This is a genomic window from Shewanella glacialipiscicola, assembly GCF_023283485.1.
Taxonomy (GTDB): domain Bacteria; phylum Pseudomonadota; class Gammaproteobacteria; order Enterobacterales; family Shewanellaceae; genus Shewanella; species Shewanella glacialipiscicola.
This window is the reverse complement of the sequence record NZ_JAKILU010000025.1, coordinates 1-57,671: the sequence shown is the minus strand read 5'-3', so window position 1 is coordinate 57,671 and position 57,671 is coordinate 1. Positions and strand designations below refer to the sequence as shown.

Here is a 57,671-nt window from a genome sequence, read left to right as displayed (position 1 = left end):
AATTCCCCAAGGCGCTATATACCCAAGCGCAAGTTCGTGAAGCTGAATTGAGTGCAGTGTCACAGGGAGTATTAAGCCTCTATGAATTGGTTGAGCGTGCTGGCGCGGCGGCTTTTGAGTGTTTAACAAAACATAACTCCACAGCCTTACCTGTGTTAATCCTCGCTGGTAGCGGTAACAATGGTGCCGATGCTTTAGTGTGCGCGAGGTTGCTGAGGGCGAGTGGTATTAACGTTTCTGTGATGATGGCTTCATCTGCACGTACTGCTGAGTGCCAGCAAGCGTTGGCTCATTATCTTGCAGATGATGGACAATTATTGACCTTCGACGCCGCGCTAATTCATGCGGCAAGAATAATAGTCGACGGTTTACTCGGCACCGGTGTGCAAGATACTGTGCGTGACAATATGGCGCAGTATATTAACGCCATCAATGAGAGCGCAGCATGGGTCTTGAGCCTTGATTTACCTTCAGGAGTGATTGCCGATACTGGCGCCATAGCCGGCGTGGCGGTAATGGCGGATGTTACTTTGTGCTTTGGCGGTTTGAAGCAAGGTTTATTAACGGGTAAGTCGCGGCATTATAGCGGCGAGCTTGAATTTACTGATTTGGGCTTAACGCCTTTCTTCGCAAAAGCGAGCGCACAAAGAGTAGGGAAAGAGACACTTAAGGCTTATTTTGCCGCTAGAGCCCGTGATAGTCATAAAGGCCAATCAGGCAAAGTGACCGTGATTGGCGGTGATGCAGGCATGGCTGGTGCCGTTAGGCTAGCGAGTGAGGCTTGTTTGCGCGCAGGAGCTGGGCTGGTCACTGTAATCAGTCGAGCAGAGCATCAACTCACCGTGAATGTTTCCCGTCCTGAGCTTATGTTTTGGGGCTGTGATTTAGTCGATATGGAGGTGTATTTGCGCCTTGGCTGGGCACAGGTTATCGTGCTTGGACCGGGCCTAGGTAAACATGATTGGGGTTATAACTTGTTTAAAGCCGCAGGATTAAGCGATAAGCCCTGTGTTTTGGATGCCGATGCATTAAATCTTTTAAGCCATGAACCCCGTCAGCAAACTAATTGGGTATTAACGCCCCATTCTGGTGAAGCAGCGCGTTTGCTCGGTTGTTCTGTTGCTGAAATTGAGCAAGACCGATTTGCAGCCGTGCGTGCTATGCAACAAAAGTATGGTGGCGTAGTGCTACTAAAAGGAGCCGGAACGGTGATTTTTGATGGCAAAAAAATGGTGGTGGCGCCAGTAGGTAATCCTGGGCTTGCTAGTGGTGGGTGTGGCGATGTGTTATCTGGTATTATAGGCGCGCTAATGGCTCAAGGGATGGATAATATGCAGGCGACAGTTGTGGGGGTTGTTGTGCATGGCTGCGCTGCCGATCTCGCGGTCGCGAAAGGAGAGCGTGGTATGTTAGCGAGTGATTTAATGCCTTTTATTCGCCAATTAGTGAATAGTGATTTACTCTAGGCGGTATGTGAGACTCAAGCAGGGCTGGACTTTGTCCTATTCCTTCATAAGATTGAGTCGCTTCTCCCTCAATAACAGCAGTGATATAAGCGGATATGACAGAGTTAACTTTTTTCTTAGACAACGAAGACGACACCATTGCCGTAGGGCAAAAACTAGCCCGCCATGTCCAAGCGCCTTTGACTCTGTATCTTACGGGTGATTTAGGGGCCGGTAAAACAACCCTAAGCCGCGGTTTAATTCAAGGACTGGGTCATAAAGGCGCTGTTAAAAGCCCAACTTACACTTTAGTTGAACCATATGAGCTAGAGGGTGTCGAAGTTTATCATTTTGATTTATACCGCTTAAATGATCCAGAAGAGCTTGAGTTTATGGGTATTCGTGATTATTTCACCGATAAGAGTTTGTGCATTGTCGAATGGCCAGATAAAGGTGAGGGTTTACTGCCCGATGCGGATATCCATATACATTTATGTTACCAAAATAGTGGTCGTGAAATACGCATTAAGGCTTTATCAGAGCCGGGTAAAAAGTTATTAGCAGCGATAAAATAAAAACAACAATGACAAAAAATAACGTTTATTTTCAAATTATTATAATTTTATTATGTTCCTTTTTCTCTGTGGTTGCCTATGCAGCTAATAAGTTAGAAGGCGTACGTATTTGGGCTGCGCCAGAGTCAACTCGAATCGTGTTTGATTTAAGTGAAGTGCCAAATTACAGCTATTTTACATTGGACGGGCCTAACCGTTTAGTAGTGGATTTAAAAAAATCAGTCGCGAAAGTGACACTTAATAAGCTAGAAAATAACAGTAAGTTGGTTAAGGGAGTGCGGGTAAGTCAGTCACCAACGAAGGGGGATTTACGCTTAGTCATCGAATTGGCGAAACCTCTCAATGCCAGCTTATTTGCTTTGCCAGTGACCGCGCCCTACGGTAACCGTCTAGTGATTGATTTAGAAGATAAAACCTTGTCGATAGCTACCGCAGTGGTGACATCTACACCGATTAAAACTGTCACTCAGTCAGCGCAATCATCCCGAGATATCGTTATTGCGATTGATGCGGGACATGGCGGCGACGATCCAGGTTCTATTGGTCCTTCTGGAGTGTATGAGAAAAAGGTTGCCTTAGAAATATCAAGGCGCGTAGCAAGTAAAATTAATGATACGCCAGGCATGCGCGCTGTGATGATCCGCACGGGTGATTATTTTGTAAATTTAAATAAACGCTCCGAACTGGCCCGTAATAGCAAAGCCGATCTGTTGGTGTCAATTCATGCCGATGCATTTACTTCACCCAATCCACGCGGTGCCTCCGTATGGGTATTATCTATGCGGCGGGCTAACAGTGAAATTGGTCGTTGGTTAGAGCAAAAAGAAAAACATTCAGAATTACTCGGTGGCGCGGGAGATATTATCCAAAATACGGATAATGAACAGTATTTAGCGATGACCTTACTTGATATGTCAATGAATAGCTCTATGGCAATTGGTCATTCTGTAGCTGGGGATATTTTAAAAGACTTAGGCGGAGTAACCCAGCTGCACAAAAGTCGACCTGAGTCTGCCAGTTTGGCCGTTTTAAAGTCACCTGATATTCCTTCTATTTTGGTCGAAACGGGCTTTATTTCAAACCCGAAAGAAGAGCGTTTATTGTCGAGTAGTCGCCATCAAGAAAATATTGCTAATGCGATTTATAAAGGCGTGAGTCGTTACTATCACAATAACCCGCCAGCAGATACCTTGCTTGCTCAAAGAGGCGGCGCAAGATCTCGCAGCGCTAAACCAGCAAAAGCAACCGCCAAATCATCAACTGCAATAGCATCAACTGATATAGCGTCAACCGGAAGAACGCCTAAAGCTTATGTGGATGATTCTGTATCGACCAAAGTTAAGCATAAAGTTCGCCGCGGTGAATCGTTATCTGCAATCGCGCAGCGTTATCGCGTGTCTATGTCTAGCATCAAAAAAGTAAATGGCATGAGATCCGATGTGGTGCAGCTAGGGCAAACGCTAGTCATACCCCAGAGTTAAATAGGAAAGCATGATGGGTATTCAGATCCTGCCGCCGCAATTAGCGAACCAAATTGCGGCGGGGGAAGTGGTTGAAAGACCCGCTTCCGTTGTCAAAGAATTAGTCGAGAATAGCCTCGATGCAGGAGCGAGCCGAGTCGATATTGAAATCGACAAAGGCGGCAGCAAGCTGATTAAAATTCGCGATAACGGTTCTGGTATCGCTAAAGATGAACTCGCGCTGGCCTTGTCGCGCCATGCGACATCAAAGTTACACACCTTAGATGATCTTGAAGCCATTCTTAGTTTTGGTTTTCGCGGCGAAGCGCTAGCCAGTATCAGTTCAGTCTCTCGCTTAACCTTAACCTCTCGCACCGCTGAACAAACTGAGGCGTGGCAAGCTCATGCCGAAGGCGTAGATATGGCAGTTAAGGTGATGCCTGCGGCGCATCCTGTCGGTTCAACAATTGAAGTAGTGGATTTATTCTTTAATACTCCTGCTCGCAGGCGTTTTCTAAAGAGCGATAAAACGGAATTTACTCATATTGATGAATGGTTAAAGCGCATTGCGTTAGTCCGTGGTGATATCCATTTTACGCTGACGCATAACGGCAAAACGGTGCGTAACTATCGCCCTGCAATGAATGAAACCCAGTATTTACAGCGTTTAACACAAGTATGTGGCCGACCCTTTGCCGAACAAGCGTTAAAGATTGAATGCCAACATGATGATTTACGCCTTAGCGGCTATTTGCAATCACCTTGGTCGTCAGTGGTCAACGATACCCATTACTTTTATGTTAATGGTCGACTTATCCGCGATCGTTTGGTCAATCATGCAGTACGCCAGGCATTTGCGCAAAAAGCACAACTTGAGCAACCCGGCTATGTGTTAATGTTGGATATCGACCCCTATCAAGTGGATGTGAACGTGCATCCCGCTAAGCATGAGGTGAGATTTCACCAAGCACGTTATGTACATGATTACATTCTGCAAGCATTACAATCGGCACTAGAAGAAGCGGGGGAGCTCAATGTCGAACACCCAAGCTCTTTGGATGAGGTTGAAGATGTGTTTGTGGATGCTCCTAAAAATTGCGCTGAAGCATCTGTCTCGTTTGCACTTAGCGCTGATTCAGCTCAAGTTAATGCGCAAGCTGATACACTTGAGTCTGCTCAACCTCCTGTTGTTGCAGCGGTGCAAGCAAAATCTGTAAGTGCTGGACGTGAGGGCACCAGTTTTGGTACTCAAACCAATGCCTTTGGTAGTATGGTAACCCCACGAGATAGCCAGCGTGGCAGTTATTCTATGGGAGAGTCTCGACAACGTACGGAGTTGCCATCAAAGGCGGCAATTGCCAGTTATGGTGCGCTATTGCAAACACCTGCGTACAGCGTTAAAGATCAAGTGGTTCAGCCATCAGTGCCTATGCCTACAATATTAGATGGACAATATTGGGTGATGGCAATAGGAGATAGTCTCTGCTTATTATCGATTAAATCAGTAGCATTAGTGACGCGAAGCCAAGAGATTGAAGCTAAACTAGCGACCGGATTAATTGGTCAACCTTTACTGATGCCAGTATCTGTTGCCGCCGATGCAGATTGGCAAGCTGTACTTGATGAAAACGAGACCTTAATACGGCAACTTGGATTGGAACTAACAATTCGTTATCAGCAGTTGATTATTAAAAAAGTGCCCCCATATCTCAGAGAGAGCCAGTTAGCAAAAGTTATCCCTGAGTGGTTACAATCGTTGCGTTTTGAAGCACCTGCGCCGAGTGCGTTGGCCATTTGGTTAGCCAAACATAGCTTAACGGGATTTGTTTCGGCAGTAGATACCTGGGCCGCATTTTCGCAGTTAGCGGAAGAAAAAAAGCTGCTAATTACCGATAAAGCAATTTTATTACCTTGGCAATCGTGGCTAAAAGAGCAAGTCAGTGAATAAAAAATTACACCCAAAAGTATTATTTTTGATGGGGCCTACTGCCTCTGGTAAGACGGCTTTAGCATTGGCATTGGCAGAGAAGCATAATTGTGAAATTATTTCGGTTGATTCAGCATTAATTTACCGTGGTATGGATATCGGCAGTGCCAAACCCTCTGCTGAAGAGTTAGCTCGCGGGCCACATAGATTAATTGATATTCGTGATCCCAGTGAAAGCTATTCGGCAGCCGATTTTAGAGCCGATGCGGTAGCCGAAATAGAAAAAATTATCAGCATGGGAAAAACACCAGTATTGGTTGGTGGAACCATGATGTATTTCAAAGCGTTACTCGAAGGTTTATCGCCTTTGCCTAGCGCGGATGAAGCCATTAGGGCTGATATTCAAACTGAAGCCGATACTATAGGATGGGAAGCGCTGCATGACCAATTAAGGGAGATAGATCCCGTGTCGGCAGAAAGAATTCATCCTAATGATCCACAAAGACTTTCCAGAGCGCTGGAAGTCTATAGAATAAGCGGTAAGAGTATGACCGAGTTGACGCAAACTAAGTCTGCTCCTTTACCTTATGACGTAGTGCAGTTTGCAATTGCACCACGTGAGCGTAAAACGCTGCATGACTTAATTGCGCAACGTTTTACGATTATGCTCGCACAAGGTTTTATTGAGGAAGTTGCTCAGCTTAAAGCCCGAGAAGACTTACATTTAGATTTACCATCAATGCGTTGTGTGGGCTATCGACAATGCTGGCAATACCTAGAGGGTGAGTTTGACTATGATACTATGGTCGAAAAAGCGGTTGCTGCTACTAGGCAATTAGCTAAGCGTCAATTAACATGGTTGCGCAGTTGGCCAGAGTTGAATTGGCTTGAAAGTGGTGCTGAGGGGAATTTAGTTACACTTATGCGTCAATGCCGCTAGCTTATTAGCCCTTGCTGTATAATACTAAAACTAAACAAAAAACTATCACTTATATCGGTTTGTTTTATATAAATTAAAAAGGAAATAATAAAATGGCTAAGGGGCAATCTTTACAAGACCCATTTTTGAACGCATTGCGTCGTGAACGCGTTCCTGTATCTATTTACTTGGTAAACGGCATTAAGCTCCAAGGACAGGTAGAGTCGTTTGATCAATTTGTCATACTGTTGAAAAATACTGTGAGCCAAATGGTTTACAAACACGCTATTTCTACTGTTGTGCCTGCGCGTCCATTTAACGTTACTCCACATCAAAATGTTCAGGGCGGATATGGTGCACAAGATGATGCGCCTAGTGGCGAATAAATTTTATCTGAGGAGTTTGCTTCTTGTTTGATCGTTATGAGGCTGGAGAAACAGCGGTTCTTGTCCATATCGACTTTTCCGATGAGGAACGCCGAGAAGATTTAACTGAGCTGCAGTTATTAGTTGAATCCGCCGGAGCTAAATCGGTTGGGGTTATTACTGGAAGTCGACGTTCGCCGGATCGTAAGTTTTTTGTGGGTTCAGGTAAAGCTGAAGAGTTAGCCGCATTAGTGGCGGCGACTGAAGCCAATGTAGTGATTTTTAATCATGCATTGAGTCCGGCTCAAGAGCGTAATCTAGAACGGGTATGTCAGTGTCGCGTGCTCGACCGTACGACACTTATTCTGGATATTTTTGCCCAACGAGCGCGCACCCACGAAGGTAAGTTGCAGGTGGAGCTAGCGCAATTGCGCCACATGTCGACTCGTCTTATCCGTGGTTGGACGCATTTGGAGAGGCAAAAAGGCGGTATTGGTTTACGTGGTCCAGGGGAAACTCAGCTCGAAACCGATAGGCGTTTACTCAGAGGTCGGATTAAGAATATTAATAAGCGTTTAGAGCGAGTTGATAAGCAACGTGAACAGAGTCGACGTGCGCGTAAGCGCAGTGATTTATCGACAGTGTCATTAGTTGGTTATACAAACGCAGGTAAATCAACGCTGTTTAATGCTTTAACATCATCAGATGTTTATGCAGCTGATCAACTATTTGCTACACTCGACCCCACATTAAGAAAGTTAGACTTACCCGATGGTGCCGTTATTCTTGCGGATACCGTAGGGTTTATCCGTCATTTGCCTCATGATCTTGTTGCCGCATTTAAAGCAACCTTACAAGAGACAAAGCAGGCTGAGTTATTACTGCATATTGTCGATTGTGCAGATGAAAATATGACGGATAATTTTGATCAAGTTCAGTCTGTCTTGAAAGAGATCGGAGCCGATGAAGTCATGCAGCTCGTGGTATGTAACAAAATCGATTTACTCGAGGATGTGACGCCAAGAATTGAATATGACGATATGGGTAAACCGACTCGAGTTTGGGTTTCAGCCCAAAAGCATTTGGGATTTGATTTACTCTTAAAAGCCATTACTGAATTAATTGGTGAGGTAATTCAAGAGCTCACACTTAGAATTCCGGCAACTGCTGGACATTATCTTGGCCAGTTTTATCGACTGGATGCAATACAGCAGAAGGAGTACGACTCACTGGGGAACTGTATTTTGTCTGTTCGTTTATCGGATGCCAATTGGCGCCGATTAACTAAACAGAGTCAGGGTGAGTTAGAAACCTTTATCTTCGATGAATCGATAGATGAAGGTACACGTTAATAATCTAATTTATTTCATCCACTTATGGAGTGCTAAATGGCTTGGAATGAGCCCGGTAACAAGGGTAATGATCCTTGGGGAAATAAAGGTGGTAACGACAAAGGGCCACCGGACCTCGATGAGGTTTTTCGTAATCTTTCAAAACGCTTTGGCGGCAAAGGAAATGGCTCATCAGGTCAATCTTTTAGCTCGTTTAGCTTAATCATCATTCTTGCTGTTGCTGTGGTTGTTTGGGGGCTTTCGGGTTTTTATACAATTAAAGAAGCAGAACGTGGTGTGGCACTGCGATTTGGTCAACACAATGGTGAAATTGGTCCTGGTCTTCACTGGAAGGCTACGTTTATAGATGAAATTTTTCCTGTTGATATTCAATCAGTTCGCTCAATTCCTGCGTCTGGTAGCATGCTGACATCCGATGAAAACGTCGTGAAAGTTGAGCTTGATGTTCAGTATCGTATTTTAGATGCTTACTCATATCTATTTAGTGCCGTCGATGCGAACGCCAGTTTGCGTGAAGCGACAGACAGTGCACTGCGTTATGTTATTGGACATAACAAGATGGATGATATTCTGACTACAGGCCGTGATGCTATTCGTCGCGATACGTGGAAAGAACTCGAGCGCATTCTTGAACCGTATAAACTGGGTCTTGCCGTTGTTGACGTTAACTTCTTGCCGGCACGTCCGCCTGAAGAAGTAAAAGACGCCTTCGATGATGCTATTTCAGCCCAAGAAGATGAGCAGCGTTTTATTCGTGAAGCTGAAGCCTATGCCCGTGAAATTGAACCTAAAGCTCGTGGTGAAGTTGAACGTATGGCACAGCAAGCAAGTGCGTATAAAGAACGTGAAGTGTTAGAGGCTCGCGGTAAAGTGGCTCGTTTTGAGCTGTTATTGCCAGAGTATCAAGCCGCACCTGACGTCACTCGTAAGCGTTTGTATCTTGATACAATGCAGCAAGTGATGACGGATACGAATAAGGTGCTGATTGATGCCAAGAATAATGGCAACTTAATGTATCTGCCGTTAGACAAGCTAATTCAGCAGAAGCCTGCGACAACTGAGCTGGAAGCTACGCCACAGCAAAATGTCAATTCTTCGTCTGTATCAACGACTCGCGCGAATGAGCCTTTGAGTGGACGTCCATCCCGCGATGATCGTACTCGCCAAGGGAGGGAGTAATCCATGGGTAGATTAAGCATTATTCTTATCGCCGTACTCTTAGGTATTGGTTTGTCATCTTTAATGGTGGTGAATGAAGGCGAGCGGGCTATCGTGGCGCGTTTTGGTGAAATACTAAAAGACAATGTTGATGGTAAGCAAGTCACTCGTGTCTACAGTCCTGGTCTGCATGTTAAAGTGCCAGTGATCGACAAAGTGAAGCTACTTGATGCGCGTATTCAAACACTTGATGGCGCAGCCGATCGTTTTGTTACTTCAGAAAAGAAAGACCTTATGGTTGATTCTTATGTGAAGTGGCGCATTGCAGATTTCGAGAAATATTACCTATCTACAAATGGTGGTATTAAAGCGAATGCGGAATCGCTATTGCAACGTAAGATAAACAACGACTTGCGTACTGAGTTTGGTCGTCGCACTATCAAAGAGATTGTCTCTGGTAAGCGTGATGAATTACAAAACGATGCACTAGAAAATGCCTCAGAAAGCGCTAAAGACTTAGGTATTAAAGTTGTCGACGTACGTGTAAAGCAAATCAATTTACCGGCTAACGTTAGTAATAGTATTTACCAGCGTATGCGAGCCGAGCGTCAAGCAGTGGCGAAAGAGCATAGAGCTCAAGGTAAAGAGCAATCAGAGATCATCCGCGCAACGATTGACGCGAATGTGACCGTTAAAATTGCTGAAGCTGAGCGTAAAGCTCTCACCATTCGTGGTGAAGGTGATGCACTTGCGGCGAAGATTTATTCTGACGCTTACAGTAAAGATGCTGAGTTCTTCGGTTTTGTGCGTAGCTTAGAAGCCTATCGTGCGAGTTTCTCAGGTAAGTCCGATATCATGGTATTAGAGCCAGATAGCGAGTTCTTCAAGTATATGAAGAGCACTGCACCTAGGAAATAAGACATAAAATTAATTAATTTAATAGGCCCTGCGATGCAGGGCCTATTTTTTTATCTAATGATTGTTAATCGATATAGCAAAGTAAGTGCGCATTCACATTAGTGATGCATGCTTTATGCCTAAGCTACGGGCGAGGTGTTTAAAATACTCTCTAAATAGATTGAAAATAGTTAAAAATGGGGTGTTTTTTGAACTTTTTTGAAAAAACACGCAATCTCCCTAACTTACTTGAGTGTTTTCACTATGATCTGCTTCTAATTTTTAGCTATAATGAGCCCCGCTTCAAACTTCGATTTTTGACCCTAGTGATGAACTAAGGGCCGAAGGTCTTTGAAATATAAAAATTCCAACACCCTCTGGGAGATAAGTGGATGAGCAATGCGCCAGTCGATACCGGACGTCGCAGATTCCTGACAGCTGCAACCGCCGTAGTAGGTGGTGCTGGTGCCGTCGCTGTAGCGGTTCCTTTCATCAAGTCATGGAATCCGAGTGCCAAAGCAAAAGCTGCAGGTGCACCGGTCGAAGTAAATATCAGTAAAGTAGAGCCAGGTCAGTTGATCCGTGTTGAGTGGCGTGGAAAACCTGTATGGGTTGTCCGTCGCACAGATGCGGTAATCAATGAACTGCCAACACATGATGGTAAGTTAAGAGATCCAGCTTCTGTTGAAATGCAGCAGCCTGATTATGCAACTAATCCTTTGCGCTCAATTAAGCCAGAGTATTTTATTGCCGTCGGTATTTGTACCCACCTCGGATGTTCACCTACTTATTTACCTGATTCATTCGGTGAGCAAGTTGAAGGTGTCACTTCTGGTTTCTTCTGTCCATGTCATGGCTCTAAGTTTGATATGGCTGGTCGCGTTTTCCAAGGCGTACCAGCTCCATTGAACCTAGTTATCCCTCCACATCAATACGTTGATGATGGCACCGTGATTATCGGTGTAGATAAAGGAGTGGCGTAATGGTTAAGAATTTAATTAATTGGATTGATGCACGTATTCCAATGACGGCGACTTATAACCGTCATGTGGGTCAGTATGCTACGCCAACTAACTTTAACTTTTGGTACTTTTTCGGTTCACTGGCGATGTTGGTATTGGTTAACCAATTACTGACGGGTATCTGGTTAACAATGAACTATGTACCAACAGCAGAAGGCGCCTTCGCTTCTGTTGAATACATAATGCGTGACGTTGAATACGGTTGGTTGCTGCGTTATATGCACTCAACGGGTGCTTCAGCGTTCTTCGTGGTGATTTATCTGCACATGTTCCGTGGTTTGATCTACGGTTCATATCAGAAGCCTAGAGAGCTACTGTGGCTGTTCGGTATGTTAATTTTCCTCGTGTTGATGGCTGAAGCCTTTATGGGTTACTTGCTGCCATGGGGACAAATGTCATATTGGGGCGCACAGGTTATTATTTCGCTGTTCGGCGCGATCCCATTTATTGGTGATGATTTAACTCTGTGGATCCGGGGTGACTACGTGATCTCTGGCGCGACACTGAACCGATTCTTCGCATTACACGTTATCGCACTGCCGTTAGTATTAGTGGTTCTTGTGTTCTTACACTTAATTGCGTTACACGAAGTGGGTTCAAACAACCCTGATGGTATCGAAATTAAGAAAAACAAAGACGAGAATGGCTGGCCAGTTGATGGTATTCCATTCCACCCATACTACACAGTAAAAGACATCATGGGCGTCGCAGGCTTCCTGATCGTGTTCTGTTATGTGTTGTTCTTCATTCCAGAAGGCGGTGGTTATTTCCTCGAGAAGCCAAACTTTGAAGCGGCTAACTCAATGAAGACACCTGAGCATATTGCGCCCGTTTGGTACTTCACACCTTTCTACGCTATTTTGCGTGCGATCCCAGACAAATTAGCTGGTGTTGTGATGATGGGACTATCGATTGCAGTACTGTTTGTATTGCCATGGTTAGATCGCTGTAAAGTGAAGTCAGTTCGTTACCGTAGTACATTACACAAGCTGAACATTGCTCAGTTTGCTGTTTCGTTCATCGTCTTAGGTTATTTAGGTGTGGTTCCTGCTACGCCAGCACTAACGATCGTTGCACAGGTATTTACGTTCACTTACTTTGGTTTCTTTGTGGCGCTGTGGGTATACAGCAAGAATGAAAAAACTAAACCCGTTCCAGCGAGGTTGACACACTAATGAAAAAATTACTGATTGCATTAGTTACCTTGTTGCCGACGCTGGCTCTGGCCGCGAGCGGACATAAAATACATTTAGAAGATGCCAATGTTGATTTACATGATAAAGCTTCTTTAGAGCGTGGTGTGGACCTGTTCCAACATTATTGTTCTGGTTGCCATAGCACTCAATATCAACGTTATGAACGCGTTGCTACTGATATCGGTATTTCTGCTGATGATATGCGTAATAAGTATATGTTCACCGATGCTAAAATTGGTGAGCTGATGCAAAACGCGATCCCACACAAAGATGCTGCTAAATGGTTTGGCGCGACACCACCAGACTTAACCTTAGTGGCACGCGTACGTGGTGAGGATTGGGTTTATTCATATCTGAAAGGCTTCTATAAAGACCCTAGTCGCCCATTTGGTGTGAATAACACAGTATTCCCATCAGTTGGAATGCCCCACGTGCTTGAAGAATTACAGGGTACGCCTGTTAAACAAGCCGATGGTTCTATTGTTGTGACTGGCGGTAAATTGAATGCGGAAGAATACGACCAAGCGGTACGTGATATCACTGGCTTCTTAGTCTATTCTGCTGAACCTGTCCAACTAGAGCGTAAAGCCATGGGTTGGTGGGTACTCGGATTCCTGTTTATATTCTTTATTGTGGCCTACCTCTTGAAGAAAGAGTATTGGAAAGATGTACACTAGGCACCAATAACGGGTAAAATGTAATATCCGCATAGTGTAAACGGGGGGCTTAGCCCCTCGTTTACTTTTGTTTTATTTCGATTCTGGAGGGTATCAATGGCTGTTGCTGCCAACAAACGCTCTATCATGACACTGTTTTCAGGTGCTGATGATCTGTATAGCCATCAAGTGCGTATCGTGTTAGCTGAGAAAGGGGTTACTGTTGATGTTTTACAGGTCGACCCTAACGAAATGCCTGAGGACTTACTTGAAGTCAACCCATATAACTCAGTGCCTACTTTGGTAGACCGTGAACTCGTATTATACGAATCACGCATTATCATGGAATATTTGGATGAACGTTTTCCTCATCCGCCTTTGATGCCAGTTTATCCAGTATCTCGCGGTCAAAGCCGTTTGATGATGCACCGCATAGATACAGACTGGTATGCGCTAGTTGAGCGTATTCGTAAGGGTGATCGCGTTGAAGCGGCTCGTAAAGAGTTGACTGAAAGCCTGATTGCTATTGCACCTGTCTTCGGTGAAGTGCCTTACTTCATGAGCGAAGAATTTGGTCTAGCAGATTGCTATCTTGGCCCATTGCTATGGCGCTTACCTGTATTAGGTATTGAGCTAGATAGCCGTGTAGCTAAAGATATCAAAGCGTATATGACCCGTATTTTTGAGCGTGAATCGTTTAAAGCTTCTTTAACTGAATCTGAACGCGAAATGCGCATGGGTATGTAATGAAGCCTTTGACTCCAAATCGTCCTTATTTACTAAGGGCTTACTATGATTGGTTGATGGACAACCAATTGACTCCTCACGTTGTGGTGGATGCCTTTGTTAAAGGTACCCAAGTACCACAGCAATACGTGAAGGATGGCCAGATAGTGTTAAACATCGCTGCTGGCGCAGTGGGCAATTTGCAAATTAGCAATGAGTTTGTGGAGTTCAATGCACGTTTCGGCGGTGTTCCTCAGCAGGTAATGTTACCGATGGCGGCTATTGTCGCTATTTATGCCCGTGAAAACGGCTCGGGTACTGTCTTCGATATCGAAGATGCTTATCTGATTGATGATGAAGTCGATTCATCTTTATCGGTTGTTAAAACAAACGCTAAAGCGCCTGAACCGACTGATGAGCCACCAAAGCGTCGCAGCCATTTGACCGTCGTTAAATAACGGCCGCTAAATAGCTGTGGTGAAATGCTCAAGTTGTTTTAAAACTAAGCCAGTCGAATGACTGGCTTTTTTGTCGCTGTATTTTATCGCCGTAATTGGCTAAACCTTGAGGATAAGGTGTGGTAGCATTTGCGCCCGCATTCATCCGTCGGATATGCGTTACCTTTACCCATTTAGGCCAATGGATCTTGTATGTTGCTAATGATCGATAATTACGACTCTTTTACCTTTAATTTAGTGCAGTATTTTCAGCAGCTAGGGCAAGAGATAGTCGTTAAACGTAATGATGACATTAGCATCGCCGAAATCGAGGCGCTGGCGCCTACTCATTTGGTGATATCCCCTGGTCCTTGCACTCCCAATGAGGCGGGGATTTCGCTTAAAGCGATTGAACATTTTGCCACGCGCATGCCGATTCTAGGTGTGTGTTTAGGCCATCAGGCGATGGCGCAGGTGTTTGGTGCCAACGTGATACGGGCAAAACGGGTGATGCACGGCAAAGTCAGCATTATTTCCCATACTGGCCAGCGATTATTTGAGGGGTTAAATCAGCCTTTAACAGTGACACGTTATCACTCGTTGTTGGTGGATGCCGTACCTGAAGGGTTTGTACTTGATGCTTGGTTTGATGATGCAATTTATGGCCGAGAAATAATGGCTATGAGTCATCAACATCTACCGCTTTATGGGGTGCAATTTCATCCGGAATCTATTCTCACCGAACAAGGTCTTGAACTACTAGCCAATTTTTTAGCGCAACCTGCTGCGCCTATATAATATCCTCGCCCTAAAGACTCTCTGCACTATATTCGTACTATCAATTTCTGTTACAAGATTTATCCTTCTTTATAAGCAAGTTTAGCGATTAACTATGTTATAACTTCGGCAAACGACGCGAATAGGCCAAACCAGACTGGATCATTTGCCGTTGCGATAACAATAAAAGGAAGGACAAATGAGAAGCGTAATGCGAAATTTGGGTTTAAGTGCGTTAGCGGTTGCCGTGTTGGCAGGTTGCGCAGCGACATCGACTGAAACAGCAGCTCCTGCATCATCCCCGCAAGCATTCCAAGTTCCCTTAGCCCAACCGCCACAGGTTTCACAGGCGCTTACGCTGAATCAAATTATGGCAAACCCCGATTGGATGGGGATTTTTGCCAAAGAGGCTTACTGGAGCGACGATAGCCAAAGCGTACTGTTTGCTCGCCAAGCCAGCGCAGCACCTCTGCGCAGCTATTATCAGCAAGGTATTAATGACAGCCTCGCCGTCGAGCTAGCCCTGGATAAGTTGCATTCAGCGGATCAGCAGTTTGGCGTGTTTGATCGCACTAAGTCCCACAAGGCCTATCTGTATCAGGGCAATATTTTTGTTAAGCAATTAAGCACGGGTAAAATCAGCCAACTGACTCGCCAGCGTAGCGCCATTGATGGTGTGCGTTATCTCAATAATGGCGATATTGCCTATTGGCAGGGCGACAGTGTTTTTCAGATTCATCAAGACTCAGGCTTAGTCGAGCAGCTTGCCGAAATTAAAATGGCGAAAGCGCCAGAAGGTGTAAAAGAGCCAACGTCTTATATTGCTAAGCAACAGCACAGATTGATTCAGTATATGGCGTTGCAGCAAGAGAATGCTAAGGTGAAAGCGCAATACAAAGAAGCATTACAAAAAAGCGATCCCACACTCGCCGCCAGCACTTGGTATTTAGGCGATAGCGAAGTAGTGTCAGAGCTGAGCCTGTCACCGGATGGTCGCTATATTTTACTTGCTCTGACCGATAAGAATTACACCGGCAGCAGTGAGCACGACATCATGCCTAACTATTTAGGTAGCGATGGTTATATCAATCCAGTACCCGTGCGTGCCCGTGTGGCTGAAGATACGCCGCCAGGACAACGCTTTGTGGTGCTTGATTTAAACCTGCATAAACAAGTCGATATCACTATTGAGGGGCTTACAGGTTTTGATGAAGATGTGCTTGCCAAAGTGAAAGCTGAGAATGCTAAAGCGAAAGGTGAAACTTACCAAAGCACTAAAGCGCCACGCAAAATTCAGCTAATTCAGGATTGGGGTTGGACCCAGAGCGCGATTCAGTGGCATGAATCGGAAGATAAATTAGCCCTGATGCTAGAAGCCACCGATAACAAAGATCGCTGGATCGCCAGTGTCGATTTAGCTAAGGGTAAATTCACCACCGAACATCGTTTGCATGACGACGCTTGGGTAAATTACGACTACAACCAATTTGGTTGGTTACCGGGTACAGATACCTTATATTACTTGTCGGAAGAATCTGGCTATTCGCAGCTTTATACTAAAGCACAAGGCAAAAATGCGCGCGCGTTAACTCAAGGCAAGTTTGTGGTGAGTGACATCACGCTGTCACCGGATGCGAATTATATCTACTACAAAGCTAACCAAACTCATCCTGGCATTTATAACGTTCACCGGGTTAACTTAGTCACAGGTAAAAATGAGCAATTAACGCAGTGGGATGGCAACTTAGATTACAGCCTAAGTCCTGATGGCACTCAGCTATTACTCAATGCCTCACGCCGCACACAACCCAATGAGCTTTATGTTCAGCCTATTGGCGGCGAGATAAACCAGCTGACCTCTTATACCAGCGATGCCTTTAAAAACTATCCATGGCAAGCGCCAGAAGTCGTAGCGGTGCCTTCAACCCATGGCGCTGATAAAGTATATGCACGCGTCTATTTGCCACAGGGTTACGATCAATCTCGCCCTGAGAAATACCCTGCGGTGATTTTCAACCACGGTGCAGGTTATCTGCAAAATGCTGACTATGGCTTTAGCGGTTACTTCCGTGAGTTTATGTTCCACAATTTGCTGACCCAGCAAGGTTATGTGGTGATGGACATGGATTACCGTGGCTCTAAGGGTTATGGCCGCGATTGGCGCACGGCGATTTATCGTAATATGGGTCATCCAGAAGTGGAAGACTTAAAAGATGGAGTCAGTTGGATGGCGACTAATACGAATGTCAATATCCAGCGTGTCGGGACTTATGGTGGCTCTTACGGCGGCTTTTTAACCTTTATGTCATTGTTCACTGCGCCTGATTTATTCCAAGCAGGAGCTGCACTGCGCCCTGTGGCGGACTGGGCACATTATAATGCGCCTTATACCTCCAATATTTTAAACACGCCTGATGTCGATCCTATCGCCTATGAGCGCAGCTCCCCTATTGAGCATGCTCAAGGGCTTACTAAACCACTGTTGATTATGAGCGGTGTAATGGACGACAACGTTTTTTTCCAAGACAGTGTGCGCATGGTGCAGCATCTTATTGAGCTAGAAAAGCCTACCTTTGAAACGGCTATTTATCCTGTCGAGCCCCATGGTTTTCGTCAGCCGTCTAGCTGGTTGGACGAATACCGCCGCATCTATAAGTTATTTGAGCAAGAGCTCAAATAACTTAGCTCAATTTCTTTTAACGGCCTCTATGTGAGGCCTTTTTATTGAGAAAGTGAACAGGAAACATTCGATATAACACTATGTTTGTATTCTGCGACTTTGCATTATTGCTAAGATTAAGTGTATGTGCTGAAATTATCATAATTTCGACAGGTTGATTGTGTTGGCGTCACTCATGTTTTAGTTCTAAAGGAAAATGGCTAGTGGCGATTTCAGTAGCGGGTGGCGTTAGGCCCGGAAAAATTATAGAAATAGAGCACAGACTCTACCAACAATTGATCCTCGGAAAGCAACAAGCGAGCCCGACTCTTTTGGATGACCTCGATATAGAGTTAGAAGCCGATGCCCATAAGCTAGAGGTTGAGCGCGAAGCTATTTTGGCGCGGTTAATGAAACAAATTCAAGCCAAAGAAGTGTTTGATGCGGTATCGCTCCAGCTACATGAAACGGTTAATAACGCGATTGAACATCAACTGGCGTCACCTGCATTAGTGCTGGCTAAAGCCGATATCAATGAGTCGCAAATTCTATTATTAGAGTTACTGCTGGCTAAAAATCTCGATGCAACGCGTTTAAGGCCGCTGATCAATAATTTAAGCTGGTTGTGCCGCGATTTAACCAACATGGTCAACAGTCCCTCTTTTCGCGCGCGCCGCCCCCAGAGTTCTGACGTACGTGTCACCGATATTAAATTAGTGATGAATTTCATCGGTATTGAAAACCTGCGTAGCATCATTCCGTATTTTTTTTTACGTAATTGGCTGCCGAGTGCTAATGCTAAGTTGTTGTGGACTACCCGTAAATTATGGCGCTACAGCATAGTCAGTGGCATTGCGGCAAATACATTAGCGCAGCTTCATAATACTGATTCTGCATTGGTGTACAGTAGTGCTTTGCTTAATCAATTAGGGACGTCTGTTGTTCTGAGTTTAAGTGCGCGATTATTTGATCACACATGGGGCACTTGGATACGGGAGGCGAGTCTGTGCCGTGACAAGGAGGTACATGATGCGGTTATCGCCACAGAGTTTCCCGCCAAAGCTGTCTATGAACAAGTGCTAAATCATGGGCATAAACTTAACTGGCAGTTATTAGAGTTACTTAAGTTTGAAACGAGTCCGTTAACATTGTTATTGAAGGAGCTAGATCAAACCTTAACTTATCGAGAATTATCACCTCAGGCTGCAATCGTCGCACGGGCGAACTGTTATGCGAAGGTAGTATTACTCGAAGAAATGCGCCAAATCGACCCACAAGAAAGACGCTTAATGTTTGATTATTATGAATTAACAGAGCAAGAAGTGTTGCGTTTGAAAGCGCAAAACTATCGACGTTTAGATCTGCTGTAATGGTCAGTTTATCATGAGTTAGATAGCCGCTGGCGGCCTATAATAGGGCACACGCATCAATATGATTTTGCATTGCCTCATGTCAGCAAACGGTATTTTTGCCTATTAACTTAGGTGAAAATTATCGGCTTATCATCCCGATAATGACTTACCTTGAAATTCGATAACCTCCTCAAGTCCATCACTCTCATTGACTGTAAATAACGCCATTTATGCAACATTTATTGCGAGTGTTCTGTCATTATTTTAACCTCACTTAGCTGAGCGGCTGTTGGTTTACGGGTAGCAGATACGAGATGTGAAAATAGTACGTTTCTAAGCCCGCACTAAGCCAAATAAGCGGCTTAGAAGACAAGCCATTAGGACGTTTCCCCTTAAACATTCGCTGTGTATTTCCTCTGGATGATGATTAGCAGAAGTCATTGAGGTTAGAGTGAAAAATAGCCACTTTGTACTTTCAGGCTTGATTAGTTAACATGCTGTAGTTATTCATATTCAATGAATAACTAGTAAAAAGAGGGGTAAATAACTTTTTTTATGACTAATTATGCTAAGAGTCACCGGATTAAGTGCTTGTATAGTTCTTAAATTGCAATCTTTATGCAGTTTGAGCCAAAGTTATAGGATAGGTGTTTGTGAAAAACTGGTGTTTTGATCACATTTTCGCTAATAATGGTCATTAATAGATACAAGTCATCCCAGTATCACTAACTCTAGATAAAGATACGCATGGGACTCTGATGGTGCTCGTTGCCATTAAATAAATACAAAGGATGAAGAAATGAGCGTGAATATAAAGCTAGACCGTGCCCAGTTTGATGCAGTTATGGTACCTAATTATGCGCCAGCAGCCGTGATCCCTGTACGTGGTGAAGGTAGCCGAGTGTGGGACCAAGAGGGTAACGAGTTTATCGATTTTGCTGGCGGTATTGCGGTAAATTGCTTAGGTCACTGTCATCCAGCCCTTGTTAATGCCCTTAAAACACAAGGCGAAAAGTTATGGCATCTGTCAAACGTAATGACCAATGAGCCTGCCTTAGAATTAGCGACTAAATTAGTCAACAGCACGTTTGCAGACAAAGTATATTTTGCCAACTCTGGCGCCGAAGCCAACGAAGCCGCATTGAAACTTGCCCGTCGTTACGCCTTAGAAAAACACGGCGTTGAAAAAGACGAAATCATAGCATTCGATAAAGCCTTCCACGGCCGTACATTCTTCACCGTTAGCGTTGGTGGACAAGCTGCCTATTCCGATGGTTTTGGTCCTAAGCCACAGAGCATTACTCACCTGCCATTTAATGATGTTGCCGCATTAGAAGCCGCAGTAACGGACAGAACCTGTGCCATCATGCTTGAGCCGCTGCAAGGCGAGGGCGGTATTATTGATGCCGATCCTGCATTCCTAAAAGCTGTGCGTGAACTGGCTAACAAGCACAATGCGCTAGTGATTTTTGATGAAGTGCAAACGGGTGTGGGTCGTACTGGCGAACTGTACGCTTACATGGGTACTGAAATCGTGCCTGACATTTTAACCACAGCTAAAGCACTCGGCGGTGGTTTCCCTATCGCAGCTATGCTGACAACGGCTGAGATTGCTGAACATCTAAAAGTGGGCACTCACGGTTCTACCTATGGCGGTAACCCATTAGCCTGCGCTATCGGTAATGCTGTGTTAGACGTAGTGAACACCCCTGAAGTGTTAGACGGCGTTAAACATCGCGAGCAGTTATTGCGCGATGGTTTGAACAAAATTAATGAAAAATATCATGTATTTTCAGAAGTACGCGGTAAAGGTTTACTCCTAGGTGCTGTACTTAATGAACAATACCAAGGCCGTTCACGCGACTTCTTAGTAGCCTCTGTCGCTGAAGGCTTAATGAGCCTGATGGCGGGTGCTAACGTGGTACGTTTTGCTCCTTCTCTGGTGATCCCTGAGGCAGATATTGCTGAAGGTCTAGCTCGTTTTGAACGTGCTGTGGCGAGCATAGCTGCCGCCTAAATGACCAAAGGAGTGCTGAATTTATTCGCACTCCTTTTTTGTCAGGGAATACTTACGTGCATCATTACCTGTCTTTTTGAAGAGAGGCGCCTTGATGCACGGCAAGCCAAAGTGAGGAGACACTAAGATGTTAATCATACGTCCTATTCAGGCTGGCGATTTTGAAGCCTTATATCAAATTGCCGAAGAGTCTGGTCATGGTTTTACGTCATTACCCGTGAATGCCGATTTGCTCAGACATAAAATTGCGCGAGCAGAAGCCTCATTCGTCAAAACCGTCGATGCGCCCTTCGATGAAGGTTATCTGATGGTGCTGGAAGATACCGACACCCGAGAAGTGGTGGGGACGTGCGCTATCGAAGCAGCCGTGGGAATGGAAGATGCTTTCTACCATTATCGACTCGGTACTGAAGTTTATCATTCCGAACAAATTGACGTGCGTAACGAGGTCGAAACCCTCACCCTTTGCCATGACTACACTGGCGCCGCCGAAATGTGCACCCTGTTTTTGCGTGAAGCGTATCGCAAGGGCAACAATGGCCGCATGTTATCCCGCAGTCGCTTTCTGTTTTTAGCGCAACATGCAAAGCGTTTTGGCGAAACTGTAATTGCCGAAATGCGCGGTGTGAGCGATGCCGATGGTCATTCACCTTTCTATGGCTGGCTGCAAAAACACTTTTTAGGCATTGATTTTATTCAGGCGGATTATCTTTCTGGTTTGGGTAAAAAGGCATTTATGGCCGAAATGATGCCACGAAATCCGGTATACGTTTGTCTATTGCCGGAAGAAGCGCAGAAAGTGATTGGCGAAGTGCATACCAATACCCGTCCCGCATTAAGTCTGCTGCAGGCCGAAGGCTTTCGATGCCGCGGTTACGTGGATATTTTTGATGGTGGTCCAACGGTTGAGTGTCGTTTATCGGACATTCGCGGCGTGCGTGAAAGCCGTTTATTAACCGTCGATATTGGTGACATGGTCGAAGCCGACACTCAATTTATTATCTCAAATACTCAATTAGCCAATTATCGAGCGACGTCTGCCGCACTGGCTGTGGACGACAAATCCGAACACATCATTATCAGCCCTGAGCTGGCAGCGGGTTTGTTGCTCGCAAAAGGCGATCAAATCCGTATTTTGGCAATGTAGGAATAGCAAATGACACATTATATTCAAGGTCAGTGGCATGCTGGCAAAGGTCATGACGTGGCCTCAATTAACCCTGCCAATGCTCAAACTATTTGGACAGGTAAAACTGCCACCGCAGAACAAGTTAACGCCGCCGTTGATGCCGCGCGCGCCGCGCAGTTTGATTGGTTTATGTTAGGTTTCGATGCACGCTTAGCCATAGTCGAAGCGTATCGCAGCCAACTTGAAGCCAACAAAGCGGAATTGGCTGAAACGATTGCCCAAGAAACAGGTAAACCTCAGTGGGAAACGGCAACCGAAGTCGGCGCCATGATAGGCAAAATTGCGCTATCAGCCGCGGCTTACAATAAACGTACGGGCACTGAAGCCAACGATACGCCAGCGGGACGCGCGGTTATCCGTCACAAACCCCACGGCGTTGTGGCGGTGTTCGGTCCTTACAACTTCCCCGGTCATTTGCCGAACGGTCACATAGTGCCTGCGCTGCTGGCTGGGAATACTGTGATTTTTAAACCTTCTGAATTGACGCCTAAAGTTGCTGAGCTGATGGTTAGCCTATGGGATAAAGCGGGTCTGCCTGCTGGCGTACTTAACTTAGTCCAAGGTGAGGTGGATACGGGTAAAGCACTGGCTTCTCACCCGCAGCTCGATGGTCTGTTCTTTACTGGCAGCTCACGCACAGGTCATTTTTTACATCAACAATATGCCGGTCATCCGGGTAAGATTTTAGCGCTTGAGATGGGTGGCAATAATCCGCTGATCATCAAAAATGTGCAGGACATCAAAGCTGCCGTGCACGATATTTTGCAGTCGGCTTATATCTCATCTGGCCAACGTTGTACTTGTGCGCGCCGTCTATATGTAGAGCAAGGCGAGCAGGGCGATGCCTTGATTGCCATGTTAGCTGATGCGGTCAAGCAGATTAAAGTCGGTCCTTGGAACGCGCAGCCACAACCTTTTATGGGCTCAATGATTTCTGAAACTGCAGCCAAAGGTATGGTTGCGGCGCAGACAAATCTGCAGAATTTGGGTGGCGTATCGTTAGTCGAGTTAACCCATTTAGAAGCGGGTACGGGCTTAGTCTCTCCTGGCCTTATCGATGTGACGGCTATTGATGTCTTGCCGGATGAAGAATACTTCGGACCTCTGCTACAGCTGGTGCGTTATAGCGATTTCGATCAGGCAATCAAACTGGCCAACCAAACACGTTATGGTTTGTCTGCGGGTTTACTGGCCGATAGCCGTGAAGATTATGACTATTTTCTGGCGCGTATTCGTGCCGGTATTGTTAACTGGAACAAGCAAATCACCGGTGCATCAGGCGCGGCGCCTTTTGGTGGTATAGGTGCATCGGGTAACCATAGAGCGAGTGCTTTCTATGCTGCTGATTACTGTGCTTATCCGGTCGCTTCGGTCGAGGCTGATGCAGTAAGCTTGCCTGCAACATTAAGCCCTGGTTTGAGCTTATAAGCGTTGAGTGAGTAAATATTTTGTATGGTAATAGAGGAGGAAGAACTCATGTTCTTCCTTTTTAATAATAAGCTGTAACGTAACTTAAGCTTCTACTGTGAGCATGTGCGATGCAACAACAGTGGCATTTAAGTCGTTACATTGAGTGTTTGCGGCAAAATAACAGCAATAACCGCAGCACAATAAAAGGAGTTTTTATGCATACCGATATTAACGCGTTATTTGCCGATTTATGGCTAGACTACATTAAAATGACTCCATCAGCGGCCAAAGTGCATGCGTTGCTGGGCCATGGTAAGCCTATCATCAACGATCATATCGCTCTGCGCACTTTTAATATCGACAAGGTGAATTTAGATGTGCTGGCCAAGCATTTCACTTCGTTAGGTTATGTCGCTTGCGGTGATTATAAGTTCGAGCAGAAAAAACTAATTGCTAAACATTTTGAGCACCCAGACTCGACACAGCCTAAAGTGTTTATTTCTGAACTGTTGGTTGAGGAATTTAGCCCTGCGCTACAAGAAACCATTCAAGACTTAATTGCTCAAGTAAATGTAATCGCAACAACGGCTGATAATTTTATCTACTCAGGTCGTCACTGGTCTTTAGATGCTCAAACCTATGAGGATTTATTAGCCGAGAGTGAATATGCGGCTTGGGTGGCGGCATTTGGTTATCGTGCTAACCATTTCACAGTCTCTATCAATCATCTCGATGGTTTTGCAACCTTAGAGGCTGTGAATGATAAGTTAAAACAAGCGGGTTTTGTGCTCAATGGCTCAGGCGGCGAGATTAAAGGCTCACCTGAAGTTTTATTAGAGCAGTCATCAACAATGGCCGATAAAATGGCCGTTGAATTTAACGATGCCACGGTTGAAATCCCCAGCTGTTTCTATGAGTTTGCCCTACGTTATCCTATGACCAATGGTGAGCTGTATACCGGTTTTGTGGCGGCTTCTGCCGACAAGATTTTTGAAAGTACGAACGTGAATAAAGCCTAACGTCAACAGACATTAAGCATAAAAAACGCCATCAATTCGATGGCGTTTTTTATGTTTTAAAAAGGTGCTGTAAGCCAAATAGCTTAAATGATGTTAGCTAAAGCTCAGTTCAATTTTCAGTCCACCTAAGCGAGCGCTGTGGCTGAACTTGAGATCAATCTCATATTGCTCGGCAATTTCCTTTACTATCGATAGCCCTAAGCCATGGCCGATTACTGACTCATCTAGCCTAGTGCCCCGTTGGGTGAGTTGATTGAGCTCATCATTGGCAACTCCTGGGCCGTCATCATCGATACAAAGGCTGAGCCGATCCTGCTGGCGTGATAGTTGAATACTCACTCTGCTCTTAGCCCACTTAAAGGCGTTATCGAGTAGGTTACCCAGTAGCTCCATACCATCTTCTCTGTGGATGGGTAAGCGTAAAATAGTTGCGTCAAGGTCAAAATCGCATTCTATGTTCTTGTTACGATGAACCTTGTTTAAGGTATTAACCAGACTCTGTAAATCCCTTGGGATCACCAACTGCGCCGCAGGAAGCATGTCACCGGTGATCCTTGCTGCCGCCAGTTTACGCTCGACCATCTTATGAATAACATCGAGTTGTTGCTGCAACGCAATGGCGGTTTCGGGATCTTTAAGGCCAAGGGCTTCAACCTGTTGTTGCATTACGGCTAGTGGCGTTTTGAGACCATGGCTTAAGTTACCTAAGTTATTGCGACTACGTTCAATTTGTTTGGCGGTATACTCGAGTAGCTCATTATAGGTCTTGGCTAATGGCTGTACTTCAGGGGGAATGTTATTTAGTTCTAGCGCGGTAATCTCACCTTCTCTTAGCCGAGAAAGCGCGTGCTGAATATGCTTTACGGGCTTAAAAGATTGGCGCAAGATAATGAAAATCCCCGCAATCATCGCAAATAGCATGGCGAGATTTATCCCAAGCTTAGTGCCATAAACCTCACTGAATACCCGCCTGCCAATACTTAAATCTTGGGCAACGGTCAAAGTAGCACTGACATTCGCGCTGCTAGAATTTAGCCCCAACGATAACAGCTGCATATCGTTATTTTTAGGGCCTTTAGCCTGCCAGACGCGCGTTTGATTGGGGGATAGCGGTTCAATATCTAACTGCATATCCCACAGCGAGCGTGAACGGATCACTTCATTTGGCAGATTAAGTTGAAAATAACGGCCTGAATAGGCGGGCTTGTAGAAGCTGGAAAGCTGGCTCTGGTCTATGCTGATATCCCCATCATGGATATGGGTTGCCAACATAATGTGTTCAAGATCTTCTTCTAAGCGATTGATAATAGAGTCGTGGAAGGCTTGTCGTAGCATGGACTCAAACAATATGAGCCCTATGACTGTACCTAAAACTAATAGACCCGTTAACCATAAGCTGAGCTTAGTACGGATTGAAATCATTCAACAATGCCGTGGAAGATATAACCTTGGCCGCGACGGGTTTCGATAGCGGTTTTGCCTAATTTCTTACGTAAATGGGTGACATAAACCTCCACCACATTACTCTCTTTTTCATCGTCAAACTGATAGAGCTTATCGGTAAGTTGTGTCTTAGATAACAGCTTCTTAGGTGACATAAGGAAGATTTTTAACAGTCTGAATTCCATAGCGGTGAGTTCATATAACTGCTCGGCCACTTTAACTGTTTGCTCGGCTTCATCTAAAACCACACCACCATAACTCAATTGTTTACTTGAGGTATTTAGACGACCATGTGCACGGTGGATTAAAGCTTGGATTCGCGCCAATAATTCCTGTGTATGGAAGGGCTTACCTAAGTAATCGTCGGCGCCAGCATTAAAACCTTCGACTTTTTCATGCCATTGACTACGGGCGGTTAGCATGATCACCGGAGTGCTGATCCCTTGAGCGCGCCAGCCTTCGAGTAATTCAAGACCGTTACCATCGGGCAAACCGATATCTAGAATCACGCAATCGTATTGGGTTTCTTTGATCAGGTAATCGGCCTCAACAGCCTTATCAGTAATATCAGTAACATAGCCAGCCATTTTGAGCTGCTTTGAAAGCTCACTGACCAACATAGGGTTATCTTCAACGAGTAACAGTTTCATGTTTTCGACATTCGCTCGGTAGTGCTATTGAGTTATCAGCTTGACCATTAGTTGCATCAATACTGAGATTGACGATTTGGCCCCGCTGAACTTTGATTTGTAAATCATAGCGCCATTTATGATCTTCTTGATACAGATGCGCATCAATTAGTTCGCCTTGGCAAAATTGATTAACCACAGCGAGTGTACCGTTTAAGGACAGTATTTGCCCAGAGTTGACGAGCGCTTTAGCTTGATAGTGTTCTAATTCAATCGGTTCGGCATGCATTTTTTTTGGATGCGTAAACATTAACAGACTGAAAAAAAACATTAAAAACAGCCGTTTCATTTGAACTCTCCAATAAAAAATGGCCTAGAATTAATTCTAGGCCACTTTAATCAGGTCGGCTTAAATCAAGCTGAAGACTAACTTAACGCGTACCGTATACCACGATTGTTTTACCGTGAGCTTGGATCAAATTCTGTTCTTCTAACATCTTCAAAATACGGCCCACAGTTTCCCGTGAACAGCCAACGATTTGACCTATCTCTTGACGAGTGATCTTAATCTGCATGCCGTCAGGATGTGTCATCGCATCAGGCAGTTTCGCTAGATGTAATAGAGTTTGAGCAATACGGCCTGCAACGTCTAAGAATGCAAGATCACCCACTTTTTGGCTAGTGCTTTGCAGGCGATAGGCCATTTGTGCAGATAGCTTCATGAGAATTTCAGGGTTAACTTGAATCAGTTGTCTGAATTTTTTGTAAGAGATTTCAGCAATTTCACAAGCTTGCTTCGCTCGAACCCAAGCAGTACGTTCTGCTTGCTCTTCAAACAAACCTAACTCACCGATAAAGTCACCTTGATTCAGGTAAGAGAGGATCATCTCTTTACCTTCTTCATCTTTAATCAATACGGCTACAGAACCTTTTACAATGTAATAAAGGGTGTCTGAGTCTTCACCAGCATGGATAAGAGTGCTTTTTGCTGGATACTTATGAATGTGACAGTGTGATAAAAACCATTCCAAAGTTGGATCCGGTTTTGGCTTACCAATCAGAGCCATGTTGATATTCCTCGATTGATTAAAACGAAAGTAAGAGTATTCTAAATAAGCATATTACGTCAATTAAACGCACAAAAACTTGATGAAAGTCTTAGTTTAGAATAAGTGAATAAATGCAATTAACCATCTAAAATTAGAGCTTATTTTGCTGATTTAGTGATTTAAGTCAACTAAATCGACTTAAAACTTGTTGGAATCACTTAACTCTGTCGAGTTAATCACATCTTACCAGTTCTTTAAGGTCTTTTTATTATAGATAATGGATTCAAAGCGACCCTAAATTACATTTTTAGCTGTTTTAATTTTGTAAAAGCGAACGCCCATAATGCTATTTTGAGTCTTTTTCCTGAGTTCTGCTTAGATTTAGGCTCGACTTATAAGGTTAATTCTGGCTAACTTTGAGTGCAATCATTTTTAAGAGAGGTTAACTCAGTGAAATACAGATTATGGGTTTGGAGCGTAGGTTTAAGCCTAACATTAGGGCTCAGCTCTGCCGCTCAAGCGTTTTCTATCCCACAACCTGCCGCTGAACTTGCCGCCAGTAAGTTTGTACATATTCAGATTACAGCGGAGCAGGGCGATGCCGATGCGCAGTTTTTACTGGGGCTGATGTATCTGTCGGGACGTTTTGTGGTGCAAGAAGTACCCTCTGGCTTGCATTGGATATCCCTTGCAGCTGAGCAGCAGCATGAAAAAGCACAACAAACGCTAGCTGATTTGTCATATGAGGGCCAGCTAGTGAAGCGTGATTTAGCTGTGGCTGAGCATTGGTATAAAGCACTGGGCGAGCAAGGAAGTCGCTGGGCTCAGTTTCGTTTAGGCTTTATTTACGCCTCTGGCGGTGACGGTGTTGAGCGAAATTGCGGAAAAGCGGTCGAGCAATTCTCCCATGTGGGTGATGATGTCGCCTTAGGGAATGTCGCCTGGATCTTAGCCACGTGTCCTGAAGCTCAATATCGTGATGGCAATAAAGCGGTCGAATTATCTTTAAAATTACTTAAAACTAATGAAAACGATCCCACTAATTTAGATAATCTTGCTGCAGCTTACGCTGAGGTGGGCAATTTTGGTGCCGCTATTTCGACTCAACAAAAAGCCATTGAAGCATTAAAAGCAAGCGCGGTAATGACTAAAACGGATGAGTTTATACAAAGGCTGCAAACCTACGAACAAAAACGTGCCTATCGTGAAACCCTACGTTTATTAGAATAAGTATTTTTAACCATTTTTATAAAAGAACGCGCTTCAAGTTAATTTTATCGCTTTTAAAGATAATATCTTTAAATAAAGCTTGTTGATTACGTGAATGACAGCCTAAATAAAACTTGGGTATTACATGCTTTAATCGGTTTAAGTGAGCGTCCAAGTATGCTGTGTTTGATATTCCACTCCGGTTGTGGTGTTTGTAGAATGATATAAATGCAAACTGTCTGGTCTTAAGGTTAATCCGCTCTTATCTATATTTTTAAACATCGCTAAATCTGGGGGGTTATTAGCCTGCCGCCATTCTTTTGCCTTTCTGAATAAACTGATATGCGGGCAAAAGGTGTGTTCACTTTTATATAATTGCAGGCGCTCGGCTATTAGCTGTGTTTGCCTCGCTAATTGTGCTAACGATGGCACAATTGCATAACCCCTCAAGCAACATACTTGTGCATTGGGCCATAAATCGAACCCGTTGAGATTTATGCTAAATGTGGGCTTAACTAAATTATTGACCGCATCAATCAAGTTTATTTTTTGTCTCTCATCGACTAAGCCAAGAAAAGCGAGGGTTAAATGTAAGTTGTGAGCGCCAACGGGTTTTGCCTCAGGGGCTAGGCTTGTACACAGTGTTTGTTGCAATGTTATGAGATATTCTTTTTGTGCGCTTGTTGGGGTGAAACCCAGAAACAATTTCTGTTGCATATATTGGCTAGTCCCTATGCTGAACGTGAAGAGGTTAAGCAACCTTTTGGTATTAAGTGTCATGTTAGCTTTGAGGCTATGGTTGGATTTATCGACACGTTAACGCTTTTTAAGGTGCCATTTTTAGTCGGGCGGCGACACATCCATTGCTAATATCCTCTCATTTAAAGCGCTCAATTCGATACATTGTTAGTATTGATAGTCGTTAAGTCGCTTACTTCTCATCATTTCTGTTTATGTGCACTGGCGCATTTTTAGCTGCGGCAAATTGTCGCGCTTTTTTCTATTGTGATTGCTGTTAAATTAAAAGCCATAAGAATCCCCTATTGAAAAGTGTTTAAAAACAATACCTAGGGGGATTTATGTCAAACAAGCTTATGAAGTTAGCTTATATCATTGCCAGTATTTTGGGCACCACACTGCCTCAGTTAGCGTTAGGAGCACAAGCCACAAACTGTGGAGAAAATAAGACGTGTACCGATTACTTATTAATCACGGGTGATGTCATGCGTCAGCCTGTGCATTTGGTCAGTGATCCTAAACAAAATCGTTTACCTTTGCCGGCCTATGATGGTTCCGGTTTTTTACGGTCTATCCCCGGATTTAATGTCACCCGCAAAGGGGGCTCCGGTGGCGATCCGACATTTAGAGGGCAAGGTGGCTCGCGCTTAAGCATTGTTGATGACGGTCAGCATGTTTACGGTGCCTGTGGTGGACGAATGGATCCGCCGACTAACTACATTTACCCAGAAGCCTATGACCAAATAACAGTAATAAAAGGCCCACAAACTGTGAAATATGGTCCCGTTGGCACGGCTGGCACTGTTTTATTTGAAAAGAATCGTCATAAATTTGCGGATGCCGATGCTGAAGGTCGCGCCAGCGCAACGGGTGGCAGTTTTGAGCGCCGTGATGGCATTATTGAAATCACGGCAGGTGATAAAGATTATTATATTGATTTTGATATGAATCAATCAAGTAGCGATCATTATCAAGATGGCGATGGCAACAAAGTTCAATCCAGTTATGACCGCCAGAATAGCCATTTAGCTTTAGGTTGGACGCCATCGGAGCGGACAGTGTTTGAGCTTGCTTATGGTGAGTCTAGTGGGGAAGCTGAATATGCCGATCGATTAAATAAGGCTCGCCAGATTGATAATCGCGATGTCACCGCGTTACTACAGCACGAATTTGAATCGACTTGGTTAAACGCAGTTGAAGTACAATTTTTTAGTAATAAAAACGATCACATAATGGATCGATTTGATGAAGGTGTAAATTCTGGATCCAATGTGCGGCGCATGACCGACGGAGGTCATGTTTGGCTAGAATTAACCCCTTTGGATGCACTTGAATTGACTGCTGGCCTTGATTACATGTCGAGTGAGCATGATGGTCGCAGCATGGCTGCTGGTGATGTCGGTTTAGATGACTTACTGCAAAAACCATTTAAAGACGATATGCGTTATAAAAATTACGGCTTCTTTGCCGAATCTATCTATCGCATCGATAAAAATAGCATTCATGCCGGTATACGTTATGACCTGTGGAATACAGAGCTGTTAATTGCCCAGATGGGAGAACGTGACGACAAACTTTACAGTGGTTTTGTGCGTTATGAATATGCTTTAGCGGGACATCAATACTATGCGGGTTTTGGTTCTGCTCAACGTATGCCCGATTATTGGGAGATCATGAAGACCAGTGCAACGGCTTTAGGGCAAAAAGCTTTTGATCTGGATGTAGAAACTACGAATCAATTTGATATCGGTTGGATTTATCAGGGGCCAATTGAAACCTCGGTGGCATTATTTTATGGTCAAATTGAAGATTATATACTGGTCGATGCCACAGGAACTGCGGCTGTTGCACGTAATATTGACGCAACCTTGTATGGTGGCGAAGCTAGTCTAGACTACGCGCTGAACGATCAGTGGTCGACTCAATTAACCGTAAGCTATACGCGGGGGAACAACGATACCGATAGGGTTGCGCTGGGGCAGATTTCACCTATTGAGGCAAGGTTAACTCTAAATTATCAATGGAATAGTTGGACCTTGGCGACCCTGTGGCGTGTGGTTGCGGCTCAAGATAGATATACCTTAGGCCATGGTAATATCGTAGGGCAGGATTTGGGCGCCAGTCATGGTTTTGGAACCTTAGCGCTCAATGCTTCTTGGTCCTATACCAAAGATTTATCGCTGATTGTGGGTATTGAGAATTTATTTGATATCACCTACGCCGAGCACGTGAGTAAAGCGGGTACAGGCAACGATCTCCCCGGTAGTGAAGCGATGTTTAGGGTTAATGAGCCGGGACGCAATGCTTGGGTAAAACTTAATTATCGTTTTTAAATTAGGTAGATATTTCAAGTAAGTATTCAATATTAATCTAGGTTTTTCTACCTATCTCCTCGATTGCGTTAGCTAACGCAATCGAGGACAATTCTTTCAATTGGCATGACTGTTTTAAAGGTGAGGGGGTTAAAGGGACAGTATTAACCAGCTATGTTAAACTGCCGAATAATTTCTCCTTTGTATATTTGTGCATTGAACCATCTACCCATTCATTCTTTACTTGCACCGCTGCGCGCGGCATTTTCTCGTCACGCTCAAGTGATCCTCGAGGCGCCCACGGGTGCGGGAAAATCGACGGCATTACCTTTGGCTATGCTGGATTGGCCAGAAATCAGTGGCCGTATTTTAATGCTCGAGCCTAGGCGCGTCGCGGCTCGCAGTGTGGCGCATTATATTGCCAGCTGTCGCCAGCAAAAGGTGGGGCAAGAGGTGGGCTATCGCGTCCGCGGTGAAGCTAAAATCAGCGCTAATACCCGTTTAGAAATTGTCACCGAAGGCATACTGACGCGAATGATCCAACAAGATCCTGAGTTAACTGGGATTGGAATGATCATCTTCGATGAAATTCATGAACGTCACCTCACCACAGATTTAGGTCTTGCCCTAGCGCTCGAAGTACAAGCCTCATTGCGGGGCGATTTAAAGATATTAGCTATGTCAGCGACCTTATCTGGCCTTGCCTTGGGCGAACTGATGCCAGAAGCCGTGACTTTACATAGTGAAGGTCGCAGTTTTCCTGTCGACATCGAATATCGCCCTGTGCCGACTCAGCTGCATTGGATTGATCACCTTGGCCGCAGCGTGCTCGATTTGGTCTCGGCTAGTAGCGCTAGTGTCGATAAAACGGCTACCAATAATGCTGTGCTGGTGTTTTTACCCGGGAAAGGCGAAATCTCACGATTACAGCAATTTCTGCGTGAGCGTTTAAGTCATGATGCTTTTTTGATTTGCCCCCTCTATGGCGAGCTTTCAGGGGCGGAGCAAGACAGCGCAATAGCGGCAACGACAGACGGCAGGCGCAAAATCGTGTTAGCCACTAACGTCGCAGAATCAAGCTTAACCATTGAGGGCATAGGTTTTGTCATCGACAGTGGCTATAAGCGCCAAGCCAGTTTTAATCCCAAGACCGGCGTAACCCGTTTAGGCTTAAAGCGTATTAGCCAAGCTTCTGCGACTCAGCGCAGCGGCCGCGCCGGACGTTTATCGGCAGGTGTGTGTGTACGCCTGTGGAGCCAAGAAGAACATGGGCGGATGCTAAGGGCGGATGAACCCGAAATAAGCCAAGCGGATCTGGTGTCTATGGCCCACGATTGTGCCTATTGGGGCGCTAAATCTTTTAGCGATTTAATGCTGTTAACGCCGCCGCCGAGTGTGAATGAGGCGTTGGCGTGGAAACTGTTACAGCGTTTAGGCATGGTCGATAGCCACAATAAACTGACGTCCCACGGCAAAACGGCCTACGAGCTAGGATGCCACCCAAGGCTCGCCCACATGCTATTGGGCGCTAAAAGCTTCGGCGCAAAAAATATCAGCGGGCAAGCTGCGCAATTAGGTAGCTTAGCTTGTTTGCTATCGGGAATTTTAGAGGCGCGAGGGCTACCTAAAAAAGGTGCCGATATCATGAATTACTTGCACTTTGCCAGCCAAGGGCAAGCGGGACAGCAAGCCAAACAGTGGCAGAAAAAACTCGCATTAACCGCTGATTTATCTCAAGTCGCAACCCATGCCCATCACAGTGATGTGGGATTATTATTGGCGCTCGCTTATCCAGATCGCATCGCCAAAGCGCGCGGTGTTGAGGGTTATCAATTAGCTAATGGCACAGGCGTGGTGCTGGCTGGTGATGATGCATTGTCGCAAACCCCATGGATGGTGGTGGCCGATTTTCAAGAAACTGAGGGTAGAAACGCTGGGCGAATTTACTTGGCAAGTCAGTTTCAGCCGAGTTTATTTGATAGCGAATTAACCGATTTGTTAGAAATCCATGAACAATGTGGCTGGGATGACAGTAAGGGCCGCGTTATTGCGCAGCGCCAATACAAGGTCGGACAAATTTTAGTAAAAACCGAGACAATTGCTAAGCCTGAGCGTAAACAAATTGTCGCGGCCTTACTGGGTTATATTCGCCAGCAAGGATTACAAATTCTCAATTGGAACGCTAACTTAGAACAGTTTCAATACAGGCTGAAACTCGCTACTGAGTTTGATGTTGCTAGCGACTGGCCCCAAGTTGATGATGAAGCACTATTAGCCAATCTCGAAACTTGGCTGGCGCCTTACCTTGAAAATGTGAATAATCTGCCGCAATTAGTTAAGCTCGATTGTTTTGCTTTTGTGGCAAACTGTTTGAGCTGGCAGCAGAAACAACGACTCGAGGAGTTATTGCCCACTTCGTGGCCGTTAGTCACCGGAACCTCAGCGCCGATTGTATACGATGAGTCTGGACGTGCGCTGCTGCGTGTGCGGTTACAGGAAACCTTTGGTATGGCACAAAGTCCAATGCTCGCGCAGGGTAAGTTAAAGGTGACGATGGAGTTACTTTCTCCGGCGCAGCGACCATTAGCGCTGACGGCGGATCTCGCCAGTTTTTGGCAGGGACCTTATGTAGAAGTGAAAAAGGAAATGCGCGGCCGATATCCAAAACATTTGTGGCCCGACGATCCTGTGAATACATTACCAACAAAATTTACCAAGAAAAAAACCTTGGGTTTAGCTCAGCCATAGTTTAGCCAGCCTTTATAAAAGGCTTTAATGCACAAGGTGCTTGCCGTTGTGTTTATGGCTTAAGTCCTTAAATGCACCAATGATGAAGTAGATATGACAACTAAGACAACAAAGAAAACACCCGCGTCTCGCAGGTCTAAAAACAACCGTGGTGTGTTTCGACGAATTTGGTCAATTGCTTGGAAGCTGGGTTTGGCTGGATTGGCCCTCGTCACTTTATATAGCATTTATCTTGATCAAATTATTGCGCAAAAATTTGAAGGACAAAAATGGCACCTGCCAGCGCAGGTATTTAGCCGTTCTATGGCGCTCTATCCTGGCGCTGCCGTCAGCCATCCGCAAATTATGGCGGAGCTTAAGTTGCTCAGTTATCGCAAAGTGGCCAATCCACGCCAAGTTGGCGAGTTTTCGGCCTCAAGCACGCGTATTGAATTATGGCGTCGACCCTTTTTGCATCCTGAAGGCGATCAGGTCGAACAAAGAGTCATGATAAGTTTCGACAGCAATGGCGTCAGCTCGGTGACCCGAGTGTCAGACAAGCGCCAACTTGCCGTGTTCCACCTTGAACCGGTATTGCTCGATCGCATTATTACGGGTGACGGCGAAGACAGACTTTTTGTGCCCACCGAAGAAATGCCGCAGTCGATTGTGCAGGCATTGCTGCTGGTGGAAGATCGCAGTTTTTATGAACATCACGGCGTTAATCCCTTTGCGATTGCGCGCGCCGCGTTGGTCAATATCAGTGCGGGGCGCACAGTGCAGGGCGGCTCGACGTTAACGCAACAGTTAGCGAAAAACTTTTTCCTGTCTAGTGAACGTTCTTTACTGCGCAAGGTGCGCGAAGCCTTAATGGCTGTGATTATTGATTTTCGTTACAGCAAAGAAGAAATCCTCGAAGCTTATTTAAACGAAGTGTATATGGGACAAGATAAATCCCGCGCCGTCCATGGTATGGGGTTAGCATCGCGCTTCTATTTTGGCCGCCCGATCACTGAGTTAACGATTTCTCAACAGGCTTTTTTAGTGGCTGCGATTAAAGGCCCATCTTATTACAACCCTTGGAAATATCCTGAGCGTATTCAAGAGCGTCGCGATCTTGTATTGCGTTTACTTATGGATGCAGGCCATTTAAATACGGCCGAATACAAGGCGGCCGTGGAGTCACCCTTAGGCATTCGTAATGTAAATAAACCCGCACATCAGAAGTTACCTTCATTCTTTGCTTTAGTAAAACAAGAAGTTAATGAGCGTTATGGCGATGCACTGTTGAAGCAATCAGGGGTGAAAATCTATACCACGCTCGATCCTATGGCTCAAGAAGCTGCCGAAATCGCGGTAACCCGAACGCTTAAAAGCTTAGATAAGAGTAATAAGTCATTACAGATAGGCATGGTAGTCACAGATAAATATACCGGCGGCATCGCGGCTATGGTCGGTGATAAAACTCCAGGATTTGACGGCTTTAACCGCGCGGTAGAAATTCGCCGCCCTATAGGTTCGTTAATTAAGCCCTTTGTGTATGCCACCGCTCTAGCACCTAATAGCCAATTTACGTTAGCGACACCGCTTAAAGATCAACCGATAACCTTAAAGAGTGAGCAAGGTAAAACTTGGTCACCACAAAACTTTGATAAAAAGTTTACTGGCCAAGTACCGCTGTTAACAGCGCTAAAAAAGTCGATGAACGTACCTACAGTCAACCTCGGTATTGCGGTTGGTGTGGATGCGGTCGCAACAACCTTGGCTAAATCGGGCTGGCATGAACCACTAAATCCGTACCCTTCCATGTTGCTGGGTGCCGTCAATGGTTCACCATTAATGGTGGCGCAGGTGTATCAAACCTTAGCCGACAGTGGTGTTTACCGTAAATTAACTACCGTGACGGCGGTACTCGATTCTGAAAAGAATCCATTACCCGTAACGCGACTACCTAAAGAGCAAGCCATATCGCCTGAAACGGACTTTTTAATTCAGTTCGCGATGCAACAAGTGGTCAATACCGGAACTGCGACGCGTCTGGGTAATGCGTTCCCCGGCGTGGGATTAGCAGGTAAAACAGGTACCAGTAACGACAGCCGCGACTCTTGGTTTGCCGGTTTTGATGAGCGTAACGTCGCGGCCATTTGGGTGGGGCGTGACGATAACGGTAAAACCAGCTTATATGGTAGCAGTGGCGCCATGGCCGTATATCTTGCCTTCTTAAAGGAGCGCCCACCGATAAGCCTGCGTTCGATTCAGGTCAATGGGGTAGTAAGGGGCTTTTTTGACCGTGATACTGGTATCGCTAAAGAGTCTACCTGTAGCAATGTTGATGCGCTGCCAGCATTAACGGCAACCTATCGTCCAATAAACAACTGTGGTGAGCCGTTACAGTGGTGGCAAAAAATTCTCGGCCAATAGTTGGTAGTTGGGTTGAGAGTCGCTCAATAATGCCCTGCGTATTGAGCATATACCGTTAAGTTAAAACCGTCTTTGCAGAGTATGAATGGCGTTGTCGTGTGTTTACGCGATAACGCCAATTTAACCTTGTATGAGTGGTTAATTCCAAGTGAGAAATATCATGTATAAAACCGCTGCCGCCGTGCATATTTTAGTGAAACATAAAGAGCAGGCTGAGGATATTATTAAGCAGCTGAATAACGGTGCTAATTTTGCGATGCTCGCCAAACGTTTTTCCTCTTGTCCATCGGCTAAAAAAGGCGGTGATTTAGGCGAGTTTAAAAAAGGTCAAATGGTGCCCCAGTTCGATAAAGTCGCTTTCAGCGGTGAGTTATTAGTGCCACATATTGTGAAAACAAAGTTTGGTTTTCATGTGGTTAAAGTGCTTTATCGGACTTAATGCCGTTGGAGTGAGGCTGGTATTTGTAGCGTTCTGCTTAGCTGAACGTTATTTTTAACTCATCAAAGGGATGGAACATTAAGGAGCGATGCGCATGATCTTTAGTTTTAATAGCGAAGATGCCAGCCAAGTTTGTGTTGGCGCCTTTGCACTTGCGGTGCCCGTCGCGTTTTCAGAGGAAGCGTGGCGGCTGGGTGAAACCTTGCCTGTGCTCAATATTGCCATGCTGTTTAGCTTATCCTTACTATTTCTCAGTGTTTTTAGCTACCACAGCGTGTTCCAGCAAAATATTCGCGCCCGAGTTCCAGTATTTATTTTTCGCATTGTGGTGGCGTATTTACTCACCGCTTGTGTGGTGTTTTTGGTGCTGCTTTGTCTTGATAAAGTGCCATTTTTTGAGGACCCGCTGACCTCAATTAAACGAATTATCGTGATCTCTATGCCCGCATCAATGGGCGCGATTGTGGTGGACAGCTTCGATAAGGAATGATGCGCGTTGGCTAAATTGGGTCACTGGTGAATTGCGGTTATCTTGCGCATACTTATTGGCATATTTTGATATTGGCTTTGTTCAAAGCCAGCCTCAAATCGAGATTTTAAGCTCGATATTTTAGCCAAATAAAAATGAAAGGAAATCATCATGAACACTAGCACCCTCGCTTTGCTTATCCCAATATTCGCCATTGTGGGTGGATATGTGGTCGCGATTATGAAAATACGCAATAAATCAGTGGGTTTGAGCCGTGAACAAGACGCTGAAAATCAAGCGCTGCGGGCTGAGTTAGCCAGTTTGCGTCAGCGTATTGAAGTGCTCGAGCAGTTAGTTACAGACGATGATTATCAATTAAAGCGTGAATTTAAAAGAGTTTAATGTGTTATTTAATTTCTATTGACGCTCATTACTTATTCATTAATGTTATGACTCCGGCGTTTTGTTTGGCTTTACAAATGTGAATATGCTGTTACTTTGTACGTCTTCCTTGGGGCTAAGTCATCGGGTGAGTTAAATGCATAATGTAAGGTAAACTCTTGATAATTTTGTTATCCATCCTTATTTGAGTCATTTAAAATAGAGTTTATATGTTTCTAGCGCCGTATTTTTTAAAGCAAAATCAAACTATTTCCGTTTCCGCACAACAAGCCAGTGACTTCGCCAAAAAAATTGCGCAGGACTTCAATCCTATACACGACGTGGGTGCTAAGCGTTTTTGTGTGCCAGGTGATTTGTTGTTTGCCTTAGTATTAACCCAGTATGGTTTAAGCCAGCAGATGAAATTTAGCTTTGCAGGCATGGTGGGTGATGGCACTGAATTACAGTTTCCGGCGCAGGTGAATGACAGTTTCTCGATTTGTGATAGCCGTGAAAAAGTCTACCTTAATGTCAGCCGTCAAGGTGATGTCAGCCGTTGTGACGCGCAAACAGAATCCTTTATTCGTCAGTATGTGGCGTTCTCTGGGCATAACTTTATTGATATTTTGATCCCTTTGATGAAGCAGCATCAAGTGATGATAAACCCAGAACGACCCTTAGTTATTTACGAAAGTATGTCGTTTGATTTAACCACTTTAGATTTTATTGAAGTGACACTCTCGCTTGTTGGACAAGATTTAAAAATCAACGGTAAACGCGGTGACGTCACGCTGCATTTTGAACTGCATAGTGGTGATATTGTCGTTGGAACTGGGATTAAAACGTTAGTGATGAGTGGATTACGTCCCTATGAAGAGGCATCGGTGCAGCAAATGCGCGCCACCTATGAAGGCCGTAAAACGGATTTCTAATTGTTGATATTGTTACTCAAATACAACACATAAAAAAACGAGCTGCCATTGGTAGCTCGTTTTTTATGCGCTAAATGCGCTTTACAACATCACATGTGCCCAGATTAGGCTATTTTTTCAATCTTAGCCGGCAGGCCTTGTCTGGCCGATGCGCCGCTCGCCCAATCCACTAGCGGATAACGCCCATTACGGCTTGGATCAAACAAGTTTAAGTCGTTCATATTAATCCCCACACGGATCAACGGATTGGCCGCGATGCTAATATCGTCAATCACAGTGTCACGCGCGCCGAGTTCTTTATGACCATAGCCATGCTCTATAGCGATACAGTCGGCTTGCACGCCAGCAACACATTCCACTAGGGCAATCACGCTGCCATTAGGCGTGCTGATTTTAACGGTATCACCGGTGCTAATCCCAAAACGTGCTGCGGTTTTCTCATTAAGTCGCACTGGGTTATTGGGGTGAACTTGGCGCAAGCGGTCTGAACCAATACTCATCGAACTCATAGTGTGAGACTTATAGCTGCTGATAAGTAATGGCCATTGTGATTTATCAAACGCCTTGTCGAGTGGTGTACCATCGGCCAAGGCGGGTTGATATAAGCGTGGGCAACCACTCATAAACTCCCCTGTTAAACTATTGCGACGACTGCCTACCTCTGGGTTCCACAGCATCATAGGTTTAGGCCACACTTTGCTAGGATTACCCGCTTCATCTCGGGCATTACGCATATTTTCAAAGCGGCCACCGCGGGCAAATAAGTAACTGACTTTTTTGACCTCTTCAGGTTTTAACCTAGTGTTTAGCTCCGCTTGAATCCGGCTAACGCCGCTAAGATACATATCTTCGGCATTGATATCGGCGACCGCTGTGCCTAAATAAGCCACGTTTGCTGCGCCATAAAGTGAATAGTCGGCAGCGCGAGTTAACGGGTGCAAACTGCCATCGGCGGCGGTTATGGCATCTTCTCCAAAGCCGGGTAGGGCTAATTTGATTGCCACTTGGCTGAGGAAAGATTCCATACACACCACATCACCCGTGGCCGTTTTAGCGACGCGAGGCTCGACAATCGGCCAGCGGCCAGTGACCACTTTGGTCATTGTGCCTTGCCATGCTGAGGTCCAGCCCCATGACTCATAGGTTAAGGTGTCGGGTACAATGTAATCTGACAGCGCTGAGGTTTCGTTAATAAAACTGTCGATACTGATAAACAGCGGCAACACTTTAGGATCTTTTAATTGCTCGCCTATGGCTTCACCTAAACCCGCTTGGCCATAAACAGGGTTACCCATGTGGTTAATCCATGCTTTGAGCGTATAAGGATAACCGTGTACTGCCGCAGTTAAATGCTCGCCCAATAATGGTGATGAAATAGGATACCAAGGTTCCTTAGACGGATAGGGCGATTGGCCCGCTTCGACCTTACGGCGGTATTCTGAGGTTTTCTCATAGGGGAATTTAGAGCGTGATAAAAATACTCCCTTAGGTTCGAGCATGCCGTCAAACTCTTGCAGATTGTATCGTGGTCCTTTACCAAAGGCAGGGAAAGAACCGCCAGAGGCTAACGCGCCACCTTTTAAGTTTATGTTACCTATCATGGCGTTAAGCATCATGATCGCCCATGCACTGTAAAAACCATTGGCGCTCATTGTGCCGCCATGTGAAATCACCGCGGCTTTAGTGCCGTGGCTGGTAAATTTATCGGCAAGGTCGATAATTTTCGCTTCGCTGATATCACATTCCTTGGCATATTCCGCCATGCTAAAGCCAAGGGCGGCGTCGCTTAATAGCTGGAAGCTAGATTTAACGGCAATTATGCCTTTGGGCGTATCAACGCTGTGAATAACCGCAAGCTTGGCTTTTTGGCTCATGCTTGCCAGTGTGACAGCTCCGCTTGCCTCGTCGATAACTAAAGGCGAATCTTGTTCACCATAGGCTTTGCCCTCAAAGGGTAAGCCCAGATCGCTGGCAAATAAATACTGACCAAATCTTGGTAGTGTTGGGTCGCTGACAATAAGATAGCTCGCATTACTAAAACCGCGATACCCCGCCGCTTTAGCCGCTTCCACATTCGGCGCCGTGAGGAAATTGACCGCATAACGTTGCTGCTCAATTATCCAACGTAACATGCCCATCGCTAATGCTGAGTCTGTTGCTGGCCTAATAGGTAGCCAAGTATTGTTGCCTGCACAGGGTTGGTTAGAGGTGTTGGGCAACATGGGTGACACCACTACATAACTGAAGTTGGTGTTATTGACCCGCGCATTGGCTAACTGTCTGGCTTGGCGCTTAAATGGGTTACCCGATTGCTGGGGTGAAGTGCCGATAAACAGTAAAAACTCGCTGTTATCCCAATCTGGTTTTAAGTGAGCATATTTTTTTAAATCATCGAGTAACGCACCCGCCCCCGCACGGTAAGTAAAGCCGCAATAGGCGCCGTGGTTAGCAAAGTTACGCGTACCAAAACTATTAAAGGTAAAGCGTTTAATCAGTGCATCGCGACCTTCATCAGAGGCATTTGATACTAATAGCTGGTTGGCTTTAGGGCCGTATTCTGGGTTATTGGCATCCAGTGGCGTGCTAACATCGCGGATTGCGCGCAGCCCTTCAACATGGCCTTCACCAAATAAGTCACCGCCTTCGACGGTTTCATTTAGCAATTGCTCAAAGCTAATACTTTGCCATTGACCACTGCCACGCTTACCCACTCGTTTAAGGCATTGGGTAACACGATGTGGGCTATCTAATTGCTCCAACATGGCATTACCACGGGCACAGGCTGTTGAACGGCCCTGTAAACCTTGCTCTTGAAACGCGCTTAGACCAACAAATGCTGCTTTAATTGGCGTGTCAAAATCGATATGCTCTCTAGCCGATAATGGGTGGTAAGGGTTACCGCTAATGCGGATTATTTTATCGGTTTTTTGATCGATTCGTGCCCGTACACCGCATTTAGTCCAGCAGCCTAAACACATGGTATTGACGACACGCTGCTCATCATTACTGATAAGTTGACCTGTTTTTAAATCGACTTTGTATTCAGGTGTTAATGAATTGCCATGCAGGGGATCATGGGTCGGTTTACCCGAAGTGCCATTAACAACGCCCTTGCCTATTTGCGTTAAGGTATGGCTATAACCTGCGGCAAAGAGCCCTACGCCACCCGTTACAGCAGCCCCTTTGATAAAACGACGTTTACTTTTGTCCATAGTGGACTCCTCAATTCTGTCTACGTTAATTCTGTAGGTTCAATGGGCTGCTCAACGTGAAAGCGTTGCCTTGGGTGTGTGGCGAATTAATTCAGAGACGAGCGCGATTAATGCTAACCACAGGCCGAAGGTTCCGGCTATGCCTAATAGTCCTTCAGGTCCCCAAGGTAATTGGTAAAGGTAAGTACCTGCGCCGTATTTAGGGTCGGTTTGCGCTTGAATTAGCACTATCCAGCGAAAGCCCCATGCCAGATGAATACTGGTTAAGCTCACAATCAACATCACGCTATTAGGGAGATGGCGCAGTGCCAGCATCAAGGCGAGTAGCGCTAGTGTAATCAGTACCCAAATCGCCGCTAGTTGCCAGCTTGGGCTGGTTTCTAGTAAAAGCGCGGCTTCTGGCGCTGAGCCGTTATCAAATAAAGCCCAACCGATAAGGCACAGTGCAAATAGGCCGAAGCTTGCGCGGATCCACAGTAATAGGCTGTCTTGAGTCGCCTGCTGATAACCGTGCAATAGACGATTTAATACCGCTAAGGTGCCACAGGCTGCCAATAAGGCGCTGGTGGCCATTAACGGTGGCAGCCAGTAGGTGTGCCACAATGGACGAGCCTTGATAGCCATGGTTTCCATGCCGGTGTAAAGCGCGATGCTACAAGCACTTAAGGTGGTTAATATGGCGATGATTTTAATCAGTTTTTCACTTTCCCAGTCGCCAAATCGGAGTAAGCTCGCGATACGTTGTACCCAGTCTTGATTGAGCTGATTTGAACGGTTGGGGAGATATTGACGCAGTAATAACCAGGCAAATACAGCACTGGTGCCTGAAAATACCGGCAGTAAAAATGCGCCGAACCACATCCAAGAGTCAGGACGCACTTGGGCATAAAAGTGCCACGCGCGCAGCGGTTGATGTAAGTCAGCGAGTAACGCAATCGGCGCCACAATACCCGCGGTTAGCATTAAGCTGGCGCAGAGTTTCAGTAATCTGTCATCACGTTTGCCTTTAGTGAATAAATGGATAGTGGCAACCCATACGCTGGCATAGGCTAAACCCATCATAAAAAAGTATTGCACTGCCCAAGGTAGCCAAGTAATGGCGATATCAGGGGTAAAGATTTCTTTAATGACCATGGTGGATCTCCTCGCCAGTGTCAGTGAGTAAAGTGCGAACAGGAGCTTGGCCGCTAATACGATCTTCAAAGGCACTGCTCATTCCAATATAAAAGACCCGAGGTGCCGTGTTTGCATCAGGTTTTAACACTTTAATGTCGCTGCTATTGGCTGCGAGTAACTGGCTAATCTGGCTGTTAGGATCGTTAAGATCACCAATCACTCGTGCTTCGCCAACACAGGTTTCAACACAGGCGGGCAGTAATCCCACATCTAATCTATGGGCACAGAAAGTACATTTGTCGGCGGTGTTAGTATCGTGGTTGATAAAGCGCGCATCGTAGGGACAGGCATGCACACAGTAGCCACAACCCACGCACCATTCATTATTTACAACAACGATACCGTCTTTACGCTGGAAGGTGGCGCCCGTTGGACATACAGGAATACAGGGTGGATTTTCACAGTGGTTACACAATCTTGGCAGCATTAAGAATGCTGGGCTGGACGCCTCATCTTGCTGTGACACTTCGTACTGTTGTACTGTGGTGCGAAATTGTCCTAGTGGTGGTTGGTTTTCAATAGTACAAGCTACCGTACAGGCTTGGCAGCCAACGCAGCGACGTAAATCAATCACCATGCCGTAACGTTTGCCGACTTGGCCTTCGCTCGCATTATAGGTTTGACTACTGCTACCAGCGTTACCGCTTTGTGGATTATCTTGCGCATATACTTGCACTACGGGGATCAATGCGGCGCCTACGCTCACACTGGCCATTTTGCCGAGAAACTGACGTTTACTCTTATCCATACCGATTTCCTTCACTCTTGCAGATCGCTAAAAACTGGCTCATAGACCTCAGATTTATAGGTTTATGGCGAGGTATGTAGAACATTCTGTTAAAGGGAAGGGACTATAACTATAGTGGTATTCCACATATCAATTGTGGACTTGATCTAGCGCAATAAAAATCCGTTAGAATGGCCATTAAGTGTGAACTCAAACTGTATTTTAAAGGATGTGAGGGAGTGTATTTTAGATTGTATTACCGCCCATTATCGGCCATAAAAAACCATCCAATGCATCGTCTCCCAAGGTGGGATCTACTTGCCCAATACGGGTTTTATGCGTTTTGCTCGATAGTGGTTTTAGTCTTGCTGAGTGTCTTATTTACTGGCGATGCGATGGCAAAACCACAAGATCACATTGAACCGTCGGTATCTGCCACTTCAATTCCGCTTGTCGCTAAGAGTGCTTTAGCGGATGAGACTAGCTATCAGCCTAACTATGGTTCTAATGATGCCTCTAACGATCAGCCAAATAATGAGCTTATCGTTCAGTCTAATAATGAATCTTATGCAGTGGTAGATGTGGGCGTGTTGGCGATACGGGGCTATAAAGCGACAATTACGCGTTGGCAACCCCTAATGCGCTGGCTTGAAACACAAATTCCTAACAGTTACTTTAGGTTACACCCGTTATCCTTAGATGAATTGGCTAAGGGCGTTGAAACCCAAGAGCTGGATTTTGTCATCACCAACCCCGGACAATCGGTATTATTGGCGCGGCAATATTCTCTGTCTTGGCTGGCAACGCTGCGTAGTCCGGTAAATCATGGCGCGGCGATGCAAGTGGGTTCAGCACTGGTTGTGCGGGCCGATTCTGCCTATCACACTTTAAGTGACTTAAAGGGGCGCAGGTTGGGTATTGTGTCGACCAGTGCCTTTGGCGGTTACTTAACCTTAGTGTATGAAGCTCAATTAAAAGGCATTGATTTACCGCGTTTTGTGGGCGATATCGTGCCATTAGGCTTTCCGTTAGATAACTTACTCTATCAGCTCGGTGGCCGCCGCTTTACTGCCCATGCATCGCCTAATATTGCCAGTATGAACTCCAATGTTGATGCTAATATTGACCCCAATGTTGAACAAGCAACTACTAATGCTAGCCCTGATATTAGCCCCAGTATTATCGCTAATCCCGATTCGACTCTTGTTCCTGATCTTGATCTGAATACTCATCATGAAGTGTCACAAGCTGCTGCGTTAGATGCCGTTGTGGTGCCAGTGTGTCAGCTTGAGCAAATGCAGCGCGAAGGCCTAATAGACATAGCAGATTATCGGGTGCTGGATAATCAGGCCCCCGCGGGGTTTCATTGCCAAGTCTCGACCCGTTTGTACCCAAACTGGTCTATGGCGAAAACCAATCGTGCCTCGCAATCTTTAGCCAAAAGTGTCACGCAGGCGTTATTGGCACTCCCTGAAGATCATTTAGCCGCTAAGGCCGCCGATTCAGCTGGTTGGACGACAGCGGTAAGCCAATTGGCGATCGATCAGTTGCTTAAAGATCTCGACATGCACCCTCTACAAACACCTTGGTGGCACAATGCATGGCTGTGGGTAAAGTCTCATCAACAATGGGCTTGGTTTGTACTGGGTATTTTGGTGCTGCTCAATGTGTATCATTTTTGGTTGGAATACCGTTTTAGTCGTCGGGGTCGAGAGCTACTTAATACCCAGCGTCAACTCAGTGAAAACCGCATGTTATTGGAGCACGCCCAACGAATTGCGATTGTTGGCGAGCTAGGTGCCAGCCTCTCCCATGAGCTCAATCAACCTTTGGCGGCAATTGGCCATTATTGTCACGGCGCCGAAGTGCGGTTACAGCGGGGCAGCACGCCAGAGGAACTGCAATCGGTGTTGACGCTTATCCAGCAGGAAGTCACGCGGGCCGACAGTATTATCAGCCGTTTACGTAATTTAATGAAGAAGCGACCTATCTCTAAAGTGCCGTGCTTTTTACATGAACTTATCCAAGATACTACGCCACTATTGGCCTATGAGTTTGAACGACACCAGATTAACATTGGCATCCACATCACGGGGACGCCCTATTTACAGCCCCTTGATGAAGTTGGTATGCAGCAGTTATTACTTAATTTATTAAAAAATGCTGCCGATGCCTGCGTGCAACAACGGGAGTTAATGCAAAGTGAAGCTCAAGGCACTGCCCAAAATAGTGCGACTCACCAGCAACGCTATACACCCACAATCGATATTGAGCTTGATTACCAACAGAGCCAAATATTGCTGACCATTACTGACAATGGCGTAGGGTTAAGCTCAGAGGCCAGTCAGTTAATGCAGGCATTTTACTCGACTAAATTAGAGGGATTAGGTTTAGGACTGGTCATTTGCCGCGATATTGTTGACAGCCATAGTGGTCATTTTAAGTTAGATAGCGCCGTTAATGGCGGTTGCCAAGTACAAGTATCTTTACCCCGTAAAGCCGATGGAGTGTTGTGATGAGCCTTGAATTACCCGTGTATTTAATTGATGACGATGATTCTGTGCGCCGTTCATTACGTTTTATGCTCGAAAGTTACGGCCTTAATATTATCGACTTTGATAGCGCCGAAGCTTTTTTTCCTGCAGTAGACTTAACGCTGCCAGGCTGCGCGTTAGTCGATGTGCGCATGCCGGGCTTGAGTGGTTCGCAGCTGCACGCTGAACTAATCGCTAAAAATAGTCCCTTGGCGGTTATTTATCTTACCGGCCATGGCGATGTGCCAATGGCGGTTGAAGCCCTTAAATTAGGCGCGGTAGATTTTTTCCAAAAACCGGCCGATGGCGCTAAGTTAGCTGAAGCCGTAGTCAAAGCTCTCGAGCATGCAAAAGCCCATTATCAAGACAATCAATATCTCGAAACTTATCAAGCGCTCACGCCAAGGGAGCGGGAGATACTCAAGTTGATAGCCCAAGGGCTTAAAAACCAAGAAATTGCCGATAACCTCTGCATTGCCATGCGCACGGTTGAAATTCACCGCGCTAATTTGATGAAAGGCATGCAAGTGGCATCGTTGGCAGAAATGATGCTGATCTACGGCCGTATCGCTGAGCGGCTACCGCTGGAATAAATTCGTTAAAATTTACCTTTTACTGCGCTAATTGCCGCTTTGTTAGCCGCGTATTTTTGCTAAGTTATCGTATCATTGGCACCGTTATACCCAAGCTACCTTAAAATACTGAAACTTATATCTTCAGATAGCTTGGGTATATATGTGAGCCAAGGCATTAGCGGCGCGCCGCCGAATTGCCAATACACCGCGATTGCCTTATTTTAGGGGCACGATTTTTAAGGCCAAGCATAGTGGCCCTGTTGGATAGTCTTATTTTTACTGCATAGATAAGACTTATCCCGTTTGGATAAGGAATAAAATGGCAAGCTTGATTCGTATTGTGCTGATTGATACGCACCTTCCGGGCGTTGTGGAACTCGCCCTCAATGGCCATACCAACATTTGTGGGACTAACGCCTCGGGTAAAACTACGCTGCAACGCTTAGTGCCGGTTTTTTATGGCGAATACCCAAGCCGCGTGGTGCCTTCGACCCGCGACAGTTTCGAGCGTTGGTACTTGCCACACGATTCAAGTTACATCATTTATGAATATCAAAAAGCCGACGGTTTACTGTACCAAGCTGTGTTGGCCTCGGCGGGTGATGGTAAGGGCGTTAACTACCGCTTTATCGCTAAAGGTTTTGAGCTAAGCGATTATATTAAATCGCAAAATGGTGACACTATTTTATGCCATACCATGGCGGAACTAGGCCGAGACTTAAAACGTGCCAACATCGCCACTACTAATTTGCTCAATACCCGTGAATATCGCGCCATTATCCAAAACGATCGCACCCTATTAAGCACGGGCAGTAATCGCAGCGAGCTGCGCGGCTATGCCCGCCAATTTGCCCTGTGTGAGGGCGAGCATTCGTTGCGCCATATTGAAAAGCTCGCCAAAGCGGTGCACTCCAAAGAGGGCAAAATGGAGACGATCAAATCGATGATCGCCGCTATTTTAGAAGAAGACGGCGTTAACCCGCCAAGCTCGCGCTTAAATCCGCAGCGCGTCGAGGCGTGGATCCGTGAAAGCCAGTTGATTCAAGGCTTTGAAGTGATTCGCCCCGAGTTTGAAAAACTCGAGCAAGAATTTAATCAACTGCTTAGTGCCGAGCTGCGTTTATCTAGCCTGTCGCGCGGCTATCGTAATGACGAAACCTTAGAAGCCGATCGCCAGGATGTTCAACAAACCTTATCAAAGGAACTGAATTTAAAACTGCGCTTGCTAGACGATGAATGGAAAGAGCAGCGCGATGAGCTCAACCTCGATTTATCGGCAGCTAAGGGTGATGTGGCCAAGTGCGAGTATGAACTCGATGCGATTGAAGATCAGCACAGTGCCTTTTTAGATGCCAATATAGAGCAAGCTAAGGCTGACTTAGAGATGCTGCCAAACTGGCGCACCGATGTTGAAAACCTAAGTGAGCGCCATAAGCTGCAAACCGAAAAGCACCAAGATATTGAGGCGGCCTACAATGCCCGTCGCGGTAAAATTGGCGAGCAGTTAAACCGCGAGCTAGAAGGTTTGCATAGCGATCAAGACAAACTGCGTGAAGCCCGTGATAAGCAGCGTGAAGTCGCGCGCACCGATATTGATGCTTTAGAGGCGCAATGGCGCAGCCAAATGGATGCGGGCAAGGCGAGCTTTAGCGAGCAAGAGTTCCAATTTAAACTCAATGCCGCCGAGCTTAAATTACGTGTCGATGGCGTGACTTACACCGAAGAAGAAAAGTTAAGCCTAGCAATTTTTGATGAGCGTATTCATCGCGCTGATGAAGAGCAAGAAAGCTGTAATGCTAAGGTCGAGCGCTTAAGCAGCGACGAGCGTAAAGTGCGAGCTAAACGCGACCAAGCTAACGAAGCCCTGCGTATTGCCACCTTAAGAGTGAATGAGCGCCAAACAGCGCTCGATGAACTGCACCACATGCTGTTTCCGCAATCCCACACTTTACTCGAGTTTTTGCGTAAAGAAGCCCAAGGTTGGGAGCAAAGTTTAGGTAAAGTGATTGCGCCTGAATTACTGCATCGTACTGATTTACATCCAAGCTTAGTGACTGAATCGAGCGAGGCTTTCTTTGGGGTACATTTAGATCTCAAAGCCATCGATGTGCCTGAGTATGCGGCGTCTGAGCAAGAGCTGCGTATCCGGTTAAGCAAAGCTGAAGAAGCCCACACTAGCGCCCAAGAATTGCAAATTGAGGCTGAATCGCAATTAGTAGCGATCAATGGCGAGCTGGATAATTTAAGCCGCGAGCTTACCTTTGCCCGCACTGCCTACAAAAATAGCCGTGACGATCTGCGCCGCCTATTTGATGAAAAGCGCAGTGAACAAGAAAAAATCAATAAAGCATTAAGTGAGCGTAAAGCCCATGCAGGACAAAGGCTTATCCAACTCGATGGCGAGCTAACACAGCTTAAGCATCAACACGAACTTTGGCTTGAAGAGCAAAAAGAGCAAGCGCTTGAAGCGCGCATGGAGAAAAATGCCTATTGGCAGGAAGTCATCGGCGCGCTCGATAATCAACTCGGCCAAATTAAAGCGACCATAGAAGGGCGCCGTGAAAGTGCTAAAGCTGAACTAAAAGCCTGTGAAACCTGGTACAAAAACGAACTTAAATCCCGCGGAGTGGATGAGGGCGATATCCTCAAGCTCAAGCAACAAATTCGCGAATTAGAGGCCAAAATTAGCAGCGCGGAGCAGCGTCGTAGCGACGTACTGCGCTTTGACGATTGGTATCAGCACACTTGGCTGATGCGCAAACCTAAATTGCAAACTCAGCTGAGTGATGTGAAACGCGCAGTATCCGAAATCGATCAACAGCTTAAGGCGAAAACTCAAGAGGTTAAAACCCGCCGCCAACAGCTAGAAACCGAACGTAAAGCCTCGGATATGGCGCAGGTTGACGCCTCTGAAAACTTAACCAAGTTACGTGCAGTGATGCGAAAACTCGCAGAACTTAAGCTACCCAATAATAACGAAGAAGCCCAAGGCAGCCTAGGTGAGCGTTTGCGCCAAGGTGAGGATTTACTGCTAAAACGCGATTATTTAATGGGGTCGGTTAAGCAATATGTGGAGCATTTTGACTCCGTTATCGCCAGTAAATCGGGTTCTGGTTTAGCTGAGACTTGGGAACGTGCCCGCGAAGAATCGAGCTTTATTAACGACAAAGGTATTCGTTTGCTGGATTATCGTAAGTTAGTACCACAGCTTGAGCAATTGCTGAACGTGATTGTGCCGCAATCGATTACTGCGCTACGTGAGCAAGGCCGAATTTTCGGCGTCGACTTAACGGCGTTTTATGATGTATTAGCCGATATCGACCGCCGCATTGCATCACAAAGTGCGCGTATTACCCGCGAAGTCGGCGAAGAGTTATTCCTCGATGGCGTGTCTGAATCGGCGGTACGTATTCGCTCACGCATTAGTGAGTTAGAGTTTTGGCCCGAGCTTGAACAGTTCGTCAAAGCCTTTAAACATTGGAAAGCCGATGGTTTTAATGGCCTGCCAGATGAGGATTACACCAACAGTATGCGCCGCGCTTTAGACATTATCGGCCGCGCTGCGCTAACGGGCGGTATCTCTAAGTTATTGGAAATTGAGCTGCGCCTTAAAGAAGGTAACAGCGACTTAATTATCCGCACCGACAGACAACTTAACGAATCCTCAAGCCACGGTATGGCGTATCTGATTTTGTGTAAGTTCTTACTGGCTTTCACTCGCTTATTACGTGGACGCGCCGATGTGACCATTCACTGGCCGATTGATGAGCTTGGCACCTTGCACCATACCAACGTGAAGAAGATTTTCGATGCCTGCGAAAACAACAATATTTGTGTGCTGGGCGCCTTCCCGAACCCTGAGTCTGAGGTGCTAAATTTGTTCGCCAACCGCTATATTATCAACAAACAAACTAAGAAGTTGCAGGTGGTGAAGCCCAAAGCCAATCCGATTGCGGATATGTTGAATAAGCGTCTGTCGAAGGAGGCCATCTAATGAGCGCACTCATGGATCAGTCAACCCAAACCGTATTAGTCGGCACCGGCGCGTTAATTGAATTGTTACTCAAGGGCGAATTTATCTGCCGCACCACTAACGAAGAAGGCTGGCGCGCCCTTAAAAATAACAGCACCCGTGAGCGGGTCGAAGCCTATTTAAACCAGATCAATCGTACTGTGGCGTCTGCCGCCGAAGGTGATGTGTTTTTTTGTGGCTATCTGCAATTGGGCGATAGTGAACGCAAAGTTATTTCATCGCAGTTTAAAGATATTTGTCAGTCACTTATCCCGCTGGTGGAATGGTTAGTATTAGTACAAGAGGCCAGTGGTCAGGATGCACCGCTAAACGAAGGTGCACCCGTGCGCTTAACTGAGTTGCAAAGCCGTATCGAAGATACGCCGGCGTTTCGCGAACAGTTAGCCAAACTGAGCCAATATCGTCTATTTGGCTCGACAAGCTCCAATAGCGATGCGCAAATCAAATTAGTCTTTAAACGCTTGGTCGAACTGGGTTATTTAGTGCGCCCGAACGTCGAGAAGCAAATCTATATCGCCACGGGCAAGCTTGATTATCTGTATGAAGTGATTCGCTTTATTGATGAAACCGAAGGTTTAAGCCTAGAAGCGCAGGCAGAAACGGCAACCCAGCGGGATCTAATATAATGTTGGCATTGTTAAACCTAGGTAAAAGCTGTGACCAAGGAGGCCATGATGAGCAGTAACTTACATCAAGCTGGTGTAAAGCTACTCAAGCAGTTAGGTCGCCATGCTGACATCATTATGGACACCTATTTGGCGGGTTCCTTAAATGAGGATGCGCACGACCCAAGCGTGGTTGAAAAACTCAAACAGGCGGGCATTTTGTGGCGACCAGAGCCAGATCAAGAGCTGCGCCTTAAGCGTTCTGTGCGCGCCTTGCTCGAAGAAGGCTTGAGTGATGAGCGTAATCGCCAAATCGACTCTAACGTCGGCTCGGCCTTAGCCACCATTAAAACCTTAGCTGACCACTATAAAGAGGCGCGCCATAGCTCAGACTACAGCGCCGCTGAGGCCTATTTATCTGATTTAAGTGAGCATGTTTATAGCTTTGCCGACAGCCTGCGTTATTCGATTCGGGTACTGTGGGGCCGCATTAATAACGAATTCGGTTATGTTGGCACTATTAACGCAAAAATCCGTGAAAACGAACTCGCCCAAAGCCAAGTGTCTGAATTACTGAATGGCTTAGAGATGTTCCAGTTTAGTGAGCTGGGCGAAATCGCGGGTGATATCCGTGAGCTACGTAAGCTGATAGTGACCACCTTGCAAGAAACCATGAGCGACTGCGCCCAAGAGCTCAGCGTAGTGCAGGGGCGATTACTGGAGCTTTTAGGCCGTTTCAGGCAAATTCGTGGTCGCACTCGTTTGCTAAAAGGCTGGTTACTCTATACCGATTTGCATCCTGATTATCGTCCTGCGGACCATGTGTCGCACAAGGAGATTCCGAGTCTTTTTAATCGCGCTGAATTTTTGCTCGCTCCAGCTGCGGTAGACGTACACAACGCCAGCCAAGAACTAGAGCTAATGGGTATAGTGGCGCACATTAAAGCCATTAGCCGTCATCCTGTGGTTGCTGCGGTGCGTGAGCGCGATGCGCCCGTGTCACTTACTCAAAGTGAAGATTTTGATGTGCCAGATAATCCGCTCAAACAAGCGGTAGATGAGTATTTTGTCGATGTGATTGAGTCTGGCCTGCGCCAATCGGCGCTGGAATATTTGGCAGATAAAGCGCTGCCTTGGAATGCTGAAAGCTGGATTTACCAAGTGATTGGGGGTTATGAAGGCTTACCCGATGAGCACAAAGCCTATTTTGAGCTTGAGCCATTAGGCGAACCGCATCCGATTTATAGCGGTAACTTTATCATTCGTGATGTTGAATTATGGCTCGCCTAGGCCAGCAACAGTTGCAGTTATTGGAGAGCGCTTTTATTAAGCGCGCTCCCAAGGTTAAGCTTACGGCTAACTGGCGCGCGATTTACCGCGAGTTAGAAGTGGGCGAGTTAGACGAGTCTGAAAAGCATTTGTGCTTCGCGCCGCGTGATTTTGAACTGTTAAGGCAAGGTGTTTTAGCGCTAATGGGGCTTGATTTACGGGAATTAGATTTCAATGTTGACCGCATGACGATGTCCGCCAAAAGTCACGATGAAAAGCTCGCTAATATTCGCCCCGAAGCTGAATACCTGTTACTCAAATTTCTGGGTTTTACATCACAGCCATTTGCTATATCCGCCTTAACCTCGCTGCGGGTGCCTATCGATGGAGCACAAGATTATTGTCGTACACTTAAGGTCTCGGCTATTTTAGTGATTGAAAACTTAGATGTGTTTGATGTTATTCAGCAAGCACGTTTACCCGCAGATTTAACCAACCTCATGGTTGTTTACCGTGGTAGCGGTCATCATTCACCAATTGGGGTGCAACATTTCTTGCAAGTAATGGCAGGCCAAACCCCGATTATTGCCTTTACTGACTTTGATCCAGCAGGGCTGCAAATTGCGCACACGTTAACGGGCGTGACGCATTGTGTAATGCCGCAACTTGCGCTGAGCGCACCAGCGCAGTTATTGGCGATAGCACAAATTAATTCGAGCAGTGATTTCAACAAGCAAGCTAAACAGGCTAAGTATTTACAGCATGCCGATTTACATAATTGGCAAAAATTTGCTTGTTGGATCAGTCAACATCGGCTCAGTATCAAACAGCAACACCTGCTGGCTCACGAGCTTGAACTAGTGTTAGTGCCATATATTTAGTCCATATTTATTTCATCCCTCTACTTATTCATCGCTTTAATAGCGTTTAATGCTTTTATAGTCGATAAATCAGTCATTAAATCTTAGGTTGATTATCTTTTAGTTGTTTAGATGTTTAATTTGATCTGTTTTTGACAATGCTTTGTTGTTAAAAATATCTTAAATAAGTGTGCTGACGGCTGGCGTATTATTTTTGTATTTTAATTAGCCTTAATTATCAGTGGCATGAAAAATTAACGTGATATTTGCAGTTTTATTGAACATTAAAAAATGAAATAAACTCATTGAATTAACCTGCAGCATGTTTCACTATCCCCCGCCTAGGCCAAAAATGGATTGGCCATTGCGCTCATTATGGACAATGAATCACTAGATATAACATCTTTGCGGAAACCACAAACATGATGAAATCACTTTCGACGCGGATCTTTATTGGTCTGTTTGCGGGCCTTATTTTCGGCACCATAGTGCAGTATTTTTTAAACGATATTGGCCTATTCTCGAATAATTTAGTCGAGCTTGCCGACGGCGTTGGCACTATGTTCGTTAATATGATCATGATGCTGGTGGTGCCATTAGTGTTTGTGAGTATTGTTTGTGGCGTGTGCGAGCTACAAGACCTTAAAAGTTTTGGCCGCTTAGGCGGTAAAACCTTCGGTTTTTATATTATTAATACCGTGGTCGCCATCGCGACTGCGTTATTGCTGGTGTTATTACTTGAGCCCGGAAAGGGTGTGGATATGGGCAGCACTGAGGGCGTGGCGATTACCGCAACTGAGCTACCAAACTTAATGGCATTGGTGATTGATATCGTCCCGCGTAATCCTGTGGCGGCCTTTATGTCGGGCAATATGCTGCAAGTGATCTTTATGGCGCTCATGCTTGGTGGCGTGATTAAGTCACTCGGTGAGCATGTTGCTGGCGCGATACAAGGCTTTCAAACTGCTAACAAAATTATGATGAAGCTGATTTCAGTAGTGATGTGCCTGGCCCCTTACGGTGTTTTTGCGCTGATGCTTAAACTTGGCGCGACCTTAGATGCGGGCATGTTGGTGAGCGTGATTGAATATATGGCGCTGATCCTCGCGCTGTTACTGCTGTGGATATTTATTGTTTACCCTATAGCGGTGGGCATATTTACCCCTATTTCTGCTAAAAACTTTCGCGATAAAATCCAAGAACTAGTGCTATTTTCACTCTCGACCGCAAGCTCAAACGCGACGATTCCGGTGACTATGCGCACGTTAACCGAAAAATTAGGCGTAAATCGTGCGGTAGCAGGTTTTGGTGTGCCGCTTGGCGCGACCATGAATATGGGGGGGGTGGCCATTTATATTACGATCGCAATATTCTTTGTCGCCAACGCCTTTGATATGCCGATTACCACAGAACAACTGCCTTCGTTGCTCTTTAGTATCTTCCTATTGTCGGTGGGTGCGGGCGGCGTACCCGGAGGCGGTATGGTAATGCTTGGCGTGTTAATTCATCAAATAGGTTTACCGATAGAAGCATTTGCGATTGTGGCGGCCTTAGATCGTATTATCGACATGGTGCTCACCTCTTGTAATGTAGTGGGGGACGCTGCGGTATTGACCATAGTGGATCAAACTGAGAAAGTGCATCAAACCGAAAAGGTGCATCAAGTTGAATTGGCTAAAAGCTAAAATAGCGGTTATATAAACAAATAAAGCCACTGGAATCAGTGGCTTTATTTGTTGGTAACTTTACATTTTGTAAAAGCATTAAGACCAAAATAACTCGACTCATGTTATTTACTGCCTGAGTTATTTACTGCTGTGTTAGTTGCTATTTGCTTACTGGTGCGAGTTATTTTGTCCAGATACCCCATGGCAAAGGCTGATAACACAAACGTAATATGGATCAGTAAGTACCACATAATTTTATCGTTAGAGATATTTCCAGCATTCATGAACACTTTAAGCAAATGAATGGATGAAATGGCCACAATAGAAGCGGCGACCTTATTTTTGAGGGAGTCAGCATCTAGCTTGCCAAGCCAGCTCAGCTTTTCGCACCCCTCATCAACATCCAGCTGCGAAACAAAGTTCTCATAGCCAGAAAACATCACCATCACGATAAGCCCGCCCACCAAAGTGATATCAATTAGCGACAGTGTGATGAGCACTAAGTCCACTTCATGCATGTCAAAAATGATGGGCAGAATATGCCAGATTTCCTGAAAAAATTTCACACCTAAGACGAGTAGCATTAGGCTTAATCCCAGATAAATAGGCGCCATGATCCAGCGCGACTCGTACATCAATTTTTCAAAAAACTTTTCCATATAACGTTTAACCCTCCTATAACGCATAGCAAAAGTTAATCTGTTTAAGTTATAAAGGCATTGATATTAATAGGTTTAATGGTACTGATGTAGGCGTTAGGCCGATGCTTGAACGCGTATTTAACCTTATTCGCCACAACGACTCTTAATATCTAGTAATGAGATATTTGCACCAAAATAGTACAACGCCTAGTAAGCACCACATATGTTTTACCGCGGATTTTTTCAACCGTGTGAGCCGAAATTTAATAAGGGTTTGTTATGTATTCATTGGTGAGGTCACGCGCAGTGCTGCGGCAGATTTGTATGGCCTTACGGCCGAGATAAGTCAAAGTCGTGGGGCTTCACCCCCTGACGTTTAATCAAGAGTCGACCAAAGAGGACTGCTAGTTCTATCAAAAACGTCCATGTTAAACTGCCTGCTCGATATCCCTATCTCGTGCTCAAAACGGCCGTTGGCCTTCGCTCTTGGATGCACCCAGACGCCCCATTTAGAGTGTTCTTATGCTATCGCGTCAGACGCTCGTCCCTGATTCGACTGACACTATCTCGGCATCTGATAGGCAGGATGCCTGAATGTCGTGAAGTGCATGGATGCACGAGAACGACCATGCCTCGATCATGCAACGAATACAAATGCCCTGCGGCAACTTCGCAGGGGTGGGTGAACTTCTGTGATCTCGGTATTGGCTGTTAATCCCAAAAGAGTTATGCCTGTCCCATCTTTGCCATCCTTGTTGCGGCCTTACGGCCGAGGTGAATCAAAGCCGTGGGGCTTCACCCCACACCCGACCAAGGAGGACTGCTCGTCCTATCCTCCTTGGATGCTCCATGACGCCCCTAACGGAGTTGAAAGCCCCTTGGGCATTTAGCGTCCTTATGCTATCGCGTCAGACGCTCGTCCCTGATTCGACTGACGCTATCTCGGCATATATGGACCCATCCGGTTTGCAAGAAAGAGTTCATTGCACCCATATATCCGGCCTGTTGTTGAGGGATTCCTCTGGCCCTGATGGATATCTGCTTCTACTGTCCTTATCATCCTTG

45 protein-coding genes (1 of these 45 running past the window's edge) are annotated in these 57,671 nt (G+C 45.7%); 36 read left to right on the top strand and 9 right to left on the bottom strand.

The genetic code is table 11. From position 1 onward, the window contains the following. The 21 genes from L2717_RS15505 to L2717_RS15405 all read left to right on the top strand — a co-directional run. Positions 1–1,466 carry the 3' portion of an NAD(P)H-hydrate dehydratase gene (locus L2717_RS15505; RefSeq protein ID WP_220774421.1) on the top strand. The gene continues 19 nt to the left of window position 1, outside the view, so only the last 1,466 of its 1,485 coding nucleotides appear in the window; its start codon lies off the left edge, out of view; the stop codon is at positions 1,464–1,466. Between the two features lie 95 nt (positions 1,467–1,561). Further along, positions 1,562–2,020: a tRNA (adenosine(37)-N6)-threonylcarbamoyltransferase complex ATPase subunit type 1 TsaE gene (gene tsaE / locus L2717_RS15500; protein WP_220774422.1), complete on the top strand. Its 459-nt coding sequence runs from the start codon at positions 1,562–1,564 to the stop codon at positions 2,018–2,020. Positions 2,021–2,028: 8 nt separating this feature from the next. Next, positions 2,029–3,501 (top strand): N-acetylmuramoyl-L-alanine amidase, encoded by a 1,473-nt coding sequence (locus tag L2717_RS15495; protein ID WP_220774423.1) that lies wholly within the window; start codon positions 2,029–2,031, stop codon positions 3,499–3,501. Between the two features lie 13 nt (positions 3,502–3,514). Further along, complete coding sequence (gene mutL / locus L2717_RS15490) at positions 3,515–5,428, top strand: DNA mismatch repair endonuclease MutL (RefSeq protein WP_373316158.1); 1,914 nt, start codon at positions 3,515–3,517, stop codon at positions 5,426–5,428. Continuing rightward, positions 5,421–6,347 (top strand): tRNA (adenosine(37)-N6)-dimethylallyltransferase MiaA, encoded by a 927-nt coding sequence (gene miaA, locus L2717_RS15485; RefSeq protein ID WP_220774425.1) that lies wholly within the window; start codon positions 5,421–5,423, stop codon positions 6,345–6,347. The genes mutL and miaA overlap by 8 nt, the downstream gene beginning before the upstream one ends. A gap of 92 nt (positions 6,348–6,439) precedes the next feature. Continuing rightward, a complete protein-coding gene (hfq, locus tag L2717_RS15480; RefSeq protein ID WP_220774426.1) occupies positions 6,440–6,712 on the top strand; it encodes an RNA chaperone Hfq in 273 nt (90 codons plus the stop codon). A gap of 23 nt (positions 6,713–6,735) precedes the next feature. Beyond that, on the top strand, positions 6,736–8,043 hold the full coding sequence (hflX, locus tag L2717_RS15475; protein ID WP_220774427.1) for a ribosome rescue GTPase HflX: 1,308 nt from the start codon (positions 6,736–6,738) through the stop codon (positions 8,041–8,043). Positions 8,044–8,079: 36 nt separating this feature from the next. Next, positions 8,080–9,222, top strand: a complete 1,143-nt coding sequence (hflK, locus tag L2717_RS15470; RefSeq protein WP_220774428.1) for an FtsH protease activity modulator HflK — start codon at positions 8,080–8,082, stop codon at positions 9,220–9,222. Positions 9,223–9,225: 3 nt separating this feature from the next. After that, positions 9,226–10,119 carry a protease modulator HflC gene (gene hflC, locus L2717_RS15465; RefSeq protein WP_220774429.1) on the top strand — a complete coding sequence of 298 codons (894 nt, stop codon included), beginning with the start codon at positions 9,226–9,228 and terminating at the stop codon, positions 10,117–10,119. A 371-nt stretch (positions 10,120–10,490) separates the two neighbouring features. Beyond that, a complete protein-coding gene (petA, locus tag L2717_RS15460; protein WP_076498017.1) occupies positions 10,491–11,081 on the top strand; it encodes a ubiquinol-cytochrome c reductase iron-sulfur subunit in 591 nt (196 codons plus the stop codon). Further along, positions 11,081–12,295 carry a cytochrome b gene (locus L2717_RS15455; RefSeq protein ID WP_220773960.1) on the top strand — a complete coding sequence of 405 codons (1,215 nt, stop codon included), beginning with the start codon at positions 11,081–11,083 and terminating at the stop codon, positions 12,293–12,295. The genes petA and L2717_RS15455 overlap by 1 nt, the downstream gene beginning before the upstream one ends. Then, complete coding sequence (locus L2717_RS15450) at positions 12,295–12,993, top strand: cytochrome c1 (RefSeq protein WP_076498013.1); 699 nt, start codon at positions 12,295–12,297, stop codon at positions 12,991–12,993. Before L2717_RS15455 ends, L2717_RS15450 begins: the two co-directional genes overlap by 1 nt. 96 nt (positions 12,994–13,089) lie before the next feature. Continuing rightward, a complete protein-coding gene (gene sspA, locus L2717_RS15445) occupies positions 13,090–13,719 on the top strand; it encodes a stringent starvation protein SspA (protein WP_220773959.1) in 630 nt (209 codons plus the stop codon). Beyond that, entirely contained in the window at positions 13,719–14,156 is a 438-nt protein-coding gene (locus tag L2717_RS15440) for a ClpXP protease specificity-enhancing factor (RefSeq protein WP_220773958.1), read from the top strand. The genes sspA and L2717_RS15440 overlap by 1 nt, the downstream gene beginning before the upstream one ends. A gap of 192 nt (positions 14,157–14,348) precedes the next feature. Next, entirely contained in the window at positions 14,349–14,933 is a 585-nt protein-coding gene (locus tag L2717_RS15435; protein ID WP_220773957.1) for an anthranilate synthase component II, read from the top strand. Between the two features lie 178 nt (positions 14,934–15,111). Continuing rightward, positions 15,112–17,592, top strand: a complete 2,481-nt coding sequence (locus tag L2717_RS15430) for a S9 family peptidase (protein ID WP_220773956.1) — start codon at positions 15,112–15,114, stop codon at positions 17,590–17,592. A 203-nt stretch (positions 17,593–17,795) separates the two neighbouring features. Further along, positions 17,796–18,941, top strand: a complete 1,146-nt coding sequence (locus tag L2717_RS15425) for an HDOD domain-containing protein (RefSeq protein WP_220773955.1) — start codon at positions 17,796–17,798, stop codon at positions 18,939–18,941. Positions 18,942–19,722: 781 nt separating this feature from the next. After that, positions 19,723–20,940: an aspartate aminotransferase family protein gene (locus tag L2717_RS15420; protein WP_220773954.1), complete on the top strand. Its 1,218-nt coding sequence runs from the start codon at positions 19,723–19,725 to the stop codon at positions 20,938–20,940. 127 nt (positions 20,941–21,067) lie between these two features. Continuing rightward, a complete protein-coding gene (gene astA, locus L2717_RS15415) occupies positions 21,068–22,087 on the top strand; it encodes an arginine N-succinyltransferase (RefSeq protein ID WP_012197665.1) in 1,020 nt (339 codons plus the stop codon). Between the two features lie 9 nt (positions 22,088–22,096). Beyond that, positions 22,097–23,557, top strand: coding sequence for a succinylglutamate-semialdehyde dehydrogenase (gene astD, locus L2717_RS15410; protein ID WP_220773953.1), 1,461 nt, complete (start codon positions 22,097–22,099; stop codon positions 23,555–23,557). Positions 23,558–23,754: 197 nt separating this feature from the next. Then, a complete protein-coding gene (locus L2717_RS15405) occupies positions 23,755–24,558 on the top strand; it encodes a DUF1338 domain-containing protein (protein WP_220773952.1) in 804 nt (267 codons plus the stop codon). Between the two features lie 93 nt (positions 24,559–24,651). Here L2717_RS15405 and L2717_RS15400 read toward each other — a convergent pair whose 3' ends face one another. The 4 genes from L2717_RS15400 to crp all read right to left on the bottom strand — a co-directional run bounded on the left by L2717_RS15400 (position 24,652) and on the right by crp (position 27,697). Then, the gene (locus L2717_RS15400; protein ID WP_220773951.1) at positions 24,652–25,980 is read right to left on the bottom strand and encodes an ATP-binding protein; all 1,329 of its coding nucleotides are present in this window, start codon (positions 25,978–25,980) and stop codon (positions 24,652–24,654) included. Then, positions 25,977–26,651 carry a response regulator transcription factor gene (locus L2717_RS15395; RefSeq protein ID WP_220773950.1) on the bottom strand — a complete coding sequence of 225 codons (675 nt, stop codon included), beginning with the start codon at positions 26,649–26,651 and terminating at the stop codon, positions 25,977–25,979. Before L2717_RS15395 ends, L2717_RS15400 begins: the two co-directional genes overlap by 4 nt. Continuing rightward, positions 26,632–26,979 carry a PepSY domain-containing protein gene (locus L2717_RS15390; protein WP_220773949.1) on the bottom strand — a complete coding sequence of 116 codons (348 nt, stop codon included), beginning with the start codon at positions 26,977–26,979 and terminating at the stop codon, positions 26,632–26,634. The genes L2717_RS15395 and L2717_RS15390 overlap by 20 nt, the downstream gene beginning before the upstream one ends. A gap of 82 nt (positions 26,980–27,061) precedes the next feature. Then, the gene (gene crp, locus L2717_RS15385; protein ID WP_220773948.1) at positions 27,062–27,697 is read right to left on the bottom strand and encodes a cAMP-activated global transcriptional regulator CRP; all 636 of its coding nucleotides are present in this window, start codon (positions 27,695–27,697) and stop codon (positions 27,062–27,064) included. Positions 27,698–28,129: 432 nt separating this feature from the next. Here crp and L2717_RS15380 point away from each other — a divergent pair, with 432 nt between their 5' ends. After that, on the top strand, positions 28,130–28,909 hold the full coding sequence (locus tag L2717_RS15380; protein ID WP_248938094.1) for a tetratricopeptide repeat protein: 780 nt from the start codon (positions 28,130–28,132) through the stop codon (positions 28,907–28,909). A 138-nt stretch (positions 28,910–29,047) separates the two neighbouring features. Here L2717_RS15380 and thpR read toward each other — a convergent pair whose 3' ends face one another. Then, positions 29,048–29,605 carry an RNA 2',3'-cyclic phosphodiesterase gene (gene thpR, locus L2717_RS15375; RefSeq protein WP_220775169.1) on the bottom strand — a complete coding sequence of 186 codons (558 nt, stop codon included), beginning with the start codon at positions 29,603–29,605 and terminating at the stop codon, positions 29,048–29,050. A gap of 362 nt (positions 29,606–29,967) precedes the next feature. Between thpR and L2717_RS15370 the strand changes: the two genes are divergently transcribed. The 7 genes from L2717_RS15370 (at position 29,968) to L2717_RS15340 (ending at position 39,307) form a co-directional block, all read left to right on the top strand. Then, positions 29,968–31,959, top strand: a complete 1,992-nt coding sequence (locus L2717_RS15370) for a TonB-dependent copper receptor (protein WP_248938093.1) — start codon at positions 29,968–29,970, stop codon at positions 31,957–31,959. A 153-nt stretch (positions 31,960–32,112) separates the two neighbouring features. After that, positions 32,113–34,686, top strand: coding sequence for an ATP-dependent helicase HrpB (gene hrpB / locus L2717_RS15365; RefSeq protein ID WP_220773499.1), 2,574 nt, complete (start codon positions 32,113–32,115; stop codon positions 34,684–34,686). A 93-nt stretch (positions 34,687–34,779) separates the two neighbouring features. Then, positions 34,780–37,086: a penicillin-binding protein 1B gene (gene mrcB / locus L2717_RS15360; RefSeq protein WP_220773500.1), complete on the top strand. Its 2,307-nt coding sequence runs from the start codon at positions 34,780–34,782 to the stop codon at positions 37,084–37,086. Between the two features lie 160 nt (positions 37,087–37,246). After that, entirely contained in the window at positions 37,247–37,525 is a 279-nt protein-coding gene (locus tag L2717_RS15355; protein WP_076497981.1) for a peptidylprolyl isomerase, read from the top strand. Positions 37,526–37,619: 94 nt separating this feature from the next. Then, on the top strand, positions 37,620–38,015 hold the full coding sequence (locus L2717_RS15350) for a DUF2391 family protein (protein ID WP_220773501.1): 396 nt from the start codon (positions 37,620–37,622) through the stop codon (positions 38,013–38,015). A 150-nt stretch (positions 38,016–38,165) separates the two neighbouring features. Beyond that, positions 38,166–38,396 carry a hypothetical protein gene (locus tag L2717_RS15345; protein WP_220773502.1) on the top strand — a complete coding sequence of 77 codons (231 nt, stop codon included), beginning with the start codon at positions 38,166–38,168 and terminating at the stop codon, positions 38,394–38,396. A 209-nt stretch (positions 38,397–38,605) separates the two neighbouring features. After that, the gene (locus L2717_RS15340) at positions 38,606–39,307 is read left to right on the top strand and encodes a DUF3581 domain-containing protein (RefSeq protein ID WP_076497976.1); all 702 of its coding nucleotides are present in this window, start codon (positions 38,606–38,608) and stop codon (positions 39,305–39,307) included. Positions 39,308–39,411: 104 nt separating this feature from the next. On the opposite strand, the gene L2717_RS15335 is transcribed toward L2717_RS15340, so the two are convergent. The 3 genes from L2717_RS15335 to dsrO are packed head-to-tail and all read right to left on the bottom strand — an operon-like array spanning position 39,412 to position 44,443. After that, positions 39,412–42,519: a tetrathionate reductase subunit A gene (locus L2717_RS15335; protein WP_220773503.1), complete on the bottom strand. Its 3,108-nt coding sequence runs from the start codon at positions 42,517–42,519 to the stop codon at positions 39,412–39,414. A 51-nt stretch (positions 42,520–42,570) separates the two neighbouring features. Next, entirely contained in the window at positions 42,571–43,653 is a 1,083-nt protein-coding gene (gene nrfD, locus L2717_RS15330) for an NrfD/PsrC family molybdoenzyme membrane anchor subunit (protein WP_220773504.1), read from the bottom strand. Next, a complete protein-coding gene (gene dsrO / locus L2717_RS15325) occupies positions 43,643–44,443 on the bottom strand; it encodes a sulfate reduction electron transfer complex DsrMKJOP subunit DsrO (protein WP_220773505.1) in 801 nt (266 codons plus the stop codon). Before dsrO ends, nrfD begins: the two co-directional genes overlap by 11 nt. Before the next feature lie 374 nt (positions 44,444–44,817). Here dsrO and L2717_RS15320 point away from each other — a divergent pair, with 374 nt between their 5' ends. From L2717_RS15320 to L2717_RS15290, 7 genes are all read left to right on the top strand, one after another. Beyond that, positions 44,818–46,938, top strand: coding sequence for a sensor histidine kinase (locus L2717_RS15320; protein WP_220773506.1), 2,121 nt, complete (start codon positions 44,818–44,820; stop codon positions 46,936–46,938). Beyond that, a complete protein-coding gene (locus L2717_RS15315; RefSeq protein ID WP_220773507.1) occupies positions 46,938–47,549 on the top strand; it encodes a response regulator transcription factor in 612 nt (203 codons plus the stop codon). The genes L2717_RS15320 and L2717_RS15315 overlap by 1 nt, the downstream gene beginning before the upstream one ends. 301 nt (positions 47,550–47,850) lie before the next feature. Further along, positions 47,851–51,525, top strand: coding sequence for an ATP-binding protein (locus tag L2717_RS15310; RefSeq protein WP_220773508.1), 3,675 nt, complete (start codon positions 47,851–47,853; stop codon positions 51,523–51,525). An 11-nt stretch (positions 51,526–51,536) separates the two neighbouring features. After that, a complete protein-coding gene (locus L2717_RS15305; RefSeq protein WP_076498052.1) occupies positions 51,537–52,190 on the top strand; it encodes a hypothetical protein in 654 nt (217 codons plus the stop codon). A 48-nt stretch (positions 52,191–52,238) separates the two neighbouring features. After that, positions 52,239–53,459: a phosphoenolpyruvate carboxylase gene (locus L2717_RS15300; protein ID WP_220773510.1), complete on the top strand. Its 1,221-nt coding sequence runs from the start codon at positions 52,239–52,241 to the stop codon at positions 53,457–53,459. Beyond that, positions 53,447–54,319, top strand: a complete 873-nt coding sequence (locus L2717_RS15295) for a DUF7281 domain-containing protein (protein ID WP_220773509.1) — start codon at positions 53,447–53,449, stop codon at positions 54,317–54,319. The genes L2717_RS15300 and L2717_RS15295 overlap by 13 nt, the downstream gene beginning before the upstream one ends. 401 nt (positions 54,320–54,720) lie before the next feature. Beyond that, positions 54,721–55,983 (top strand): dicarboxylate/amino acid:cation symporter, encoded by a 1,263-nt coding sequence (locus L2717_RS15290; RefSeq protein WP_220775060.1) that lies wholly within the window; start codon positions 54,721–54,723, stop codon positions 55,981–55,983. 104 nt (positions 55,984–56,087) lie between these two features. Here the strand turns inward: L2717_RS15290 and L2717_RS15285 are convergent, their stop codons facing one another. Further along, positions 56,088–56,624 carry a TIGR00645 family protein gene (locus tag L2717_RS15285; protein WP_220775059.1) on the bottom strand — a complete coding sequence of 179 codons (537 nt, stop codon included), beginning with the start codon at positions 56,622–56,624 and terminating at the stop codon, positions 56,088–56,090. Between the last annotated feature and the right edge of the window lie 1,047 nt (positions 56,625–57,671).

Bases quoted from the DNA above. Each gene is read 5' to 3' on its own strand.
- dsrO (WP_220773505.1), bottom strand. From the start codon at position 44,443: ATGGATAAGAGTAAACGTCAGTTTCTCGGCAAAATGGCCAGTGTGAGC.
- L2717_RS15495 (WP_220774423.1), top strand. From the start codon at position 2,029: ATGACAAAAAATAACGTTTATTTTCAAATTATTATAATTTTATTATGT.
- hflC (WP_220774429.1), top strand. From the start codon at position 9,226: ATGGGTAGATTAAGCATTATTCTTATCGCCGTACTCTTAGGTATTGGT.
- L2717_RS15350 (WP_220773501.1), top strand. From the start codon at position 37,620: ATGATCTTTAGTTTTAATAGCGAAGATGCCAGCCAAGTTTGTGTTGGC.
- nrfD (WP_220773504.1), bottom strand. From the start codon at position 43,653: ATGGTCATTAAAGAAATCTTTACCCCTGATATCGCCATTACTTGGCTA.
- hrpB (WP_220773499.1), top strand. From the start codon at position 32,113: ATGTTAAACTGCCGAATAATTTCTCCTTTGTATATTTGTGCATTGAAC.
- crp (WP_220773948.1), bottom strand. From the start codon at position 27,697: ATGGCTCTGATTGGTAAGCCAAAACCGGATCCAACTTTGGAATGGTTT.
- L2717_RS15295 (WP_220773509.1), top strand. From the start codon at position 53,447: ATGGCTCGCCTAGGCCAGCAACAGTTGCAGTTATTGGAGAGCGCTTTT.
- mutL (WP_373316158.1), top strand. From the start codon at position 3,515: ATGGGTATTCAGATCCTGCCGCCGCAATTAGCGAACCAAATTGCGGCG.
- L2717_RS15310 (WP_220773508.1), top strand. From the start codon at position 47,851: ATGGCAAGCTTGATTCGTATTGTGCTGATTGATACGCACCTTCCGGGC.
- L2717_RS15355 (WP_076497981.1), top strand. From the start codon at position 37,247: ATGTATAAAACCGCTGCCGCCGTGCATATTTTAGTGAAACATAAAGAG.
- L2717_RS15455 (WP_220773960.1), top strand. From the start codon at position 11,081: ATGGTTAAGAATTTAATTAATTGGATTGATGCACGTATTCCAATGACG.
- L2717_RS15300 (WP_220773510.1), top strand. From the start codon at position 52,239: ATGAGCAGTAACTTACATCAAGCTGGTGTAAAGCTACTCAAGCAGTTA.
- L2717_RS15305 (WP_076498052.1), top strand. From the start codon at position 51,537: ATGGATCAGTCAACCCAAACCGTATTAGTCGGCACCGGCGCGTTAATT.
- L2717_RS15450 (WP_076498013.1), top strand. From the start codon at position 12,295: ATGAAAAAATTACTGATTGCATTAGTTACCTTGTTGCCGACGCTGGCT.
- L2717_RS15400 (WP_220773951.1), bottom strand. From the start codon at position 25,980: ATGATTTCAATCCGTACTAAGCTCAGCTTATGGTTAACGGGTCTATTA.
- astD (WP_220773953.1), top strand. From the start codon at position 22,097: ATGACACATTATATTCAAGGTCAGTGGCATGCTGGCAAAGGTCATGAC.
- L2717_RS15285 (WP_220775059.1), bottom strand. From the start codon at position 56,624: ATGGAAAAGTTTTTTGAAAAATTGATGTACGAGTCGCGCTGGATCATG.
- petA (WP_076498017.1), top strand. From the start codon at position 10,491: ATGAGCAATGCGCCAGTCGATACCGGACGTCGCAGATTCCTGACAGCT.
- L2717_RS15395 (WP_220773950.1), bottom strand. From the start codon at position 26,651: ATGAAACTGTTACTCGTTGAAGATAACCCTATGTTGGTCAGTGAGCTT.
- L2717_RS15340 (WP_076497976.1), top strand. From the start codon at position 38,606: ATGTTTCTAGCGCCGTATTTTTTAAAGCAAAATCAAACTATTTCCGTT.
- L2717_RS15345 (WP_220773502.1), top strand. From the start codon at position 38,166: ATGAACACTAGCACCCTCGCTTTGCTTATCCCAATATTCGCCATTGTG.
- mrcB (WP_220773500.1), top strand. From the start codon at position 34,780: ATGACAACTAAGACAACAAAGAAAACACCCGCGTCTCGCAGGTCTAAA.
- L2717_RS15440 (WP_220773958.1), top strand. From the start codon at position 13,719: ATGAAGCCTTTGACTCCAAATCGTCCTTATTTACTAAGGGCTTACTAT.
- L2717_RS15290 (WP_220775060.1), top strand. From the start codon at position 54,721: ATGATGAAATCACTTTCGACGCGGATCTTTATTGGTCTGTTTGCGGGC.
- thpR (WP_220775169.1), bottom strand. From the start codon at position 29,605: ATGCAACAGAAATTGTTTCTGGGTTTCACCCCAACAAGCGCACAAAAA.
- L2717_RS15370 (WP_248938093.1), top strand. From the start codon at position 29,968: ATGTCAAACAAGCTTATGAAGTTAGCTTATATCATTGCCAGTATTTTG.
- astA (WP_012197665.1), top strand. From the start codon at position 21,068: ATGTTAATCATACGTCCTATTCAGGCTGGCGATTTTGAAGCCTTATAT.
- L2717_RS15430 (WP_220773956.1), top strand. From the start codon at position 15,112: ATGAGAAGCGTAATGCGAAATTTGGGTTTAAGTGCGTTAGCGGTTGCC.
- L2717_RS15390 (WP_220773949.1), bottom strand. From the start codon at position 26,979: ATGAAACGGCTGTTTTTAATGTTTTTTTTCAGTCTGTTAATGTTTACG.
- hflK (WP_220774428.1), top strand. From the start codon at position 8,080: ATGGCTTGGAATGAGCCCGGTAACAAGGGTAATGATCCTTGGGGAAAT.
- tsaE (WP_220774422.1), top strand. From the start codon at position 1,562: ATGACAGAGTTAACTTTTTTCTTAGACAACGAAGACGACACCATTGCC.
- L2717_RS15435 (WP_220773957.1), top strand. From the start codon at position 14,349: ATGTTGCTAATGATCGATAATTACGACTCTTTTACCTTTAATTTAGTG.
- sspA (WP_220773959.1), top strand. From the start codon at position 13,090: ATGGCTGTTGCTGCCAACAAACGCTCTATCATGACACTGTTTTCAGGT.
- L2717_RS15335 (WP_220773503.1), bottom strand. From the start codon at position 42,519: ATGGACAAAAGTAAACGTCGTTTTATCAAAGGGGCTGCTGTAACGGGT.
- L2717_RS15405 (WP_220773952.1), top strand. From the start codon at position 23,755: ATGCATACCGATATTAACGCGTTATTTGCCGATTTATGGCTAGACTAC.
- L2717_RS15420 (WP_220773954.1), top strand. From the start codon at position 19,723: ATGAGCGTGAATATAAAGCTAGACCGTGCCCAGTTTGATGCAGTTATG.
- hfq (WP_220774426.1), top strand. From the start codon at position 6,440: ATGGCTAAGGGGCAATCTTTACAAGACCCATTTTTGAACGCATTGCGT.
- L2717_RS15315 (WP_220773507.1), top strand. From the start codon at position 46,938: ATGAGCCTTGAATTACCCGTGTATTTAATTGATGACGATGATTCTGTG.
- L2717_RS15320 (WP_220773506.1), top strand. From the start codon at position 44,818: ATGGCAAAACCACAAGATCACATTGAACCGTCGGTATCTGCCACTTCA.